Genomic DNA, 57,671 nt, shown 5'->3' with positions numbered 1-57,671 from the left:
GTGATCTCCCCCAGCGGCTGCGGCAATATCTACATGAACGCCACCCCGCGCGTGGTGTATGGCTGGGCGCAGACCGGCACCTTTTTCAAGATCTTCACGCGCATCGATGAAAAGTCCGGCATCCCGCGTCCGGCGCTGTGGCTGACCTTTGGCCTGTCGGTGTTCTGGACCCTGCCGTTCCCTTCCTGGGAAGCGCTGATCAACGTGGTATCCGCCGCGTTGATCCTGAGCTACGCCGTGGCCCCGGTGACCGTCGCCGCTCTGCGCCGCAATGCACCGGACATGGCGCGGCCGTTCCGGGTCAAGGGCATGGCGGTATTGGGTCCGCTGTCATTCATCATCGCCGCGCTGATCGTGTATTGGTCAGGCTGGAATACGGTGTCATGGCTGTTGGGCCTGCAAATCCTGATGTTTGTGGTGTACCTGCTCTGTGCACGCTGGGTACCGACCGCGCACCTCAATCTCAAGCAGCAAGTGCGCTCTTCGGCCTGGCTGATCGGCTTCTACGCCGTGACCATTTTGCTCTCCAAGCTCGGCAGCTTTGGCGGTATCGGCGTGATCAGCCACCCGTTTGACACACTGGTCGTAGCGGCCTGCGCCCTGGGCATCTACTACTGGGGCGCCGCCACCGGTGTGCCGGCCCACCTGGTGCGCCTGGAGACCGAAGACGATGAAAGCGAAGCGGTCACTGACAGCCACTACGACACTCCCCTCTCGGCGGCCACTCACTGATGGAACCTTCCATGAAGCGACTGCATGTAATCGACTCCCACACCGGTGGCGAACCCACGCGCCTGATCATGAACGGCTTCCCGGCTTTGGCGGGCACAACCGTCGCCGAGCAGCTTGAAGATCTGCGCACTCATCACGATCAATGGCGTCGCGCCTGCCTGCTGGAGCCACGGGGCAACGATGTGCTGGTCGGTGCACTGTACTGCGCGCCGGTCACGCCGGGCGCCACCTGTGGAGTGATTTTCTTCAACAATGCCGGCTACCTCGGCATGTGCGGCCACGGCACTATCGGCCTGGTCGCCTCCCTGCATTACCTCGGCCTTATCGCGCCAGGTGTCCACACCATCGACACCCCGGTAGGCCCGGTGGCAGCCACGCTGCACGAAGACGGTGGCGTAACCCTGCGCAACGTGCCCGCCTACCGCTACCGCCAGCAGGTACCGGTGCAGGTGCCCGGGTATGGCGTGGTGCTGGGCGACATCGCCTGGGGCGGCAACTGGTTTTTCCTGGTGTCGGACCACGGCCAGGCCCTGCAGATGAGCAACGTTGACGTTTTGACCGACTACACCTGGGCGATGCTCAAGGCCCTTGAGGCCCAAGGTATTCACGGCGCAGACGGCGCGTTGATCGACCATGTCGAACTGTTCGCCGACGACGCCCACGCCGACAGCCGCAACTTCGTGATGTGCCCCGGCAAAGCCTATGACCGCTCCCCCTGCGGCACCGGCACCAGCGCCAAGCTCGCGTGCCTGGCCGCCGATGGAAAACTCGCGGCGGGGCAGACCTGGGTACAAGCCAGCATCACCGGCAGCCACTTCCAGGGCCGCTATGAATGGGAAGGCGAACGCGTGAGTCCCTTCATCACCGGCCGCGCCTTCATGACCGCCGACAGCACCTTGCTGATCGACGAGCAGGACCCGTTTGCCTGGGGCATCTGAGCCTTTTATTTATTAACCTGAATGGAGTTAGCACCATGAGCGACAACATCTTCACCGGCTGCATGCCCGCCCTGATGACCCCCTGCACTGCCGAGCGCCAACCGGACTTTGACGCACTGGTCGCCAAAGGCCGCGAGCTGATTGATATCGGCATGAGCGCAGTGGTGTATTGCGGCTCCATGGGCGATTGGCCGCTGCTCACCGAGGCCCAGCGCCAGGAAGGCGTGGCGCGTCTGGTCGCGGCCGGCGTGCCGACCATCGTCGGCACCGGTGCGGTGAACAGCCGTGAGGCCGTATCCCACGCAGCCCATGCCGCCAAAGTCGGCGCCCATGGTTTGATGGTGATTCCCCGTGTTCTGTCCCGTGGGGCTTCGGTCACCGCACAAAAAGCCCACTTTGCAGCGATCCTCAACGCCGCGCCCAACCTGCCGGCGGTGATCTACAACAGCCCCTACTACGGTTTCGCCACCCGCGCCGATCTGTTTTTCGAACTGCGCCGCGAACACCCGAACCTGATTGGCTTCAAGGAATTCGGCGGCGGCGCCGACCTGCGCTACGCCGCAGAAAACATTACCTCCCAGGACGATGACGTAACGCTGATGGTTGGCGTCGATACGCAAGTGGTGCACGGCTTCGTCAATTGCAACGCCACCGGCGCCATCACCGGCATCGGCAACGCCTTGCCTCGGGAAGTGCTGCAACTGGTGGCCCTGAGCAAAAAGGCCGCCAAGGGTGATGCCAAGGCGCGGCGCCAGGCCCGCGAACTGGAAGCTGCGCTGGCGGTGCTGTCGTCGTTCGATGAGGGCTGTGACCTGGTGCTGTATTACAAGCATTTGATGGTGCTCAACGGCGATCAGGGCTACGCCCTGCACTTCAACGAAACCGATGTGCTCAGCGCTGCCCAGCGCCGCTATGCCGAGCAGCAGTACGCGCTGTTCCGCCAGTGGTATGCCAACTGGTCGGCGGAACAAAACGTCGCTTGATTTTCTGTAGGGGTGGGCTTGCTCGCGAAGGTCGTTAACGATAACGCGTTCATCCTGAATAAACGCGTTATATGCACTTTTTTCGCGAGCAAGCTCGCTCCTAAAACAACCCTCTATTTTCCAGGATGCCCCCATGACTCTGACAGGCAAGATGCTGATCGGTCAGCAATCCCTTCATGGCCGTCGCGATGCGATCCGGGCCATCAACCCAGCCACCGACACGCCACTGGAACCCGCCTACGCCGGCGGCGATACCGAACACGTGGGACAGGCCTGCGCACTGGCCTGGGCTGCCTTCGATATGTATCGCGAAACGTCCCTGGCAGATCGCGCCAGGTTTCTTGAAACCATCGCCGACAACATCGAAGCCCTGGGCGATGAGCTGATCGAACGCGCCAGCACAGAGACCGGTCTGCCCCGCGCGCGTATTGAAGGTGAGCGCGGCCGCACCTGCGGGCAGTTGCGCGCCTTTGCACGCACTGTACGCCTGGGCGAGTGGCTCGACGTACGGGTCGATAACGCGCAACCCCAACGCCAGCCCCTGCCCCGTGCCGACCTGCGCCAGCGCCATATCGCCCTGGGCCCGGTAGCGGTGTTTGGTGCCAGCAACTTTCCCCTGGCCTTCTCCGTGGCGGGCGGCGATACCGCATCGGCGCTGGCGGCGGGCTGCCCGGTCATCGTTAAAGCTCACAACGCCCACCCTGGCACTAGTGAGCTGGTGGGCAGTGCCATTGCACAGGCAGTAAAACAGTGCGGCTTGCCCGAGGGCGTGTTTTCACTGCTCTATGGCTCGGGTAACGAGTTGGGTGTCGCACTGGTGACCGACCCGCGCATCAAAGCCGTGGGTTTTACCGGGTCACGCGGTGGCGGTATCGCCCTGTGCCAGGCTGCGCAGGCACGCCCTGAGCCGATCCCGGTGTATGCGGAAATGAGTTCGATCAACCCTGTGTACCTGTTTCCTGCCGCGCTTGAAGCACGGGCCGAGGCATTGGCCGAAGGTTTCGTCGCGTCACTGAGCCAAGGTGCCGGCCAGTTCTGCACCAACCCTGGCTTGGTAATCGCCGTGAAAGGCAGCGCCCTGGACCGATTTATCAAGGTCGCCAGTGATCTGCTTCCACGGTGCCCGGCGCAGACCATGCTCACCCCGGGCATTTTCAGCGCCTACGAAACCGGCGTGAGTGCATTGGCCCGGCACGCCCAAGTCGCCGCCAAGGGCCTGGCGGGAGCTGGGCCGAACCAAGGCCAGGCCCATCTGTTCGTAACCCAGGCCCAGGCATTCCTGAGCAACGAACACCTGCAGGCCGAGGTCTTCGGCGCCGCCTCGCTGGTGGTGGAATGCGACGATGCCGAGCAAGTGCGACGGGTATCCGAACACCTGGAAGGTCAACTCACCGCGACCTTGCATATGGATGACCTGGATCTGCCACAAGCCCGGACCCTGCTGCCCGTGCTGGAGCGCAAGGCCGGGCGCCTGCTGGTCAATGGCTGGCCGACCGGCGTGGAAGTGTGCGACGCGATGGTGCACGGCGGGCCCTTCCCGGCGACCTCGGATGCGCGCAGCACCTCGGTGGGTATGGCGGCGATCCACAGGTTCCTGCGGCCGGTGTGCTATCAGGATTTTCCGGATGCCTTACTGCCCGCTGCGCTCGGGCACGACAACCCGCTAGGGCTGCGGCGCCTGCTTGACGGCCAGAGAGAGGCGTAGCCATGGCCCAGCCCAATCAAGCAGACATTGTGGTGGTCGGCGCCGGCATCATCGGCGTCGCCTGTGCCTTGCAGCTGGCGCGCCAGGGCCGCCAAGTGCTGGTGGTCGACACGCAGGCGCCGGGCATGGGCGCCTCCTACGGCAATGCCGGTCACCTGGCGACGGAGCAGGTATTTCCCATCGCCGACCTGTCGATCCTCAAGCGCTTACCAGCCATGCTCGTGGACCCCATGGGCCCACTGCGCCTGGACTGGACCTACCTGCCCCGCGCCCTGCCCTGGTTTATTCGCCTATTGTTGAATCTGCGACCGGCAAGCTACCAGCGCACCGTGGCCGGTCTGCGTGCATTGAACGAAGGCAGCCTGGGCGCGTGGCAGCGCTTGCTGCACTCCATTGGGCAAGCGCATTTGTTGCGTGAAGACGGCTCGCTGCTGGTGTTTGAGCGCGCCGAATCCCGCGCTGCCATCGATGCGTTGCAGCAGCGCATGACTCAGCAAGGCGTAGCGGTGAACTTCTGGAGCGGCGATGCGGTGCGCAAGGCCGCGCCACAACTGAGCGACGCGATACAAGGCGGATTGTTCTTCCCCACTACCGGGCACTTTCTCGACCCGTACACCGTGGTGGGCGAACTGGTGAACGCGGCCAAGGCCGAGGGTGTGCAATTTCTGAAGCAGCGCGTGTTGGATGGACGCCTGGAGGGCAACGGCGTTTCACTGATGACCGACCAAGGCGTACTGACGGCACGCCAAGTACTGATCGCCTGCGGTGCGCACTCGGCCAAACTCACCGCCGCACTGACCGGCAAACAGGTGCCGCTGGACACCGAGCGCGGTTATCACCTGATGCTGCCCCACGAGCATCAGCGCCTGCCCTTTGCCGTCACTTCGCTGGAGCGCAAATTCATCATGACCCCCCTGTCCGGCGGTTTGCGCCTGGCCGGCACAGTCGAATTCGCCGGACTCGACCGCCCGGCCAATATGCAACGGGCCTGGCAACTGCACCGTCTGAGCAAAGGGCTGTTTCGTCACGACCTGAGCGACAGCCAAGCCACCCCCTGGATGGGGTTTCGCCCCTCCCTGCCCGACTCGCTGCCGATCATCGACCGGGTGTGCGACGGCAAAGTGCTGCTTGCGTTCGGGCACCAGCATTTGGGGCTGACACAGGCGGCGGTGACCGCCGAAAGGGTTGGGCAACTTGCGACGGGAGAGCGGGTGGCTGAGTTACGGCCCTATCGATTGGAGCGATTCTGAGCCTTGTCGCTGCATGAGCGAGGCACTGTATAAGGCATCAGCGGTGTCTTGGATTTCATCGTGCATACATAGCTTGTCCAGCCAACCGATAGGGATAGCGTGCACACCATAATATGCACCTGCCAATTGACCTACGATTGCGGCGGTGGTGTCAGCGTCATCCCCCAGATTTGCGGCAGCAAGCACAGCCTCAGCGAAACTGGCAGTGTGATCGAAGCACCAGAATGCGGCCTCCAGGGAAGCCACCGCGTAACCTGAGCCGACGATTTCAGTGTGCGTTTTATCGCGGTATTCGCCGCGTGCGATAGCCGTGACCTTTGGAGCTGACAAAGAGGTGTTTGAGAAGCTCAGTACTTCGCCTTTCGAAGCACCGTTCAATGCGTTACTGATGGCTTCTGCCAACAGTTGGCAACACTCGATCGCTTCCTGGGCAGCATGGGTTGTGCGTGAGCTTTGCGCAGTAAAATGCCGGATGTTTTCCAAGTCTGGGAAATAGAACAACACCACAGGCGCAAGGCGCATCATTGACCCATTACCGGCGGAATAGGGATTCGTTGAGCCCGAAAAACCGTCGCCAGTTTGCTGAAACATCGCCAACGCATCGCGAATCGTCATCCCGATATCGAAACACTCGCCGGTGGAACTCAGATACCCGCACTTCCACCAATTCAGATAACGTCCCATCTGGTCGTTCGCATCGAAGCCGCCCTTGTGCAACAAGCTTTCGGCCAGACACAGCGCCATGGACGTGTCGTCCGTCCATTGGCCAGGCTTGAGATTGAACGGCCCGCCTCCAAGCATATCTGTGACGGGAGAAAAGCTGCCGCGGGGCATGAATTCAACCGTGGTTCCTACTGCGTCGCCGCACGCCAGCCCAAGCAAGCTGCCGCGATAACGATCCATAAGCGTTATGACCATTTCCATTCCTTCAGAAGGCGCTTCAACTCCTGCCACGTTACCTGACCAACCGCTTCTCCTTGGAGGGGCGATATCCGAAATACGCGCTGTAGCACTTGCTGAAATGGCTCGGCGAGACAAACCCGCACGCTACCAGCACATCCACCTGTGACAGCTCGGTATGCTGCAACAGGCGCCGCGCTTCGGTCACGCGCAGTTCCATGTAGTAGCGCTGCGGCGTAGTTCCCAGTTGCTCCTTGAACAGGCGCTCCAGTTGGCGGCGGGAGCGACCGGCATAGACGGCGAGTTGGTCGAGTTCCAGGGGTTCTTCGAGGTTGGCGTCCATCAACTTCACCACTTCACGCAGCGGCGCGCTGACACAGACGTTTTCGGTGGGTTTGATACGGCGATAGCGCGACTCTTCGAACGCCAGGATATCTTCGATACCTTCGACCAATGCTTTGCCATGCAGGCTCTTGATCCAGTCCAGCGCCATGTGGAAAGCACCGGAGGGGCTGGACGCAGTGAGGCGATCACGGTCGATCACATAGGGCTCGCTGGTGACCTGGGCGCCTTTGGATACTTCCGCCAGCGCCGGACGGTGCTCGGGGTGAATGGCGCAGCGATAGCCCTGCAACAGCCCGGCGCGACCGAGAAACCACGAACCGTTCCACAAACCCGCCAGGCTGACACCCGCCTCGGCCGCGCTGCGCAACAGCTGGATAAAGGGTTCGCTGGCCTTGAGTTCGGTGCGAAAGCCCCCGCAGATGACCAGCAGGTCCAAGTCCGGCAAGACCGCAGGTTCCAGGCTCGCATCGGGGCGGATGACCAGGCCCAGGTCACTGATGACTTCGCCTTCGCCCCAACCGAAGGTGCGCGAAGCAAATAACTCGGGGCGCAACAGATTGGCGGTCACCAGCGTGTCCAGGGTCTGGGTGAAAGCGGGCAGAGAGAAGTGTTCAAGCAGCAGGAAACCGACGCGGGTCACCAACGCTGCTTGCCGGGAGGGATCGTTGAGGTAGCGCAGGTTCTTGCCTTGCATGCCACCGCTGAACTGGCGTCTTTCCATCGAGGGTGGACCCACTTTTATTGTTGATGCAGTGGGCGCTATCTTAGGGGCAAATGCGGTGGCTGTCTCAGGGGGCGGCACTGATCTTTATAAAAACTGTTGGCTTGAAAAGGCCCGGCGCAGGCGCTAACGGGCAATCTGATACGGTTTTTTCTTTTCTATCTGCGCCTGTATTGAAAACCGCTCCAGGCGGACAATAGCCCCATCCCGACATTCCTGTCGTCCCCCCTTCCCTTCGGAGGCCTTATGACCAAGATGGCAATTTTCCTGTTCGGCTTTTTGGTGCTGACCATTGGTATCGGGATGCTGGCGACTATCTCGCCGGTGTAGGCGCATTTCAATTCAGGAGCGCGTTTCACAAAGCTTTCACAGGCGAGCGCCTATTGTGCCTACAGCTCCTGAAAACATCCCCTTTAGCCCGCCCCCCATCGCGGGCTTTTCTTTGTCTGTAATTTTCCCTTGTGCGCCGGTATGACTACCCTGTCGTACACACTTAAGCTTTTTACCCCACACAGAGTGCACGCTTTTGATAGACGACCTCGACGGCCCCAGGACAGCGCAACAGGAATTGTTCTACGACCTTGAAGACGCCAGCGCGGTTATCGGCTGGTCGGTGTTGCAACTGACAGCATTGGCAACAGGCGAAGCATCCAATAACGTGGCGACGTTAACGAAGGTCTGCGCGCTACTCACGGCCCAGCAGCAAAGGCTTGAAACCTACGCAAGTGAAGTCAAGGCCCAGAGAATCAATAGATCCGAGGCCAGTGGCTGACGCCGAGCCTCGGATCATCGGACTGAAACCGGCGCGAATGGCTGGCCCGGATTTATGCTCAATCAGCGGTTTTGAGCGGAAGGCTGCTGACTACCACCTTGTTGTTTTTTTACACGCTTACGTGACCTGAGCTCGTATTGATGGTGAATAAACCAGGCAATCAACAGCACGCCGGTCACGGCGAAAACCAGGGTCAACAGCTCTATTGCGGTACCTTCGTGTGAAAACATTTTTTCGTCCCTCATCCTGAAGTCGTTTGACCGAAAAAAGCCAAACCGAAATTGTTTGTAATAATTCAAACATTTTCAGGGTAGTTGGCAAACACACACGTGACAACCCCAACCGAGCTGAAACCGTTGATCTAGACGTGTCACTCGTCGAAAAACGGCCATTTTCTCGAACGTCACCGGCTTAGGGTCTCGGTTACTGACTAGTCCCGGAAGCGTCCTGCTCGACCACCATATCCAGTACGTAGACCTTTGAAGGTGCGTCTGCGGGCGGATTTTTCCATTCGTATTGCTTGACCCGCAGCACAGTGCGCACGCCGTCATGATGCTCGAAGCCTTCGATAGGCTGATACAGCGGATGCCATGCGTCCTGGGTCGCAAGTTGCAGGCCGGCGTCGTCATAGCGTCGCTCGCGCACTTGAAGGCACTGATAGTCAGGAATCATCGGGTGACTGCACTTGATGGTCTTGGCGGCCACCTCCAGGAATTTGACCTCACCCTTGCTCCCGTAACGCGTCTGCGGCGTAGCCTCGCCCTGCAGCCTGAGCACCGAGCCGTTGGCGGTAGTCAGTTGCAGCACCGGCGCCGTGTTGTCGCCGGTGATGACGGCGCGCAGGTCGCCCTTGAACAGTCGAGCGACCTCTGCGTCAAGGTCCATCAGGCTCTTGTCGCAAGCCATAAGCGTTGAAGCCAGTGACTGCACTTTCAACACCCCGTCCTGATACTGATAGCCGCCGAACTGGCCGTTGCAGCCACCACTGATATTCAGATTCTTGTCACCGAAGGAAACGCGCAGCTTGCGTTCGATGCCTTTGTTCAGAGCGACGAGTGGTTTACCCGAAGCATCATTGGCCGAAACCAGGTTCCAGTAATAGGCAGGTAAAGCTGGCTGGGCTACAGCAGCCGAGGTAGTCGTGAGCATGGAGGGCGAGTCCTCATGGCTTTTGGAGGTGGAGGCACAGCCCTGGATCAGTACAGCGCAAACGGCTGCAAGAAGAATGTTCTGTTTCATGGTTGTCTCGGTCAGCTTTGATAAGTACGGACATAGTCCTGCGCTTGCCACCATACGCACTGAATAAGGGCGCTGGAAGCGCTGCCAAATCACAGGCAATAAAAATCCGTGGCCTCATTGCGCCGACTCACAGGCCTTCAACGGCTCCTTGGGGTGCAATGCACAGATGTCAAAACCGTCACGCCGGGTATAGCCCGCACGCTTCATACATACAAATCGCTGGGCCATCTCTTGGAAGCTGGCCTTGGGATCAACGCCGGAGCCATTCTTTTCACCACACGCCAACATGGACGCAACAACATCCTGGTGACTGGCGCCGGGTTTCTCCCACAACTCGGCATCGGCTGATTACTGCTGCCTGCAACCGACACAAGGGCGAGCACATAGGGCTATTTTTTGGACGCCCCCGTATTTCTCCAGGAAAATTAGGTCCTTGCGTTCTCATAATTTGGCGGTGGCTTCCGTAGGCCAACCGTGTGGCGGGCCTATTCGATGTCTACCGGGCATCTAGATCGATAGGGGCGAAAGCGACAGGCAGTTGCACCTTCACAGCGTCCCGTTGTGCCAGGGGGAGCAACATGGCCATGCTCTGATCGAAAGCGTCCAGTATGCGCGGCATAGCGGTCAACGGTTGGTCCAAGGGCTCAAAAAAATTATCCCAATGGATCGGGATCACGATTTTAGCGCCCGTCTGGACAACCGTCTCTTGCCAATATTGAGCGACAAACTCCGGGGTTTGTTTACCTAAAGTTCCGATGCCGAGAAACACCACATCTGCCCTGACATCCTTGAACTTGCCTGGACTGTAATTACCACTGGCGATCACCAGAAGACGGCGGCTGCCATGAGTGATCAGGTATGAGAAGTTTTCGCCAACTTTGAAATCCCCCTCCGGGACAGGGGTGTGCAGCGGATGATCTATGAAGCCTGGTGAGGTGGGATGTGGTGAATGCGGGGTCTCGAAGGCTTTGATTTGAAATTGACCAAACAAAAAAGAATCTCCGTCTTTGATTACCTTGATACGCTCAGGAGGTAATCCGGCACCCAGAACGGCGTTGGCAGTCGATTTTGTACCCAATACGGTAGCGCCTGTTTTGAGAGCCACCAAGCCACTGTCCAGGACATGGTCGTAATGCGAGTGCGCGACGAATATCGCTGCAAGCTTGGAAATGCCAGCGCTGCGCAAACTCGCATCGATGCGCTGCTCATTAGGCTGTATAGGCGTCAGTAGCACCGAAAAAATACTGGGCCGTGAGAAAAAACCGTCCTCCATGATTGCTGTCTCCCCATCATCGAAGCTCAATGTGCCAGCCCCCAGAAAACGCACCGTCAAGTCCGGAGATCCTTGACCGCCTTGCGGTCTTAGCGAAGCAAAGGGTTGAACCGAGGGTGATGAAAATTTCCATGTCCCCCAGAGCGCCCCTGCCACCACTGCAATAACAAATGCACAGCCCAACATTTTTTTGCTACGACTCACGCTTCATCTCCCGATATTGAAATGGACAGGCATCGCTCGCCTGCATAGGCGGATCTAAATTTTTGTATCTAAGCCGCTAGGAAATAGTACGCCCGGCCTCAGCATCGTGGATGCAGCCAAAATATACATCACCAGTTCACACCAAAACCGGCTGTATATCTAGCACTGTCCAAGTTGCTATTATCGGACTTACCCGCGACTACCGCGTGTTCGTACTTCAAATTTAAGGAAGCCCATTCTGTGACGCTGTAGCGCAAACCTAGCTCAGAGTCATAAGCATAGTATGCTATATCACTGAGCGGCCTTCCCAGCTCACCCGATGTGAAAAATTCAAACTTTCTTCCGACTAGATATCGTTTGAAGTCCCAGCGGGCAGATGTGAAGTAAAACGTATTACTGCCACCGCCTGAGTACCCGAATCGCATACGATTTAGCAGTGCAACAACGGTAAGATTGCCTAATTGATCGTCCCAGAATTGGTAGCCGGGACCGGTGCCAATTTTTCGCCTAGTTTGTAGGTTTTCGATCTGGTCTTTTTTGTAACTCAAGCCGCCTTCCCAAAGCCATCTATCGGTGAGGAAACGAATCACAGAGTACTCGGCACTCCAGTTTGCCGTACTTGCAACCTCATCGTCGTCTTCGCGGACGTGAGCAATCGCGCTATGGCGCCAAGGGCCACTGACAAAACTTGTTTGTGCTGCCAGGTTAACATTATCCTTCTCTGTCTTAACCTTTTCAGCATGAAGCGCAAGGTCAATATTCCCCTTCCAGATTGCAGCCTTGAGGTTGGGTTGGGGTTTCATAATCTGATCGATATTATTAAGGTCGACGAAATTCAAACCAACGCCTACAGCAGGCTGCACATTACCTCGCGGACCGGCCCGAATCGATTCAACCGTTCCTTGCAACTGGCCCACTTGCCTTACCATGAGCGGCTGCTTGCTTTCCAAAGTTTGAATCTGGTCCTTACTGATCGTTATATCGCCTCCGTAACTCGTACTTAGAACAAGATTTGCGCCCTCCATCAAAATAATGTCTCCGCTGATATGGTCACCATTTTTCAGCATTACATTGTCCGCAGATGCGCATGGTGAAAGAACGCTCACGCAGACATAGCACGACAACATCACCGCCGCTAATCGCATGACGAACCTACCGCGCTTGGGATACCTACCATATATTACAATTACCGTGCTTTACGTTACGAAGAACCGCCCTCCGTTCGCTCTGCAGCATGAAGTCAGCATCGCAATTTCAATGCCGTCGTTAGCCGCGAGATCTTAGTGTCTAAATAAAGCTATTTAGCCAGGGGGATATTTATTAAAAGCGCTCACTCTTTGCATCTCAAAGGCAAGCTTATCGGCAACGCGAACAATGCCTGTGCGTTCTTTGATTGCTGCCAAATTGGTGCCGGCGATGCACGATGAATAGTCATCATCTTTAAGGTATTCCATGTGGAAGCTGTACAGCGATTGGTGAAAACCCGATCTACACGGGCGCCATTAAAGCGCCAAACTCACGCCGCGATAAAATGAACTTTTTCACGTGTACTTTCCCACCTCCTGCATGAACGCCAAATTTAACTGACAGTTGGCATTCGCACTAACGCTAAAGGAAACAAGCTATTTTATCCATGGCTTGTTTCGCTTCAGGTATCGGGAAGATTGGCCATACGTGAATCATTCCTCGCCCTATATGCAACTGAACCTCACCTCCGAGTGCCAACGTTTTCTCAGAGAAATTGATTGCATCGTGGTGAGCAATGTCGCGCGTGCCAGCGAAAATAAGGATCGGAGGTAGATTTTCTGGATCTCCGTTAATCGGGCTTACGTAGTCGTGGTCCGTGCCGAGACCTCCCGCATACATCATGCCGGCCGCTCTTAAACCTCTCGCGCAGAGCATTGGATCTGACTTCTCCGTTCTTGATATCAACTCGTTACTCAAAGTGACATCCATCCATGGGCAGATCAATACTAGTTTTGTAGGTTGAATACATCCGATGTCCGTCAACGCGTAGCAGAGGGCAACTGCAAGGCCGCCGCCAGCTGAATCGCCCATTACATTCATTGCGTGACATCGAGCGTTAAAGCAAGCAAGCTTATATATAGACAACATGCGAAAAATAACGATTTTACATTTAGTCTCTGGTGCAAGAGGATAAAGCGGCACTATGATAATATAGCCATATCTTTCGACTAACGTTTGAAGGAAGCGCCAGTGCAAAAATGTGATAGGCCAAACGTAAGCACCACCATGAAGATAGAAAATATGTTTTGAGTTTGCTTGGTCATTTTTAGGGGCTAGCCTGTAGACTTCGATACCATCAACTATCTGGAGTTCGATAGAGATTTTTTTGTGCATTTTAATAGTTGGTCTTGCAGGACCCTGCTCTCGTGATTTTCGAAAACTCTTGAGCACTTTGTCCAAGGAGCCATAAACTGATTTTCGCCTGATCAACAAAAGATAGGCTATCAGTGCGCGACTTCTAAAACTAGGCTTTTGAGGATTAGTTAGCGAGCCCACAGTATCACCCAGTATAAATATAAAAGTTAAATAATTAATCGTTCAGACCTGCGCTGATCAACGAGTCAGCATTGGCGAACGGTACATCGCGGAACACTGCCGCCCATTCTCCAATGCCTGCTATTACCGCTTTTCATCGCACTATAGTGAGTTGGTCATCAAGTGATTGGCCACCGCTCGATAGGCGGGCAAGGTAGTCGGATCGAAGTTCGAACTGCGAGCCAGGGGATGCGAGGCATAACGCACAATGACCATTTTCGCCTTGGGGTCGATATACATGCTTTGTCCGTGAAGCCCACGCGCCGAGTAGACGCCATGAGTGTCGTGGGACACCCACCACATGTCGCGATAACTCCAGTTTGGCAGTAGCTCATAGCCCGCCTTCGCGAAGTCTTGCTGGCTGGCGCCCCCGCGAATATCCGCGATCACGCTCTTGGGCACGATCTGCTGGCCATTAAACTTGCCGTCCAGGCGCATCATCTCGCTGAAACGGGCCAAGTCGCGCAACGAGGTGTTGAAACCGCCACCGGTAAACGCGGTACCCACTTCATCGACGATCAAGTAGGCGTCCTGCTCGGCGCCCAGCTTGCTCCAGATGCGCTCTTGTAGATTGACCGCGATGGGTTTCCCCGTTGCGCGCTGGATCACCCAAGACAAAACGTCAGTATTGACCGTCTTGTAAGCAAAGGCCTGACCGTGCTCGCCCTCTTTGCGCAGTTTCATCAGGTATTCGGTCACCGTGGTAGCGCCGGCGTACCCCTCCGGCCGCGGCGTCATATGGGCGGCTCGCAAGTACTCCCAGATTTCCGCTTTGGGGTCGGCGTAGTCTTCCGAGTAGCGAACACCGACTGTCATATCCATTACCTGGCGTACCGTGGCATCGCCAAATGCACTGTCCTTCAACTCCAGAACGTAGTGGCTGACCTTCGCCTGTGGGTCGATACTACCTTCCTCGACCAGCATCGCCCCCAAGGTACCGATAAAAGATTTGGTGACCGACATCGCAATGTGCTGGCCCTGATCAGTCAACGCGCCGAAGTAGCGTTCATAGACCACCTGCCCACGGTGCAGTACCAGGATCCCATCGGTGTAGTTGGCCTTCAATGACTGTTCCCAGGTCATAGTGCGGTCGCTGCCCAGTGGAGTGAAGACCAGGGCGTCGATGTCTTCGCGTTCGGCGCGAGGTAACGGGCTGGCTGCTCCCTTTCCACGCGCGACCTGCACGCTTGGCAACAGCTCGCGCAGATGCGAGAACGACCAGCGCGTCTGCGGGAACTGCAGGATGCTGCTGAACCCCACGACCTTTTCCGGCGCCGGCGGTGAACCTTGCATCCAGCCTATGACCTGTGGATCGCTGGCGTCGGCACTGAGGAACTGCGGCTGGACGTCAGCCTGAGCCTGGGAACATGACAGGGTCGCGCTGCCCAGCAAGGTTTGCAGAGCGTCTATTTTCACTTGCATGTTTGTCTCCTTCGCACGCTTGATTACTCGGATTGCGTCGCAATCGGGTGGCCGGCAGGCCTTTTCCATTCACGGCAACCAATTAGGCCTAAGGCCGCAAGATCACCACGGAGCTCTGTACTCAATTGCAGATCGTGAATGCCTTTGAAGATCTTCGAGAAGGTCTCACTCTTTTTTAAAGTTGAGCCGGCCGTCATCGTTTCAGGACATCGAAACGCAAACGGACAGGCTGCCAACCAAGCGCAAACTCTGGCGAAGTTTCTGGGAGTGAGGTACAACCGTCCAATGCAAATATGAAGAGTGATTGATGCATTGAGCGACTTAATTGACTTGAAGCGAATTCGTCACCTGGTCTTGCTTGGAGAGGAACTACACTTCTCCCGGGCCGCAGAGCGAGCCCATCTTTCGCAGACGGCGTTCAGCCGTAGCATCCAGTCGCTGGAAAAAGACCTGAGGGTACGCCTGTTTGATCGGGACACCCGTTCAGTGACGCTGACATTCGCCGGTCACCAGCTCATTGCTCGGGCACGCGAGATGCTGGCGTGCGCCGACAAGCTGGTCGCGGAGGCCAGCGACATCGCCGGGGGGCAGGGAGGTGAACTCAACTTCGGCGTCGGCATGATGACCGCCAACACCACCCTTCCCAACGTGCTGCTGGCCTTGCGCAAGAGTTCGCCCAAGCTGGTGGTGACCCCTGAGGTCAATTACTGGCATCACCTGGCCAACCAACTGGCACGGGAAGACATCGAGTTTGTCGTAGCGAGCGTGCGGGTCGAACAGGGGGTGGACCCACGCTTTGACGTTCGGAGTTTGCCGCCACAACCGGCCTCTATCTTCTGTCGCCATGAGCACCCACTGGCTCGACAGGTCGAGCCAGTGACGTATCAGCAGCTACTCGCCTACCCGTGGGCTGCCGTGACCACGGACGACGTGCACGCCCGGGCGCTGTTCGGAATGCCCTCGACGACACTGCTGCCGTGGACATTGGTGTGCAATGAGCTGAACTGCCTGCGTCAGGCCACGCTGACTAGCGACGCCCTACTGCTCACTTGGCAATCTTGGCTAGCGCCTGATCTGGGGAGTGGGGTGCTGATTGATCTAATCCAAAAAATCCAGCCCGCGATCCCCACACATCTGCGCTATATCCCGGAAACCATCGTGTTTCATGCCGGCCGCACGTTGTCACCCATCGCCAGAAAAACCATCGCACTGATCGTCGACGAGGCAGAAAGACGCCGACCTGTCGTAACTCAGCCAGCGGTCATCTCAGACTAACTTCAGACTACGGTCGAGTTCCATCTGAGCAAACGAAGCGCTGGCCTGCATGAGAACCGAACTTTCTCTCTTTCCCCTCCGTTGTATACAGGGCTGGGGGGAGTTGGAGGCTGCTTTCGACATGGATCAATCTGCTGGAGCAAAAGGCCAACCACACCCTCCCCTGGCATTGTTCTGCCCCCTCATTGCGATCAACAATGAGTAGGGTTGCGGAACACTTCTCAAATCACAGGCAATAAAAAACCCCGTAGACGTTAATCTACGGGGTTTCTAAGAGTGGAGGCCGAGGTCGGAATCGAACCGGCGTAGGCGGATTTGCAATCCGCTGCATAACCATTTTGCTACTCGGCCTCAAACGATCAATGTCCTTGTCGCTGACATTCACCGCATACAAACTTGAGTGGGCTATGTGAAGCTTGCCTATACTCTAACTCATTGAATACATTGAAGTTTTTAATGCTTCATTGCGTTCGATGGGCGCCATTATGTACTCATTTGCCTATGCCTGCAACCCCTTGATTTCAAAAAATATTCTGCTCTGGCATCAAGGGGTTGCGGGCCTGCCCTACTCCTTCACGGTGTGGAGTTGGTACTGCGGATCGGCCTTGATCTGAGCGTCGGTGAACGGCAACGGGCGCAGTTTTTTCTCGGAGAAGGCTTGAGTCTGGTCCTTTGAGTAAGGGGACGCCGGGTTGCTGGATTCGGAGAACGCCAGCACGCCGACTGCGTTGGGGCCGTTGTTATCAAAGGTGACGATTTGCAGGTAGCTGGTGCCGCTGACGACCTCGCGTTTGCCGTCGGCGCGGGGCACGGTTTGCATGGCGTTGTAGATACCCAGCTCTTGCGGCCCGCCGTGGATGGGGGTTTGGCCGCTGACCTGGATCTCACCCCAACGGCTCAGGCCGAGTTGGTTGACGTCTGCGCTGGAGGCCAGCATGGCTTCACGCAGGGCGGTGGCCACCGGCGCGCGATCAATGGCGAGGCCGCGGGGCGTGGTCAGGGGGTGGGCCGGGTCGAAGGCGACACGCCAGGCGTCGGGAGTTTGCTGCAGGTGCTGCATCAGGTTGATGAAGTGCACCAGGCCGATGCCGCTGTCGAGGTTGGCGCGCCGGTCCCAGGCTTTCAGGCTGGTGCACAGTGGCTGGAGCGCGGCGGCGTCGGTGCCGAGTTGGTTGGCGCAAAAATCGAGCAGGTCCGGCATGACTTGGCCCGCCAGGTACACCTCGTTGTCCATGACCATATTTTGCAGGTCGCTGACGCTGATCGGCTGTTTGTCCAGGGATTGCAGGCGTTGCAGGGCGAAACGTGCGCGTGGACTCAGGCCGATGTTGTCCTGGCTGATCACCGGCGAGAACCCGCTCAGCGGCGCCTTGGGGTTGGCCATCCAGGCGGAGTCGTTGGAGTGCTGTACATAGTCGGTGCGTTGCAGCTGCGGCAACTGCGCCGCCGGGAAGATCCCTGCTTGCGCAGCCTTGGGGTCAATGTCCCAGGCGCATGCACTGCGGCTGCCGTCGAGCATGATCATTTGCAGGCCGGCCCGTGGGTCGCTGCATTGCGCCAGTTTGGCAGCGCTGACGTTGGGTACGACCGACAGGTTCATGTACAGGCTCTGGCCCTGATCATCGGCAGCCAGGGTGTTGACCCATGGGATGCCCTGAAAGGTGTGCACCGCAGTTTGCAGCTCAGTGATGCTGCCCGCACGATTCATGGCGTGCCACTGTTGCAGCACGCGGTCGTTGCCCAGGTTCGCGTCGCGCAGGCTGAAGGCGTACTTGTTGTCCCAGTCCAGCTTGCCGGGCCATTGCACCACGGGGCCGAACTGCGAACTGTAGACGGTGTGGGCAACGTCTTTGAGGCTGCCATCGGCCTGTTTGACCTGCACGGTCAGCGTGGTTTTATCCAGAGCAACGGACTTGCCGTCAAGCATATAGCGCGTGGAATCCTTGGGGTCCAGGGTCAGCCGGTACAGGGTGAAGTGCTTGGAGGTGTCCACGGTATGCGTCCACGCCACATGCTGGTTGAAGCCGATATTCACCACGGGTAACCCTGGCAGTGCGGCACCCATTACATCCAGCTGGCCGGGGATGGTCAGGTGCATTTCGTAGAAACGCATGCCACCCACCCATGGGAAATGCGGGTTGGCCAGCAACATCCCACGGCCATTGAAAGAACGATCACGCCCCACCGCGACGGCATTACTGCCCCGGTCGAGGCTGAAGCGTTGCTGATGCGCGGCGGCCTGTGCAAATGCCTGCGCGCCGGGTTGCACACCGGCGATGGCTTGGGGTGGCGTGGCGCCCACCAAGGCTTCGGCGAACTGACCGATGCCACCTTCTACCAGCAACCGGCGCGTCAGTTTGACCAGATCCTCTTTAACCAACGGTCGTACCCACGCCGCCTGGCATTGTGCAGGTGCGCCCTGCTCCTTCAAATAGCGGTTATAGCCGGCCACGTAGCCTTCGATACGCTGGCGGATCTGCGGGGTCTGCGCACGCCAGAATGCCTGCACCGCGCCGGGTGTATTGAGCCAGGTAAAAAACACATCGCTGGCGAGATTGTTGCGTTCCTCCAGGGTGGCCTGCTCGGGGCCGAAATAGCGCGCGCGCTCGCCGTTCACCGTGACCACTTCATTGGCCAGCAGGCACAGGTTGTCCTGGGCATACGCGTAACCGATGCCAAAGCCCAGGCCACGCTCGTCATTGGCGCGGATATGTGGCACGCCGTAAGTGGTACGGCGGATATCGGCCGACGCCTGAGCCACATGCTCGCGCGCCGAAGCTGCAAAGCTCAGCCCCAGCAACACCCCTGCCACGCAGACTCTGGACAACCCGTTGGAAATAATCACGCAGACCCCGCAGTCAAATTGAACACCCTCGGTAGATACAACTACCCCACCGTAAGGACGCATTTAACCGGGAATAATTTAGCCACGAATGGGGCTTATCCAGGCCGGCGACAGTGTGACAAACCTGATACCGACAAATTTTCTACATTCGGCACTTCATGATTTTGCTCTCTCGTTCGTCTTATTGAATAAGAGCACCATCATTTTCCTGATCAGGCTCTGATAAGGAGTTTTTGCATGTACAACCCGCAAGTGCCCACGGATGGACATTCACCGACTGCCGAGGCCAACTACGGCAACGGTTCACAAGACTTTGGCAAGGCACCCGAACAGCAAGGCAACCAGCGCATTCGCCATTTGCTCAAGTGCTTCGGTCTGCGCACCAGCCTGATTCGGCTGAAGGTCATCGACGCCCTCCTCACCGCCGCCGACAATCAGCGCACCCTGGGGGTGCGGGGCGTGCACAGCCACTTGCTGGAGCTGGGCATCCCATTGTCGTTTCTCAGTGTGCGCGAGGTGCTCAAGCGTCTGTGCAGCGAGGGCGTGATCACCCTCAATGCCGATAAAAGCTACAGCCTCCATGAAGAGGCTGCCAAAGTGCTCGAAGGTCGCGCCTGAGTCACGCCGCGCTGATCAGAAGTGCGGCTTGACCTTGCGACGCATGATGCCGTTGATCACCACTACCACCACGGCAATCGCAATGGCCAGGTACTGGAAGGTCTTTTCGCTGATCACGCCAATGTTCTGCAGGTAGGACAGGCCGAACATCGAGGCCAGCACGGCCAGGGCGATCAGAATCGAGTATTTCAAGCGTTGCTTTTGGGTCATGACGAAGTTCCTGAACCTTAAAGAATGTATCCGCTGTGTTTCGCCGCACATACCCGAAAATCGGGACGAACCGGGTCGGCTGCGTCTCATGTTACAGGCGATCAAAAATTTTGGCTTGTTCGGCGCTCACACGGGCCGTCGGTTTTAATCGTTGAGAGGGCAATCCCCTCGCGTCTTGCTGACTTGATTTCTCACACACCACAGGTAGCCATGTGGGAACCGTAATGCCCAGAGCGCACACGAATCAGTGCGCTCAAGCTACAGGTATGTAGCCTTTTGGAGCGTTGACGTTTCCATGCCTGAAAGGTGAGTGACTGTGAACATTCAACATGCTGCCCCACTTCGTAGTTTGCAATTTTCGCCGCTATCTACCGACCTCCCCCAAACACCGCCAGATGTTGACGCTCAGGTGGGCGATACCACCGCCACCGCTGAGCCAGCGCTGCCGGATGGACGCCAGACACTGAGAAAAAAATCAAGCGACCGCCAGGAGCTGCATAACCTTGCCAAGGCCCTCGATACGGCGCTGGAGAAACTGCCCGAAGACGCAACGCCAGAAGCCGTGGCCGCGTATTTCCTGTCCACCCATCTCACGCTTGCGTCCGCCGATGCGTCCCCACGCACCGCCAGCCTCGAATCGCTCATCAAAGCAGCAAGCCCTTACTATCCCAAGACCCGAGTAGAGCTGCAGGAGCTTGCCCAGACCCTCTACGAGCACGTCCAGAAGCACCCATTGGGCAACTTGAGTGGTGCTCTGGCCTGGACGCTGCCATTGAGCATTGAACATCAGCGCACGGCCTACAATGTCATCGCGTCGAATAGCGCGAATCTGCCAGGCTTGCCACTGCCCAAGCCTGGCGTCGGCGCCCTGGACTACCTTGCCAACGCCGTCACCCTGTCTCCACAACTGATGCAAGACCCTGCTGCCGCGCTGGAGAAACTGCTCGACTCACCGCAAGCCGCAGCGCTAGGCGCCGCGGTTCAAGCCAGTGTGGGCGGGATTGCCACAAGCAGCAGCGCCAATGACTATGTGCTGGCGACCATCCATTTGAGCCTCGACCCTGAAGCGCTGGATCAAAAATCCAATCGAAACATAGTGGCCGGCTTTGATTTGGGCGTCGAAATCCACAGAGACTCATCGCCCGCCTCCGTGGTTGAGGCCCTTGCCAATCACCTGAGCAGCACTGGCCGTACCTCCCCTGCTACCGCCGCGCTGGCAGCCCGGTTGCTGCTGATGCGGGTCGCCCCCCAGTTTTTGATCAAAGACATTCCAGCGTCAGTACGTTGCCACAGCCAGGCGTGGGCGAACTTATGTATCGCGGTGGCCGGTATCGAAGCTCACACGCCCGGCAGGACGATCAACATGAACTTCGCCGAAGTGATGTGCGCAGACCCGTCGCAATACCCAGCCAGTGAAGCGGCAAAGAAAAATGCACTGATTGACTGGTGTGTGGCCAACGACGTGATTTACCGCCTCGACGACGCACACTACACCGCGGAGGATTTCGAGTACGCCCGCACAGCTTTCAATGCTCAACATGAAGCGTTGAAAGAGGCGTCCGCTTTGCTCGACAAACCCTTGCCGAATCGAGAAAGAATGGCACAAGAACGAATCCAGCAGCACTTGGGTGATGACTTCCCTCTGGATGACAAACTCTTTTGTCTGAATTATCACAAGATGGGGCTCAAGGGCCAACGCCTCGGCCCTCTCTACTCGCTACGCGAGCTCACCATGCAAGGGCTGAAAATCAACACAAACGACTGGGTGATCCGCAATAACACCAAGGGCATCAACCTGGGTGCCGTCGCTCTTTTCACCCACAGCCCACACTTCAACGTCCCCCAGGAATTTGATAAACAATTCGCCGAAGTAACGACCCATTGTAAAAAAATCCACCATTACACGTGGATGAATGCCATTACCCAGTTGCCTGTCGCAGATCGAGAGATTTTAAACAACGCAAAGCTTGGTTTTTATCAAGAGAACACCTACCGCAGCTCGCCTATTCCGTTTTGGCCAAACAAACTGTTCCACACCAGCCCAAGAGTTTTGATGCAAGCAGAGCTCAAGGGCGAGAAACACGTCTACGAATTCGACCCGGTCACCGCGACTATCAAAAAAGCTTCTTCGGGACGCATCGCAGCGGATGAATACATAGCCAATGAAGTCACCAGGATCGAAGCGCTCCCACTCAGCAAGAACCTGAATAGTCTGGGTATCGAAAAGACCCGAGAAAGCCCCCCTGTCAACACATTCAAAAACCCACGCATCCACGACATCGCCCAGATGATAGTCAACGCGCAGGGCATCGACAGTGACGCCGTCAGGCGGCAAGCAGAAGGTAGGACGTCTACGGAGAGGAACCGTGACACCCTCAATACCATCGGCGAATTTATCCTCGATCTGATTCCGCTGAGAACGGCCATCGTCAATTGGCGTAACGGCAACTATAAAGATGCGGCTGTCGATCTGGCATTTGACGTCTTCGGTTTTCTCACTGCCGGCGTGGGCACCGCGTCAAAACTGCTGAAGGGCGCGCATAAAACCAGCAACGCCATCAGCAAACTGGCGCGCGCCACCCGAATAATCGGCGCCGACGTCTTGAGCGCTTTCAATCCGCTGGGTGGTTTAGGCGATGCGGCGGTGGGCGCCGGCAAGCTGGCTCTGGCAGGTGCCGGCGCAGCCGGTGACGGCATACAGCGTCTGCGAGGCATGGCCAGGGGCAGCGACCTGATCGAGGCAGGCGCGGCCTTCGATGATGTCGCTATCGGCCTGTTCAAGCGTGGTGACAAAAACCTGGAAGCCTCTGCCGTTCTACATGAGGGCAAATGGTACGCCGTGGATGCGGACACTCGGGAGCCTTACGGCCCGCCTCTTGAGGCGTTCGTTCCGACGCATACTTACATGCCTGTGGCATACGCCCCAAGTCATTCGCAAGCGCATCGATTCGACCCGATAGGTCGACCTACACGTCCCAGGATCAGCAGCAAAGTCACAAGAAAGGAGCTGCCCAAAGGCAGCTACGTAGAAAGCATGAAAGGGAAACTGGAGCCAGGGCACTTCCTGCGCGGTGACGGCAAAGATGAAACGCTGAAAAAATTCATCGAGGAAATGTACGAGACCTATGACGCCATCAAAGACGGCGCCCTGCCACCACGCATAGTGGCGCCGCAAATCTCCAAGACCGCGCCCGCAGCCGAAGTGATCACAGAGGCACTGAAAGTGTCCAATGGCATCGTGTTCGGAGAGTCCCATAAAGAGATGGCCAGCTTTAAGTTGCTCTTCGACAATGTTGAAAAATTTAAACAGGAAGGGGTGAAGAAGATCTATTTCGAAGGCGTCATCGACTTACCGCCCAAGGGTATTGTGGATGATGGCATCGGCAACCTTGCCAATCCTAACCTCCCTCGTACCCAACCGACCTTTGACGAGCTCAAAGCCAAGTTCGAGTTGCATGGCATCGAAGTGTTGCCGCTTGATCACTATTATTTAACCCGGCATAAAGACGCAAAACTAGGCCGCACCGAGACAGGGTTCGGCTCCAGGCAACGCCTCGAAGAGTTCAATTACTATGCGTCAGAAGTGATCCAGGCCAACTCTGGAACGGAAAAGTGGCTTGCCTTGGTCGGTCAATCACACATGAATACCACTGAGGGTGTTCCGGGCTTGGCCGAGATGACAGGCAGCATCAGTATCGGGGTCTTCGACAAACCTTCGCCCAACGTACGAAACCCTCTCTCCCCCACAGACTTGCCAGGTGACCTGGTTATTCAGGTTTAACCCTGCCCTGCGCTTCGAGCGACAGTGTGTCGCTCGAATGTGCGTGTTTATCCCCGCTGCACCCAGCGCTGGTGCAGCCCACGTGCCAGCGCATCCAGCGCGAACCCCAACAGCCCGATCACCACCACCATCGCCATCAACTCCGAATACGCCAGGCGATCACGGGTATCGAGGATGTAATAGCCCAGCCCTGCACTGACCCCGAGCATCTCGCACGGCACCAGCACGATCCATAGGATACCGATGGCCAGGCGTACGCCGGTCAGCACATGCCCGACCACACCAGGAATGATGACTCGACGCAACGTCTCCCAGCGCGTGGCACTCAGGCTCTTGCTCAACTGCAACCAACGCGGGTCGAGTTGACGCACGCCGGCTGCGGTGTTGAGCACGATCGGCCATACCGCGGCAAACGCCAGCAGGAAATAGATCGGCTGGTCGCCTACCCCCATGAGCATCACCACGATCGGCATCCAGGACAACGGCGAAATCATCCGCAGAAACTGGAAGGCCGGCGTGGTCGCCGCTTCCAGTCTGCGCGAACTGCCCACCAGCAGCCCCAGTGGCACCCCCACTAACAGTGCGAGAAACAGCCCGACAAAAATGCGCTTGAGGCTCACGGCAATGTGCAGGTACAGCTCGCTGCGCCCAAGCAGTTCCCACAGGCTGCTTGCGGTGGCCGCCAGCGAAAAACGCGCCGACAGGCCGTCGGCCTCGCCGAACACTTTTACGCCCAGCCACCACAGCAACATCAAACCTGCCAAGCCGCTCAACCCCAGCGACCAGCCCAGGATTCTACCGTTGTTCAAACGCCAATCTCCTCATGCCGCTCATAGCCGCCCGGCAAGCCGAAGGTTTTCATGCCGCCCACCGCCTCGATCGCTTGACGCACGAAACGGTCGTCCACCAGGTCCTTGGCGACGAATGCCGGATCGAGATCGGCAAGAAACTTCTTGTCGCCTTCGATCAGCGTGTCTTTGAGGCGGCGCACCAGTTCTTCGGTGTAACTGGGGAAGGGATAAGGCTGAAAGTCGATGCGGTGCTCGTCCCAATTGGCGTGCTGGATCGCACCGTCCGCCAAATAGGCGGCGCGGTCGCTGGCAGCCGGGGCCAGGACTTTGCTCAACACCGGCTCGGCGTGTGGCGTGTAACGGTTCGGGCCATCCTTGGACAAGAGCTTCACCGCCTCTTCGCGGTTGTCGCGGGTCCACACCTGGGCCTTGACGATAGCGTTCACTACTTTCTGCGACCACTCCGGACGGTTGGTCAGATCGTGTTCGTGCATGAACACCACACAGCACGCGTGGTTGCGCCACACATCACCGGTAAAGCGCTGCACGCGGCCGACCTTGAGGTTCTCGGCCAGCGCGTTGAACGGCTCGGCGACGATATAGCCGTCGATGCGCTTGCTGGCCAGTGCGGGCGGCATGTCCGACGGCGGTAATACGATCAGGTTGACTTCATTGGCGGCAATCGAACTGCCGGTCGCACGCGTCACCGGCGTGAGGCCGTTGTCGCGGAACAGTTGCTGCACCACCACGTTATGGATCGAGTACCAGAACGGAATCGCCACCGACTTGCCGCCCAGTTGCTTCACGTCGGTTATGCCTGGCGATACAGTCAGGCCCGAGCCGCCCACATGGTTCCAGGCCACGACTTTGGCCGGCACCTTGCTGCCGTAGCGCGCCCACACGGTCATCGGTGACAGCAGGTGAATCACGTTGACCTGCCCCGAGATGAACGCCTCGATCACCTGGGCCCAACTGCGCAACAGCACCGGACGTTCGGCCTTGATGCCTTCGGCTTCGAACAGGCCGTTGTTGTGGGCAACCAGCAACGGCGTGGCGTCGGTGATCGGCAGATAACCGATACGCACCGGCGCGTCGGGCTCATTGGCGGCACGCGCCTGCAGGCTGCTCAACAGCGGCAAGGCGCCGGCGGCACTGAGCACCGCCGAGAGTTTGAGAAAGTCACGGCGCGAGTGGGTCAGGTCATCCAGACACATGGCTAAGCTCCTGTTGTTCAAGGGGGTTGGGTTGAGGGCGGCTCGCCTGCCGTAAGGTTTTCAGAATATCGATACGCAGCGCGCCGATGGCCTCGACCTGTTCGTCCCGAGGTTGCGGCAAGTCGATATGCCATTCACCCAACGTCCGTGCCGGGCGGTTACCCAGTAGCAGGATGCGGTCGGACAGCAGTAGCGCTTCGTCGATGTCATGGGTGATCAATACCGCCGCCGAACCTTGCTCACGGTTGACCTTGAGCAGCAGGTGCTGCATGTCGGCGCGGGTCACTTCGTCCAGCGCGCCGAAGGGCTCATCCAGCAGCAGCACTTGAGGCTGGCGGGCCAGGCAGCGGGCCAGCGCGGTGCGCTGGGCCATGCCGCCGGACAGTTGCGCCGGGAACTGCTGGCGCGCATGTTCCAGGCCTACCGCCGCGATGGCGTGGTCGACACGACGGCGGCGCTCTTCAACACTCAGGTGCGGTTGGCGGGCGAAGTCCAGGCCAAAGGCGACGTTCTTTTCCAGGTTCAACCAGGGCAACAGGCTTGGGTCCTGAAAGGCCACCGCCACCCGTGGGTGCGGACCGCTCAAGGGTTCGCCCAACACGTGCACACGACCGGCCTGGGGTAGCTGCAAGCCGGCAAGCACACGCAGCAGGCTGGATTTGCCCACGCCGCTGGGCCCCAGGATCGACACCACTTCGCCCGCCTGCAACTGCAAGTCAAACCCTTGCAGTACCGGGCCGCTGGCATACCCCAGGCAAATCCCCTGGGCCGTCATGACCGCCTGGCTCATAGGTTGGCCTGGCGCTGCAACTCAGTGCGCAGTTGCACCAGGCTGGGCGTCACAATCGGCACAAATGCCGACTCGCGCCAGCGCCGCGCAAAACCACTGCCGTGGGCGGTGAGGTAGGCCTTGCCGCCACTGGCCTGCAGTTCAAGCTGCACGGCGCTGGCGGCGGTTTCTGCCAGGGCAATGCGCAGCTTGAACAAGGGGATCGGCTCGGCAGCAAAGCGCCCGGCCAGCAACCCGCTCTTGAGCTCGCTGACCAGATGGTCCAGCGTCGCCCGCAAGGCTTCCAGCTCTTCGCGCAACACCGTACGGCTGGCCCCCAGATGATTGGCCACCTCGGCCAGGGAACGGCGGGCCAGGCCAATCGACATGCCGCACTGCAAGCCAAGAAACGCCGGGCGCACTGCCGGCAGGAACTTGCGCGCGTCCTCGTGCAGCAACCAGTCACGGCTCAGCTCCACGCCTTCCAGGCCAAGGGCAGCGGTGTTGCTCGATTGCAACCCAAGCAGCTCCAGATCGCGGGAGCGCTGCAAGCCCGCCACTGAATCCGGGATCGCCAGGATAAACGGCGTACCACCGCCGGCATGTTCGATAGCAGCTGCGGCGACAAAACCATTTTTGCGCAGGTTGGTCACCCAATGCAGACGACCGTTGAGCGTCCAGCCATGCTCGTTGGGCTCGGCGCTGATCTGCAACGACTCGATACCCGATATGAACTTCATCGCATTCGACAGCCCGGTGGCTCCGGCCAACTTGCCGCTGAGCAGGTCCGGCATCAGGTGTTCGCGCAGGCGCTGATTGGGGCTCTGCAACAAGTACTCGATAAACGAGCGCTGGCCCCAGCACACAAATGCCGCCGCCAGGGAATGGCTGGCCACATTGGCGATGGCCTCGACCGCACCCGTCACGTCACCGCCCAGCCCGCCCAGTTGGGTGGGCACACCGATTTTCAGAATATTGGCTTCTGCCAGGCGTGGCAGCACTTCCTGTGGATCGCAACTGCCCACATCCAGGGCCTGCGCTTGAACATCGAGCCAACGGCTCAAGATTGGGTCAAGCATTCATGTCTCTCCTTTTACAGCAGGTGGACCATCGCCGATTCAGCTTGCCGGTTTTTCCCAGCGGTACTGCGCCAGTTCCGGGTTCAGCGGGGTACGGGCAAACACGTTAGCGAAGTTGCACAGGGTTGCCAGGCTTACGCCCAGGATGACCTCCAGCGCGTGGCCCTTGGTATAGCCGGCCGCGAGAAATGCCTCAAAGCCGGCATCGCTGACATCACCCCGAGTGGCGATCACTTCGCGGGTAAAGGCGGCGAGTGTCTCATAGCGAGTATCAGGCAGCTCACCCAGCCGGCGCAGGGCCTCGATCACGTTCTCGGGCAGCTTGGCCTTGTTGCGCGCAACGGCGGTGTGGCCGGCGACACAGAAATCGCACCCGTGGGTAGTAGCAGCAATCAGCTGCACCACTTCGCGGTCGGCCAGGCTCAGTTCGGCCTTGGCATTCAAGCCGGAGACAGTGATATAGGTTTCCAGCGCCGCCGGTGCATTGGCCAATACCGCCAGCAGATTAGGAATGAAACCCGAGGCCTTCTGCGCATTTTCCAGGAAAGGTTTCGCCGCTTCCGGGGCGGTGTCAGGGCTGAGCAACGGTACACGGGACATGGAGTGGTCTCCTGTTGGGTTCGAGTGCGCCAGTCTGTTGGTTCTAAAAAAATCGCTCAATAGGCTAAAGTAGCGATTACTTGCTCTTGAGTCTTTCCATTAGATGAATTCGTCCAGCACACTTGTCGATTGGTTATTAGATAGCCTTGAACTCAATACCAATTTGTTTCACGTCGGCCGCTACTGCGGTGACTGGCACGCCAGCACGCACGGCCTGGCCCAGGCAAGCTTCCATTTGATCGTGCAGGGCGATTGCTGGCTGCATATCGACGGTGATCCAACGCCCCGGCACCTGAACAATGGTGACGCCGTGTTTCTACTGCGTGACCTGGCCTATCGGTTGTCCGGGGAAAGTACCGCGGCAAGCGCCCAAGAGTGCCCTCGCCGGCCGATGCTGCCCCTCGACAGCAGTGCCATGGATGGCGTGGGCCTGGTTTGCGGCTTCTTCCATTTCCAATCCGGCTTGTCGGCGATGATTGTCGACAGCCTGCCCGCATGGATCATCCTGCGTGCCGGTGATCCATCGTTGACCGCTGCGCGCAATCTGTTCGAATTGATCCTGCAGGAGTGCGAGCGCCTACCCGCGCCCTCCTCGGCCTTGCTCGAACGTCTTTGCCACTTGTTGTTTTTATATGTACTGCGCCAGCAAGTCATCGACAACACCGAGCTGGGCGGCCTGGCAGCGTTGGGCCGGCAACCGGCATTTGCCGGCCTGCTGGAGCAACTGATTGCGCGCCCGGCCGAGCCCTGGAGCCTGGAAAGCATGGCGGCGTGCACGGGGTTATCCCGTTCGGCGTTTTTCAAGCGTTTCAGGGAGTTATGCGGGCAGTCGCCGGGGCAGGTATTGCTGGTGATACGTATGCGCCATGCCTGTGGGCTGCTCAAGGCGGACCAGACCGTGGCCGAGGTCTCGCTGGCAGCCGGGTATCAGTCGGTGGCCGCATTTACCCGGGCCTTTCATAAAGTCACCGGTCAGCAACCCGGCGCCTATCGCAGGGCACAAGCCTAAGCAATCGCCGGTTTGCGCTACCCCAGGCAAGTGCTGGCCATGCTGGATATCTGATCGCCCCGGGGGGCGCATTAAAGGTTGGCATAAATGCCTTGACGCAAATGCGTCACCGCCCGCAGGAACCCTTTGGGCTGATCCTCCACGCAAGAGTAGTCATGGCGCACTGTCAGACTTTCTACGATCAACCCGAAGGACACCTGATGCTATTACCCCTCACTCATGCAGCAGTCCCCCATCACTCCACGGCTTCCACCGAACCGCAGCGGTCCAAGCCGTCACCCTATGACCCCCCCTTAGACCTGCAGCTGGGCGTACCGAATATCAGGACGCACCTGCTGCTTGAAAAAAGTGATGTGACCTTCAGCCGGGAAATTACCTGGAGCACCCGGAACCCCGAAAAACCGCAGATCAGCTCCAGCCGACTTGTGATAGAAACCAGTAACGGCGCCGACGAGGTCCACGTGCGCAGTTGGCCGGGCGACAAGCTGCAGTTCATCATCAACGGCAGACCGTATGTGCTTGACGCCAAAGCACCACAAGGCCCGGATCAGAGCCTTTTGATCAAAACCAACGGCGGCGATGACAGGGTCATCATCGATGATGACGTCAAGCACCTCCTGGAAGTACAGGGTGGCGCCGGAAACGACTTCATCCAGGCCGGCGGTGGCGTGTCCGGGCTATTTGGCGGCAGCGGCCACGATACTCTGCTCTTGGGCAGCAACTCAGGCTACGCCGAAGGCAACGACGGAGACGACCTGATCATCGGCGGCAGTGGCAACACCATCATGTTCGGTAACGGGGGCAACGACCGACTCGATGCAGGGGTTGGCAATGCACATAAACAGAACTTGCTCGATGGTGGCGACGGCGACGACAAACTGTATGCCGGTAGCGGGACCAACCATCTGAAGGGCGGCAACGGCGATGATCTGCTGACAGGGCATGACCGTACGTCTTTCTATACCGGTGAAGGTAATGATCGCATCGCCAATCATCGGCCAACGGACAGCATTTACACGCGCGTCAATGATAAATTGACACTCACCCAAGGCTCGGCCTGGAATCAGGCCAAACCGGGCAAAGCCAGCGAGCAACCAAGTTAACCAACGGTCGCAATACTCCCGTGCGAAGCGCGGGAGTCGGACTATTCTGACAACTCCCAGTGTAAAAACCCGCCACACAGGAGGTGTGTCATGCACGCGACTGAGCAGCCGATCCGCTTGGAGCAGATCAGTCAGGAACGCTTCATCCAGGTCCCAATCCATACTGTTTACGATTATGTAACCCAGCCCGACCGCTGGCACGAATGGCACCCCTCCTCCCTCAGCGCCGACACCGGCACCCGCGGCTCATTGCCGGTCGGCTCGCGCTTTACTGAAGACATAGACCTGCTGGGCATTCGCGTATCAATGAGCTACCGCGTGCAAATCGCCCGCTGCCCCGACGAGTTCAAGACCGTGTTCACCTCACTGGCAGTGGACGGTTGTATCCATTATTTTTTGCAAGCTCATCAGGGTGGCACTCGGTTCAAGCGCGTATTGACGTATGAAACCGAACTGCAACTGGCAACCTTGCACGAACGCATGATCAAACTCTCCGCCATCGCCCTGGACCAGCTCAAGCAGCGGTTGGAAAGCCCAAACTTCGTATAATTTAGAAACATTACCACCGCGTCTCAGTGTAAAAAGCAGGGAGAATGCGCGGTTTATTGCTGCGCTTTCAGTGAGACCCCTGATGAAAATCCCATTGCGACTGGCCTTGCTCTGCGCCCTGCTTGCCACCCCCCTGGCCCAAGCCGCCGAGCTGATTCCCATCGATGTACACCGCGATGCCAATTGCGGTTGCTGCAAAAAATGGATCAGCCATCTGGAAAACAACGGTTTCAAGGTCAACGACCACGTTGAAGCAGACATGAGCGCGGTCAAGCAACGCCTGGGCGTCGCCCCGCGCCTTGGCTCATGCCACACGGCGGTAATCGATGGCAAATTCGTCGAAGGTCACGTACCTGCCGAACAAGTAATGGCCTTGCGCAAGCGCGACGACCTGCTGGGTCTTGCCGCGCCGGGCATGCCGCTGGGCTCCCCAGGCATGGAAGTTGACGGTCGCAGCGAGGCCTATCAAGTCATTGGCCTGACCCGCGACGGCAAAGACGTAGTAGTAGCCGACTACCCGGCACACTGACCGGTGCTGATGGGTTACCTGGGCCTGTTCGTCGCGGCGTTTGGCGCCGCAACGTTATTGCCCCTGCAATCGGAAGCCGTGTTGGTGGGCCTGTTGCTGAACGGCCAGTACCAGCTGTGGCTACTGCTGGGCATTGCTACGCTTGGCAACGTGCTCGGCTCAGTGGTCAATTGGCTGCTCGGACGCTCGGTGGAACGTTTCAAGGAGCGGCGTTGGTTTCCAGTGAACGCCAGGCAACTGGACAAAGCCCGCCGCCATTACGGGCGTTGGGGGCACTGGACACTGTTGCTCAGTTGGGTTCCGATCATTGGTGACCCGCTGACGCTGGTGGCCGGGGTGATGCGCGAGCCGTTGTGGCGGTTTTTGCTGTTGGTTACCCTGGCCAAAGGCCTGCGTTATGGCGTGCTCGCAGCGCTGACGTTGCAATGGGTGTTAATCCCCCGTTAATCCTCTCCCAAGAGCATCCGGACATCTTTCTCGGAGCCCCAGCCCATGCCTTTCATCCGTTCGTTATGCATAGCCGGCCTGTTTTCAGTGAGCGCCACCCCCTTGTTAGCCGCCACCTATGGCCCCGAACTCCAAGGCTTCCAATACCCCCATCCTCTCCAGCATTTCACCTTCCAATCCCAAGGCAAATCCCTGCAAATGGGCTACATGGACGTGCCCGCCAAAGGCACAGCCAACGGCCGCAGCGTGGTGCTGATGCACGGCAAGAACTTTTGCGGTGCCACCTGGGAAGGTTCGATCAAGGCACTCAGCAGTGCCGGTTACCGCGTCATCGCCCCCGACCAGATCGGCTTCTGCACTTCCAGCAAGCCCGATCACTACCAGTACAGCTTCCAGCAATTGGCGGCCAACACCCACCAACTGCTGGAAAAACTCGGCATCCAGAAAGCCACGGTGATCGGCCATTCCACCGGCGGGATGCTTGCCACTCGCTATGCCTTGATGTATCCCGAGCAAACCGAACAACTTGGACTGGTGAACCCTATCGGCCTGGAAGACTGGAAAGCCCTCGGTGTGCCCTACCAGAGCGTCGACCAGTGGTACCAGCGCGAGCTGAAAATGAGCGCCGACGGGGTGCGCAAATATGAACGCGACACCTATTATGGCGGGCGCTGGAAGCCGGAATACGAACGCTGGGTGGATATGCTCGTCGGCCTGAACAAAGGCCCGGGGCATACCCAAGTCGCGTGGAACTCGGCATTGATTTACGACATGATCTTCACCCAACCGGTGTACTACGAATTCAAGGATCTGAAGGTGCCCACCCTGTTGCTAATTGGCACCAGCGACACGACTGCGATCGGCAAGGATGTAGCGCCGCCCGAGGTCAAGGCCAGGATTGGCAATTACCAAGTGCTGGGCAAGCAGGTGACCAAGCTGATTCCCCACGCCACGCTGGTGGAATTCCCCGGCCTGGGCCATGCGCCACAGATGGAAGAACCGGAGCAGTTTCATAAAGCGCTGTTGCAGGGTATGAATGCCCTTTGATTTCGAGGCCCATGGCATGTCGATACAGATCGCAGTGATAGATGACTGGCAGAACGTCGCCAGTGACGTGGTGGATTGGTCGGCGCTGGACGGCGTGGGCCAGGTGCAGTTCCTCCACGACTACCCCGCTGATACGGCGACAATGGTTGAACGCTTGAAGGGCTTCGAGGTGATTTGCGTCATGCGCGAACGCTCCACCTTCGATGAGGCCCTGCTGCAAGAGTTGCCCAAGCTCAAATTGCTGGTCACCGGCGGTATGCGCAATGCCGCCATCGATATTACCGCCGCCAAGGCCCTGGGTATCCAGGTGTGCGGCACCGACAGCTATAAACACGCGGCGCCGGAACTGACCTGGGCGCTGATCATGGCCTCTACGCGCAATCTGCTCGCCGAAGCCAACTCGCTGCGCGCAGGCGGATGGCAGGTGGGCCTGGGCGGTGACCTGCATGGCAAGACCCTGGGCGTGCTCGGCCTGGGCAGTATCGGCCAGAAAGTCGCGACGTTTGCCCAGGCATTCGGTATGCGGGTGATCGCCTGGAGCGAAAACCTCACGCCGCAACGGGCGGCTGAAGCAGGCGTGAGATGGGTCAGCAAGCGCGAGTTGTTTGAACAGGCGGATATCCTCACCATCCATCTGGTGCTCAGTGAGCGCAGCCGTGGGCTGGTGGATGCCCAGGCTCTGGCGTGGATGAAGCCCACGGCGCAGCTGGTGAACACCGCACGCGGGCCGATTGTGGATGAGCAGGCGCTGGTGCAGGCATTGAGCAGTGGCCGCCTGGCCGGGGCGGCGCTGGATGTGTATGCCCAGGAACCGCTGCCGGCTGATCATCCATTTCGCCGCTTGCCCAATGTGCTGGCCACGCCACATGTGGGGTATGTGAGTGAGCGCAATTACCGGCAGTTCTATCAACAGATGATTGAAGACATTCAGGCCTGGGCCGATGGCGTGCCCATTCGCGTGCTGGGCTGACGCACCATTTAAGGGCACCCCCCCCTTGTGGCGAGGGAGCTTGCTCCCGCTGGAGTGCGCAGCGCTCCCAAGATTTTGGGGGCCGCTACGCAGGCCAGCGGGAACAAGCTCCCTCGCCACAGGGGGCATATCGTTAGATTTATTTTGTCCTACAAAAAACCACGCTAAACCCGGCAGGCTCTGGGATCTGGCCTAGACTCATGACCGATGGGTCCGTTCCAAAACAAAAACCCCGCAAAAAATCTAAACTTTCCAACTCCGCCTCAGGTCAAGTTTTAGGTAAGGACGTGCACGAGCGTTTCACGCCGAATGCCCGTTCATCCAATCTTTTTCAGCCGACGTTGCAACTGGCATACGCCTTGCCAGCTTGTATAGCGCTGGTGTGCCTGGCCGCAGGATGCGGCCACTTGGAGCTAGTGGCAGCGGGCCATTAGCGAACCAACAAATGGGAGTGCATTATGATCAGTGCCGCAGTAGATACTCAGGGAGAGCGTTTTAGTCAGCCGGTAGGGGGGCCAACGTCTTTGGTCGACCTGCCCAACACTGTGCGGCCGATCGTGAGTCAGAATCCGAATCGAAAGAAAGTCTTGTTTGTCACTTCCGAGTTCGCCGACCTGGTGAAAACCGGTGGCCTGGGCGATGTGTCCGCCGCCCTGCCCCGCGCCATGGCGCATTTGCACGATGTGCGGGTGCTGATCCCTGGTTACCCGCAAGTGATGGAAAGCGACAACCCGATTCATATCGTCGGTGAACTGGGTGGCCACGCGGCGCTGCCGCCGTGCAAGATCGGGCGCATGGACCTTGCGGACGGCCTGGTCATCTATGTGCTGATCTGCCCCGAACTGTACGAGCGTGAAGGCACGCCGTACGGCGCCAATAACGGCCGCGACTGGCCGGATAACCATATTCGCTTCGCCCGCCTGGGCCTGGCCGCCGCTGACATGGCCGCCAACCTGGCACAGATCCATTGGTGCCCCGACCTGGTGCACGCCCATGACTGGCCCGCGGGCCTTGCGCCGGCGTACATGCACTGGCGTGGGTCACGCACGCCAACGCTGTTCACCATTCATAACCTGGCCTATCAGGGTGTGGTGAGCCTGGCGTCGACGCCCGAACTGGGCATTCCACCCCATGCCCTGCAGCAGGAAGGCATGGAGTTCTACGGCAAAATGTCGTTCCTCAAGGCGGGCATGGCGTATTCCAGCCACATCACCACCGTGAGCGCCACCTACGCCCAGGAAATCACCACGCCGGAATTCGGCTGTGGCCTGGATGGCTTTCTTGCCAGCAAGACTCAACAAGGTCTGCTCAGCGGGATTCCCAATGGCATCGACGAAAGCTGGGAAACGTCCACCGATACGCACTTGACCCACAATTTCAATATCGGCGACTGGGAAGGCAAGGCGATAAATGCCGCCCATGTGCGCGAGCTGTTTGGACTGCACGCGTCCAACGGCCCGCTGTTCGCCGTGGTGTCACGCCTGGTTTATCAGAAGGGTCTGGACCTGACTGAAGCGGTCGCCGGCTTTATCGTCGAAAACGGTGGCCAGATCGCGATCATCGGCCGTGGCGAACCCGAAGAAGAACAGGCCATGCGCGAATTGGCGCTGCGCTTCCCGGGCCAGGTGGGTGTGCGCATCGGCTTCAACGAGACCGATGCCCGTCGCATGTTTGCCGGCAGCGACTTCCTGTTGATGCCTTCGCGCTATGAACCTTGCGGCCTGAGCCAGATGTACGCGCAACGCTTTGGTTCGTTGCCGGTGGCGCGTAATACCGGTGGCCTGGCGGACACCATCGAAGATGGCGTCACCGGCTTCCTGTTCAATGAATCGACGGTGCAAAGCTACGAAGAAGCCCTGCGCCGTGCCTTCAAGGTATTCGCCTTCCCCGGCCTGCTCAACGCCATGCGCAGCCGCGCCATGACACAACCGTTCAACTGGTGCCAGGCGGTTGAACCCTACGCTGAGCTCTACGAACAACTGGTGGCCAAGGCCTTGGGGAAACCAACCAAATAGCCACTTGAACCAACCCGGGAGGTCTTCATAGATGCCGTTACGGACTCTGGACACCTGGCCCCACGGCGCAATCATGCTGGACGCGCAACACACGCGTTTTGCCTTGTGGGCGCCAGACGCTTTTTATGTCAGCGTTGAATTGCAACACGGTAAATCCATCACCCTGCTGCCCCAGGCGGATGGCTGGTTCGAAGTCGAAGCAGCCTGCCCTGCCGGCACGCTCTACCGCTTTAACATCGATGGGGAAAACGCGGTTCCCGACCCCGCTTCCAGGGCCCAGGCCCAGGACGTGCACGGTTGGAGCCAAGTGGTCGACCCCAACGCTTACCCATGGCGCAATACCCAGTGGCAAGGCCGCCCCTGGCACACCGCGGTGATCTACGAACTGCATGTGGGCGCCATGGGTGGCTACGCAGGAGTCGAGAAGCACCTACCACGCCTGGCTGAGCTGGGAATCACTGCGATCGAGTTGATGCCGCTGGCGCAGTTCCCCGGTGAACGCAACTGGGGCTATGACGGCGTGCTGCCCTACGCACCGCACGCCGCCTACGGTACGCCCGAACAGCTCAAGCACTTGATCGACACTGCCCATGCCCTTGGTTTGGCGGTGATGCTCGATGTGGTCTACAACCACTTCGGGCCCGATGGCAATTACCTCGGACAGTACGCCAAAGGGTTCTTCCAGGAAGACGCGCATACCCCGTGGGGCGCCGGCATCGATTTCGAGCGCCGTGAAGTGCGGGATTTCTTCCTCGATAACGCGCTGATGTGGCTGCTGGAATACCGCTTCGACGGCCTGCGCCTGGATGCGGTACACGCCATCGATAATCCCGGGTTCTTGCAGGAGCTGGCACACCGCGTGCGTCAGCAGGTGCACGACGAACGGCACGTCTGGCTGGTGCTGGAGAACGAGCTGAACCAGGCCAGCCTGCTGAAGGAAGACTTCAACGCCCAGTGGAATGATGACTTTCATAACGTGCTGCACGTGCTGCTGACCGGTGAAACCGACGCCTATTACAGCGATTTCGCCGAACAGCCCACCGCCAAGCTGGCGCGTTGCCTGGGCGAGGGCTTTATCTATCAGGGTGAAACCACCCGCCACGGCCACGCACGCGGCGAACCCAGCGCGGATCTGCCGCCCAGCGCTTTCGTGGCGTTTTTGCAGAACCACGACCAGATCGGCAACCGTGCCCTGGGCGAACGCTTGCACCAACTGTGTTCGCCCCAGGCGCTGAACGCGGCGACGGCTCTATTGCTGCTCAGCCCGATGATTCCGCTGATGTTCATGGGCGATGAGGTGAATGCGGCCGAACCCTTTCTGTTTTTCACCGACCATCACGGCGAACTGGCCGAGGCGGTGCGCGAAGGCCGGCGCAACGAGTTCGCCGATTTCGCGGCGTTTCACGACCCCGAGCAACGCGAACGCATTCCCGATCCCAACGCACTGGAAACCTTTGTGCAATCGGCACCCTCTTTCGTCGAGAACGAGCACACCCAGCTCTATCGTCAGTTGTTGAGCCTGCGTCACCAACACATAGTGCCGCACTTGCCGGGCACTGTAGCCTTGGGCGCGCAGGTGATGGCCGAGGGAGCTGTCACGGCGCGTTGGCGCCTGGGCAATGGCAGCCTGTTGCAGATCGACCTGAACCTGAGTGAACAGCCTCTGGATCACCCCGCGCGCCACCCCATCATTTTTCAGACGCCTGCCCAGCAAGGTACGCAGTTACCACCGTTGAGCGCACGCGTTTGCTTATCACCTGTCGGAGAACACTTTTGAGCGAAGCGAACCTGGAACTACTCGCCAGTCGCGCGGGCCTGGCCGTCGATTGGATCGATGCCAACGGTCGCCCGCAACACGTGCAGCCCGAGGCCTTGCGCGCCGTTCTCAAAGGGCTGGGGCACCCGGCCGATACCGACGCCGAGATCGACGCCAGCCTGCAGGAACTGGAGCAGGTGCAACAAGACACGCACCTGCCGCCCTTGATCACCATCGACAGCGGCGCAAGCCTGGACCTGGCCCGCTACTTCGCCCCGGACACGCCGTGTCGCGTCAGCCTGGAAGGTGGTGAAACCCTGGAGCTGCGCCTGGACGGCAATGCGGTGCTGCCCGGGGTGATTGCCCTCGGCTACCACCAGGTGCATATCGATGGGCAAACCTTCACCCTGGCCGTTGCGCCCAGCCACTGCTACAGCGTGGCCGACGCGGTGGACAGCCGCCCCGCTCGCGCCTGGGGCTTGAGTGCCCAGCTGTATGCCTTGCGTCGCCTCGGCGATGGTGGCTTCGGGGACACCCTGGCCCTGGAGCATCTGGTGCGCTCGGCGGCCGAGCGCGGTGCCGACGCAGTGGCGATCAGCCCCATGCACGCGATGTTCAGCGCCGACCCCGAACGTTTCAGCCCTTATTCACCGTCCAGTCGCCTGTTTCTCAACAGCCTGTACGCCTCGCCCGCCTGCATCCTTGGCGAGCGTGAAGTGCGCGACGCTACCGAGGCCGTCGGCCTGACCGACGAACTTCGGGATTTGGAGCAACTCACGCTGATCGACTGGCCCACCGCCGCCAAGGCCAAGCAACGCCTGCTGCGTGCGCTGTATGAAGACTTCCGCCACGGCGCACATCCGCAACATGCCGACTTCCAGAGCTTCCGCCAGGCCGGCGGCGAGGCCCTGGAAAACCACTGCCGCTTCGAAGCCGTGCAAGCGCAACGTGCCGCCGCCGGCGAGGAGCTCGACTGGCGCCACTGGCCCGAAGACTGGCGCACGCCGCAGAGCCCGGCGCTGGCGCGGTTTGCTGAAGAAAACCGCGATGAGATCGGCTACTTCGCCTTCACCCAATGGTTGATCGCCCGCAGCCTGGCGCGCGCGCAACAGGCCGCCCGTGGCAGCGGCATGGGCATCGGCCTGATTGCCGACCTGGCGGTGGGTGCCGACGGTGGCGGCAGCCAGGCATGGAGCCGCCAGGATGAACTGCTGGCCGACCTCACGGTTGGCGCACCGCCGGACATTCTCAACCGTGCAGGCCAGGGTTGGGGCATCTCCGCCTTCTCCCCGGAAGGTCTCAAACGCAATGGCTTTCGCGCGTTTATCGAAATGCTGCGGGCCAACTTCGCCCATGCCGGTGGCTTGCGCATCGATCATGTGATGGGCCTGCAACGCCTGTGGGTCATCCCCCTGGGTGCCTCGCCCCGCGAAGGCGCCTACTTGTATTACCCGGTGGACGACCTGCTGCGTTTGCTGGCGCTGGAATCGCACCGCCACCAGGCCATCGTCCTCGGTGAAGACCTGGGTACGGTGCCCGAGGGCCTGCGTGAAAAGCTCAGCGCCCGCTCGATTCTGGGTATGCGCGTATTGCTGTTCGAACAGGACCACGAAGGCCGGTTCACGCCGATTCTTGACTGGCCCGACAATGCTTTGGCCACCACCAGCACCCACGACCTGCCCACCCTCAATGGCTGGTGGCACAGCCGTGATATCGAGTGGAATATCCAGCTCGACCTGATCGACCCTCCCACCGTGGAGCAATGGAGCGAACACCGTCTGCGCGAACGTCATGCACTGCGCCAGGCCTTGAGCCAGGACCCGCAGAATTTCGTCGATGAGATCCGCAACGACACCGATCACGTGATCGACGCCAGCGTGCGCTACCTCGGCCACACCCGTGCGCCACTGGTATTGCTGCCGCTGGAGGACGCGCTGGGCATCGAAGAGCAAGCCAACCTGCCCGGCACCCTCGATACCCACCCCAACTGGCGCCGACGCTTGCCAGGCGAGGCCGCCAGCCTGCTCGACCACGACAGTGCTGCGCGCCGCCTCGAACTGTTGGCCGTGGCGCGTAACCAAGCCTATGAGCGTGACCGATGAACGTACTGCCCCTGCGCGCCACCCAGCGCCTGCAATTTCATAAAGGCTTTACCCTCGATGATGCGGTGCCGCTGGTGCCGTATTTTGCCCGCCTGGGCATCAGCCACCTGTATGCCTCGCCACTCCTGAGCGCCCGCGCCGGCTCCATGCATGGCTACGATGTGGTCGACCCAACCCGCGTCAACCCGGAGCTGGGTGGCGAGGCTGCGTTGCGTCGCCTGGTCGCCGCCCTGCGTGAGCACGACATGGGCCTGATCCTGGATATCGTTTCCAACCACATGGCCGTGGGTGGCGCGGATAATCCGTGGTGGCTGGACCTGTTGGAGTGGGGCCGTTTGAGCCCCTACAGCGAGTTTTTCGACATCCAGTGGCACTCGCCCGATCCGTTGCTCAAAGGCCAATTGCTGATGCCGTTCCTGGGCAGCGATTACGGCGAAGCCTTGCAGAGCGGAGCGTTGACGCTCAAGTTCGACGCCGTTCACGGCAGCTTCTACGCCGAGCATTACGAGCATCGCTTCCCGATCTGCCCACGGGACTACGCCTTGATCCTGGGCGGCGATGAGGTGCTCAAACCGCTGGCCGAGCGTTTCGCCGCCCTCGCCTATCAGGACGATGCCTACACCGAAGCTGCTTGGCTCAAGCAGGCGCTGGCCGAACGCGCCACCGAGGTCTTGCCGGCCATCAAGCAACGGCTGGCCGCTTTCGATGGTCGCCAGCCTGAGGGTTTCGAGCGCTTGCATCATTTGCTTGAGCAACAGACCTACCGCCTGGCCAGTTGGCGCACCGCCGCAGACGACATCAACTGGCGGCGCTTTTTCGACGTCAATGAGCTGGGTGGCCTGCGCGTGGAGCGCACGGCAGTGTTCGAAGCCACCCACGGCAAGATTTTCGAGCTGATCAGCGCAGGCTTGATCGATGGCCTGCGCATCGACCATATCGACGGCCTGGCCGACCCGCGTGGTTATTGCCGCAAACTGCGCCGCCGCGTGGACGCGCTGTCGCCACAGCGCCATGTGCCGATCTTCGTGGAGAAGATCCTCGGCGAAGGCGAAACCCTGCGCGAAGACTGGCAAGTGGACGGCACCACCGGCTACGAATTCATGAATCAAGTGTCGTTGCTGCAACACCATCCTGACGGTTTTGCTCCGCTGGCCGACCTGTGGACGCGCCACAGCGAACGGCCCTCGGCGTTTATCGAAGAAGCCCGCTTGGCGCGCCAGCAAATCCTCAATGGCTCGTTGGGCGGCGACTTCGAAAGTGTGGCGCAGGCCCTGCTGCAAGTGGCCCGCGATGATGTAATGACCCGCGACCTGACCCTGGGTGCGATCCGTCGGGCCTTGCAGGAGCTGATTGTGCATTTCCCGGTGTACCGCACCTACATCAGTGCCAGGGGCCGCAGCGCCGCCGACGACAAGGTGCTCCAGCAGGCCATGGACGGTGCGCGCAGTACCCTTAACGAAGGCGACTGGCCGGTGCTTGAACACCTGGAAAAATGGCTGGGCGGCCAGCCTTGGCGTAATCGCCCGGTGGGCCGTGAGCGCAAGATCCTCAAACATGCCTGCGTGCGCTTCCAGCAGCTGACATCACCCGCCGCAGCAAAGGCCGTGGAAGACACCGCGTTCTATCGCTCGGCCGTATTGCTGTCGCGTAACGACGTGGGCTTCAGTACCGAACAATTCAGTGCGCCGTTGGCAGACTTTCACCAGGCCAATCAACAGCGCCTGGCCAGCTTCCCGGACAACCTGCTGGCCACCGCCACCCATGACCACAAGCGCGGCGAAGACACCCGCGCACGCCTGGCGGTGCTCAGCGAGTGCGCGCCCTGGTATGCCGAACAGGTCGAACACTGGCGCAACCTCGCCGCGCCCTTGCGCGAGGGTACCGACAGCCCCTCGGCGGGTGATGAGCTGATCCTGTATCAGGTGCTGCTCGGCAGTTGGCCGCTGGAGCACAACCCGGACTTTGAGGCTTACCAGCAACGGCTCTGGCAATGGCAACAGAAAGCTCTGCGCGAAGCCAAGTTACACAGCAGCTGGAGCGCGCCCAACGAAGCTTATGAGCAGGGTGTCGAGCGCTTCCTCAAGCGTCTACTGCTCAGCGAAGCCGGCCGACCGCTGCGCAATGCGCTCGACAGCGCCGCTCAAGCCATCGCCCCCTCCGGCGCTCTGAACAGCCTGGCGCAAACTTTGCTTCACCTCACCGTGCCGGGTGTACCGGATGTGTACCAGGGCGACGAGTTCTGGGACTTCAGCCTGGTGGATCCGGACAACCGACGCCCGGTGGATTTCGATGCGCGCCAGCGTGCCCTGGATACCCCACCCGACATCGGTGAGCTGTTGTTCAACTGGCGCGATGGGCGTATCAAACAAGCGTTGATCGCCCAGGTGCTGAACGCACGTAGAGCCTGTCCCGAGCTGTTGCGCAACGGCAGCTATACGCCGCTCGAAGTAGTGGGTCGGCACGCGGAGCGCGTGGTTGCGTTTTACCGTGAGCACCAGGGCCAACAGCTGTTGGTGGTGGTGCCGCGCTGGCCTTATCCGTTGCTGGAAAACGGTGTATTTCCCCACATCAATGCGCAGGTGTGGGGCGATACCCGGGTGAAATTACCGTTCGCCACCACAACACAAAACTGGAAGGGACTTTTTCAAACAGGCGCAGTCACACCCAACAAGGAGCTGTTGATCAGCGCTGCCCTGGGGGATTTCCCGGTCAATGTCTTTATCAATCCTGATAATCAAGAAAGCTGAACATTTTCTGTGAGGAGTTTGTGATGAGTAAAGAAGACAAACGTATTCGCGAACTGGCGCATCAGATCTGGGAGTCTGAAGGCAAGCCGGACGGTGCGCACGATCGCCACTGGGAGATGGCGCGTAAACTGGCCGAAGCCGAGGCGCTGACGCCCAGCAAGCCCAAGCCTGCCGCCAAGCCGAAAACCGCGCCCAAGGCGGCGGCCAAACCCAATCCGGTAGCCGCCAAGCCTGCGGCGAAAAAACCGACCGCCCCCAAGAAACCAAAACCACCCGCCCCATGATTTCTCGGGCCTGCAGCCGTTATCCCAGGCTACAGGCCCTTTTTCGTCCATGTCCTTCGCTGAAACACCGTCAGCACGGCCGCGTTCGGCCCGAGAAAAGACCCCTTGCAGGAGCAACACCATGAGCAAACCCGAGAACACCACAGCGACGCCGGATCATGAACCGTCGCGGATTCGTGAAGGTTTGCCCTTCCCGCTCGGCGCCACCTGGGATGGCCTGGGCGTCAACTTTGCACTGTTTTCGGCCAACGCCACCAAAGTGGAGTTGTGCCTGTTCGATGACACCGGCGAAGTCGAGCTGGAACGCATCGAACTGCCCGAATACACCGACGAGATCTTCCACGGTTACCTGCCCGACGCCCACCCCGGGCTGATCTACGGCTACCGCGTGTACGGCGCGTACGACCCGGCCAATGGTCATCGCTTCAACCACAACAAGCTGCTGATCGACCCCTACGCCAAGCAACTGGTGGGCGAACTCAAATGGTCGGAGGCGCTGTTCGGCTACACCATCGGCCACCCGGATGACGACCTCAGCTTCGATGAGCGCGACAGCGCGCCCTTCGTGCCCAAGTGCAAGGTTATCGACCCGGCACACACCTGGGGCAACGATCAACCCGTACGGGTGCCCTGGGACCGCACGATCATCTATGAAACCCATCTGCGCGGCATCAGCATGCGCCACCCTTCGGTGGGCGAGTCCGTGCGCGGCACCTGCGCCGGCTTGATGGAAGACGACGTGCTCAAACATATCCGCCAGTTGGGCGTCTCTTCGGTCGAGCTGCTACCGGTGCACGCCTTCGTCAACGACCAGCACTTGCTGGAAAAAGGCATGACCAACTACTGGGGCTACAACAGCATTGCCTTCTTCGCCCCCGACCCGCGCTACCTGGCCAGCGGCAAGATCGCCGAGTTCAAGGAGATGGTCGCGCACCTGCATGAGCAGAAGCTGGAAGTGATTCTGGACGTGGTCTACAACCACACCGCCGAAGGCAACGAGCGCGGCCCGACCCTGTCCATGCGCGGCATCGACAACGCCTCTTACTACCGCCTGATGCCCGACGACAAGCGCTTCTACATCAACGATTCCGGCACCGGCAACACCCTCGACCTGAGCCACCCTTGCGTGCTGCAAATGGTCACCGACTCCCTGCGTTACTGGGCCACCGAGATGCATGTGGACGGTTTCCGCTTCGACCTGGCAACCATTCTGGGCCGCTACCGTGACGGGTTCGACGAACGCCACAGCTTCCTGGTCGCCTGCCGCCAGGACCCAGTGCTGCGCCAGTTGAAAATGATTGCCGAACCCTGGGACTGCGGCCCCGGCGGCTATCAGGTGGGCAACTTCCCGCCAGGCTGGGTGGAATGGAACGACCGCTTCCGCGACACCGTGCGTGCGTTCTGGAAAGGCGACGACGGCCAACTGGCGGATTTTGCCGGGCGCATGACCGCCTCGGGCGAGATGTTCAACCATCGTGGGCGCCGGCCTTACAGCTCGGTGAACTTCATCACCGCCCACGACGGTTTTACCTTGCACGACCTGGTCTCGTACAACGACAAGCACAACGAGGCCAACGACGAAAACAACCAGGACGGCAGCAATAACAACCTGTCGTGGAACCACGGTGTCGAAGGCCCGACCGACGACCCTGAGATCAACGCACTGCGCCTGCGCCAGATGCGCAACTTCTTCGCCACCCTGCTGCTGGCCCAGGGTACTCCGATGATCGTCGCCGGTGACGAGTTCGCCCGCACCCAGCATGGCAACAACAATGCCTACTGCCAGGACAGCGAAATCGGTTGGGTCAACTGGGACCTGGACGATGACGGCAAGGCCCTGCTCAAGTTCGTCAAGCGCTTGATCAAGCTGCGCCTGGCCTACCCGATTCTGCGGCGTGGACGCTTCCTGGTCGGCGACTACAACGAAGACATCGGCGTAAAAGACGTCACCTGGCTGGCGCCCGATGGCAACGAAATGAACACCGAGCAATGGGAAGACAGCCAGGGTCGCTGCCTGGGCATGTTGATGGATGGCCGCGCCCAGGAAACCGGGATCCGCCGCGCGGGTGCCGATGCTACGCTGTTGCTGGTGGTCAATGCCCACCATGACATGGTCAATTTCCGCCTGCCGCCGGTGCCAGAGGGTGAATTCTGGACGTGCATGCTCGATACCAATGAGCCGGCGATACGCGGCCAGGAGCGTTTTGACTTTGAGCATGAGTACGCCGTGACCGGCCGCTCATTGCTGTTGTTTGAACTGCAGCGTGAAGACGAGGTGTGAGATGGCGTTGCACAGTTTCCTTCAGGGCTACCGGGGCTACGCGGATACGTACGCCCTGGGTACGGCACTGAAGGCACTTCAGGAAGAAGGCCTCGATCAACTGCCGCTGCCGGGCAGCGGCGAAACCCTGGCCCGCTTCAGTCGGCTGGCCCAGGTGGCCGGCCATGACTTGCGCCTGTGCAAGTTGTTCGAAGGTCATACCGACGCGCTGGCGATCATTGCCGAACTCGACAGCCCGCTGCCGCCGCTTGCCAGTACGTGGGGCATGTGGGCGGCCGAACCATCCGCAGCCAAGGTGCGTGTACGGCGCGACGGTCAGTGGCTGATCGTCGATGGACGCAAAGCCTGGTGTTCCGGCGCGGCGGTGGTCAGCCATGGCTTGCTGACTGCCTGGGACGAGGATGATCGTCAGCAACTGGTGGCCGTGGCGATGGATCAACCCGGCGTCACGGTGTCGGACGAGGGTTGGAATGCGGTGGGCATGGCTGCCACCGGCAGCGTTGACGTTCTGTTCGACGCGGCCAAGGGTATCGCGGTGGGTGGGCCGGGTGATTACCTGTCGCGCCCCGGCTTCTGGCAAGGCGGAGTCGGTATCGCCGCGTGCTGGTACGGCGGCGCGCAACGCCTGGGCGAAGTGCTGCGCGCGCACTGTGCGCAGCGCTCGGAGCCTCATGCGCTGGCCCATTTAGGGGGAGTTGACAGCGCACTGAACAGCGCCGCTTGCGTACTACGCGCCAGCGCCGAGCAGATAGACCGCGAGCCTCGCGCCAATGCCAGGCAACTGGCCCAACAGGCACGCGCATGTATTGAAGACACTGTCGAGCAGGTCATGCGTCATGTCGGCCATGCAGTAGGCGCCGGCCCCTACTGCAAAGACCCGCACTTTGCCCGGTTGATGGCAGATTTGCCGGTGTATGTGCGGCAAAGCCATGCCGAACGCGACCTGGCTGCCCTCGGCGAACTGGTCGCCGGCGACGACTCGGGACGGTGGCAGTTATGAAACCCAATCCGATTGTCGGCCAGGGCACCCCACTCAATCATTGGCAAACCTCGGCACGGCTGGCCGAGTTGCCGCACATCAGCGCCGCGCAGTTGGTACCGCAGGGGCACCGCGCGGTGATCATCGCACCGCACCCGGACGATGAAGTGCTCGGCAGCGGTGGCCTGCTGCAAGGTCTGGCCGTATTGGAGCGCCCAATCCTGTTGATCTCCGTCACCGACGGCAGCGCCAGCCATCCCGGTTCCAAACGCTGGCCGGTGGCACGCCTGGGCGTGGTGCGGCCGCAGGAGTCGGCCCAGGCTCTGCACCGCCTGGGCCTGCCGTTGCACAGCTTGAAGTGGCTGCGCGGCGGTTTTACCGACAGCAAGGTGGCCGAGCGCGAAGCCCAACTGTGCGAGTTCATCCAGCGCCACCTCAAACCCACCGACATCGTGTTCGCCACCTGGCGCGAGGATGGCCATTGCGACCACGAAGCGGTGGGCCGTGCCAGCGCTAAAGCGGTCCAGGCTGTCGGCGCCACCCTGTGCGAACTGCCGGTGTGGACCTGGCACTGGGCAACTGCCGAAGATCACCGGGTGCCCTGGCATCGGGCGCGCAAGATTGCATTGACGCCCGAGCAAGTGGCACGCAAACGCCACGCGATCCACGCGTTCGCCAGCCAGTTGGAGGGCGACCCGCAGGTCGGCCTGCCGCCGGTGCTGGCACCCTACGTAGTGGAACGCTTGCTGCAACCTTTTGAAGTGGTGTTTGTATGAGTGTGGCCACCCCGTACTTTGATCAACTGTTTGCCGGCAACGACGACCCCTGGGCGTTTCGTCAGCGCTGGTACGAACAACGCAAGCGCGCACTGACCCTGGCCGTGCTGACCCGACCTCGCTATGCCTCGATCTTCGAGCCTGGTTGTGCCAACGGCGAGCTGAGCGCCGAACTGGCGACCCGTTGTGAGCGCCTGCTGTGCTGCGACACCGCTAGCACCGCCGTGCAACTGGCACAGACGCGCCTGACCGCGTTTGCTCATGCTCATGTAGAACAGCGCCGGCTGCCCCAGGAATGGCCTGCAGGTCAGTTCGAACTGATCGTGTTGAGCGAGCTTTGTTACTACCTGGATGCGAATGATCTGAATCGTCTGATCGATCACGCGCTGGCGGCCTTGACCGATAACGGCCAACTCCTGGCCTGCCACTGGCGCCCGCCCATTGACGGTTGCCCGCAAACCGCCGAACAGGTGCACGCCCTGCTCCAGCACCGACTGGGTATGCCACCGCTGGTACAGCATCATGACAAGGATTTTCTGCTCGATTTGTGGAGCCGCGATGGCACCTCGGTCGCGCGCCATGAGGGGTTGCGATGATCGGCATCTTGATTCCGGTGCACAACGAAGAAGCGCTGCTGGATGACTGCCTGAGGGCTGCGCAGATCGCCGCCAACCATCCGGGGTTGCACGGGGAAACGGTGCAGATCCTGGTAGTGCTCGACAGTTGCAGCGATGCCAGCGCAGCGATCGCCCAGGCGCATGATGTGCAAAGCGTGCAGGTACAGGCACGCAACGTAGGGCGAGCACGAGGCGTCGGCGCACGGCACTTGTTGAACCAGGGGGCGCACTGGATTTCCTGTACTGACGCCGACAGCCGCGTGGCCCCCGACTGGCTGGTGGCTCAACTGGCCCTGGGCTGTGACGCGGTGTGTGGCACCGTGACCGTGGACGCCTGGAGTGAGGGGTTCGACCCCGCGGCGCAGATTCGTTATCACCAGGCTTACCACGCGCGTGATGGCCACCGGCACATCCATGGCGCTAACTTGGGCGTGAGTGCCAGTGCCTATGTGCAGGCCGGCGGCTTTGAACCGCTGGCGTGCCACGAGGATGTGCAATTAGTGCGTGAACTGGAACGTTGCGGTGCTTCCATTGCCTGGAGCCATGCGCCGCAAGTGGTCACCAGCGCACGCCTGGATTGCCGCGCCCAGGGCGGTTTCGGCGATTACCTGAAAAGCCTGATGCTGGTTTCGTAAAAAAACGACAAACCTGTGACACATCCTTGTCTATGCTGAGAGTGCCTTGCATAGCATCCCAGGATTGGAATGCCGTGCACTCACCGCAGCGGAGCCTGCGCTGAAGTCAAGAGCATTACCCACCGACAAGGACGTGACACCCCATGAAGCCTGCCTCCTCAAGCGAAGGCCGTCGCGGCCCCGCGCAAATCTGGAACAGCGCGCCGCAGTTGGCGCAAATCCCCTGCCTCGCACTGGCTACCCTGGTGCCGCCCGGTGCCCGGGTTGTGGTGATAGCGCCCCACCCTGGCGATGAAGTCCTGGCGTGCGGCGGTTTGCTGCAACTGCTCAGCACCCGCGAGCATCCGCTGAAATTGATCTCCATCACCGATGGCAGCGCCAGCCATCCAGGCTCACAGGTGTGGCCGGCCAGGCGCTTGAGCGTGGTGCGCCCCCAGGAAAGCGCCGAGGCATTGCGCCGCCTCGGTATGCCGTTGCACAGCCTCAAATGGATTCGCGGTGGGTTTTGCGACGACGCGCTAGCTGCCCACGAGCAACCGATGAGCCAGTTCATTGCGCGCTACTTGCAACCTGGAGACGTGGTGTTTACCACCTGGCGCAATGACGGCAATGACGACCACGATGCAGTCGGTCGGGCGAGTGCAAAAGCCTGTAGCCTGGTGGGCGCTCGCCTGTATGAACTGGCGATCTGGGCCTGGCATTGGCCGGCACGCGAAGGTGCGGTGATTCCCTGGCAACGTGCACGCAAGGTGCGCCTGGACACCTGGAGCGTGGCGCGCAAACTGCACGCTGCCCATGCCTACGCCAGCCAATTGGTCGGCGACCCGCAGATCGGCTTGCCGCCCATGCTCGCCCAGGTGTTGCTTGAGCGTATGCGCGAACCCTACGAGATCGTGTTCACCTAGGCATTGGCTCGTCTATACCTGTCAGGTTTTACAGTGGCGGCCTTTTCGATCTGCAACTAAGGTGCGACAAGTGCTGCGCCAGTTGAGGTGCAGTCGAGAAAGCCATGCCAACCCATTGCATTGCCCGGTGTTTTCAGATGCAGGTAACTCGTAGTCCCTGATCCGTATCGCGTTCGTTGTTGCCATGGTTTTGAACCGCGCCCGCTGTTCCGGGCGACGGGACATCATTGTGCTCAAGCGAGGACGGATCATGCGCACACGGATAACTTCTTTGTTGTACTCAGCGATTATTGTGACGGCATGGCCGTTTGCCTCGTATGCGGCGTGCACGGTCAACAACACGCCAGGCAACGACACCTCCCGTTGTGACAGCGCCACCGCGCCGGGCTTTACCGATACCGGCGGCGACAACACCCTCGAACTCACCGCCACGGGGCGAGTGAGCGGGAATGTGATCTTTGGAAGCGGCAAGGATCACGTGGTTGTCAACGGCCCGAGCGCGGGCATCGATGGCAACCTCAACCAGGGTGATGGCAATAACATTTTCCAGCTCAACCAGGGCAGTATCACCGGATCCATCAGCCAAGGCGCGGGCGCTGATGTGGTGGAGATTTCCGGGGGCCAGGCAGGCGCTGTCAACCAGGGCTCGGGGATCGACCGTTTTGACATGCGCGGCGGCACCATTGCCTCGCTGGAACAGGGCGACGGCCTGGACGTCTTCAACATGAGCGACGGCACCATCACCGGCGGTTTCGACGACGGCGACAATGCGACGATGACCGGCGGCACCATCGGCCGGGTCAACATGAAACTCGATGACAACCGGTTCGATATGTCTGGTGGCAGGATCATCGGCAACCTGGTGACCGGCTTCGGTAAAGACACCATCCTGATCTCGAACAACGCGTTCGTGGGCGGCAATATCAGCGTCAGCGGCGGTGACGATCAGGTGATCATTTCCGGTGGTGAGGTTAACGGGCAAGTGTTGCTCAGCTTCGGTAACGATGAATTTATCTGGTCCGGCGGCAACCTGCATTCCTCCGTGTCAATGGGGGCCGGCGACGATACGGCGTTGCTTCAGGGGCTAGTGGCTGAGCAAGTGGCGGCGGCGCAACTGATAGATGGTGGCGTGGGGATTGACGCCCTGACCCTGAACAACACCAAAACCGCTGATCCCGGCCTGTTTGCCAACTGGGAAAGCATTCGCCTGGACAACGGCTCACAAATGAACCTGGGCGGGACGTTGACCCTGGGGGACAGCGAGACTGGCACCGGCGCCCTGCTCATTGACAGCACCAGTGCGCTGCTGGTCAACACAGGCGGGATCAATCCGTTTACCGCCGGCCAGTTGGTCAACGTGACCAACAGTGGCACCCTCGACATGGTCACTGGCAGCACCACCGCCCATGACACCTTGACCATCAACGGCAATTACACCGGCAACGGCGGGCGTCTGGCGCTGCAAACCGTGTTGGGAGCAGACGACTCGGCCAGCGACAAACTGGTGGTCAGCAGCGGCACACTGCTGGGCAACACCACTCTGTTGATCACCAACCTTGGGGGCGCCGGCGCAGCGACGTTACAAGACGGCATCCAGGTAGTGCAGGCGCTCAATGACGCCAGCGGGCCTGGCACTGCCTTTACCTTGGGCAATACGGTAACGGCCGGGGCGTTTGACTACTACCTGTTCAAAGGCGCGGGCACGGCTGGAACAGAGCAGAGTTATTACCTGCGCTCCACGATTCCGGTCACACCGCTGCCCGAACCTGAAGGGCCGGTTACGCCAGTGCCTGAGCCGGTGGTTGGAACCCCGCCCCTGCCGTCTAACCCCACTGACAAAGAGGTCCCGATCTATCGCCCCGAAGTACCGCTGTACTCTGTGTTGTTTCCTGCCGCGCAGCAAATCGTGCAGGGCATGCTCGGCACCTATCACGAGCGCATGGGCGATCAGAGCCGGCAACAGCAAACCGGCGTCATGCCGGCAGGTTGGGGCCGGGTCTACGGCAGCAGCAGCCGCCAGAGTTTTGCCGGTGCGGTCAACCCTACGTTGGACGGTTCGCTGACAGGGTTCCAGGTCGGCACAGATGTGTTCGCCAGCCTGCTGGAAAACGGCCTGTTGCAGCGCCTTGGGTTCTTCGTCGGTCACAGTCGCTTCAGAGGCAATGTAAAAGGCTTCAACGGCGGCTGGGAGGACAAGGACGCCGGCAAAACCACCTTGCGCGGCGATAGCCTGGGGGTCTACTGGACACTGATCGGCGCCAACCAGGCTTATCTTGACCTGGTGTTTTGCGCGGCGATAGCCTGGGGGTCTACTGGACACTGATCGGCGCCAACCAGGCTTATCTTGACCTGGTGTTGATGGGCACCCGCTTTGATGGCAACAACGAGTCAGCGCGTGGCGTCAAGATGAAAACCCGCGGGCATAACGTTACCGCCTCCGCCGAAGTGGGCTGGCCGTTCGCGCTGAGTGCTCGCTGGATTCTGGAGCCGCAGGCGCAGTTGATCGTCGGCAAAACCAAGCTCGATAGCCAGAACGACGGTATTTCCGAGGTTTCCTATGACGCCGATACCAACGTCACTACGCGCCTGGGTGTGCGCTTGCGCGGCGATTACACCGTCAATGGCCTGCCGCTGCAGCCTTATGTGCGTGCGAATGTCTGGCATTCCAGCGCCGGGGACAACAGTGTGATATTCAACGATGTGACGCGTATAGACACCGAACAGAAATCCACCACGATGGACGCCCGGCTTGGCGCCATCCTTCAGGTGGCCAAAGATATTAACCTGTACGGCGAGATCGGCTATGACCGCAACCTGGACAGCAATAACTTGAACGGCCACCGAGGGACGATTGGCGTAAGTATGAAGTTCTGATCTGAAAACCTTGCTCGCGAAGAACTCACAGACGCAGCGTTCATTCAGCAAACACGCGTAATCGTTGACGTTTTTCGCGAGCAAACTCGCTCCTGCAGGACCACGCAAGGCTTTTTCCCATGGGCTCAATCTGACACACTGATGCGAATAATTATCAACAGATTTTTTATTCGCCACGGATGGCCTTTGGGAGCTCTCTATCCATGTTCGTGCAACAACGCGGCAGCAACGTTTTTTCACCTGGCTCGATTGCAATTGCTATCTGCCTGACAACCTCCCACGCGGCACTGGCCGCCGACGCCGAAGCCCCGGCCACCATTGAGCTGGGCGCCACCCAGGTCTCGGGCCAGCAGCTTGGCGCAACCACCGAAGGCAGCGAGTCGTACACCACCGGCTCGATGAAAACCGCGACCAAACTGCCGCTGACCCTGCGTGAAACCCCACAAGCTGTCACCGTGATTACACGCCAGCGCATGGATGACCAGGCCATGACCAGCATCAACGACGTGGTCAACGCCACGCCCGGGTTGTTCCTGAACTACTCCAACGGCCCCGGCCGGCAGTCTTACACCGCACGCGGCTTCAATGTCGACAACCTCATGTATGACGGCATCCCCAGCGGTTACAACGGCGCGTCGGTGGGCGCCCAGCCGAACCTGGCGATGTTCGACCGCGTCGAGGTGGTGCGCGGCGCTACCGGCCTGGTGACCGGCGCGGGCAACCCCTCGGCGGCCATCAACCTGATCCGCAAGCGGCCCCTGGACGAACAGAAAGTCACCCTCACCGGCGCCGCCGGCAGCTGGGATGACTACCGTGGCGAGTTTGACGCCTCCAGCCCGCTCAACCCCAGTGGCACCTGGCGCGGTCGCGTCGTCACATCCTACCGCGACGCCAACAGCTTTATCGACAAGGCCGAGCAGGATCACGGCCTGTTCTACGCCGTCACCGAAGCCGATCTGAGCGAAGACACCACTCTCACCCTCGGCTACTCGAACCAGAAGGACAAGACCAACTACTTCTGGGGGGCCTCGATGGTCGGCCTGGATGGCCGTCACCTGGACCTGTCGCGCTCTTACAACCCCGGTACCGACTGGGAAAACAAAGACCAGGAAATCAATACCGTGTTCGCCGAGCTGCGCCAGCGCCTGGCCAATGACTGGAGCCTGCAGGTCAACGCCAATTATTCCGAACAGGACGCATTGTTCTCCGGCTCCTATCAATCGCGCTGGACCAACAAGACCCTCGCCCGCACGGTGTATCAGGCCAGCTATGATGAAAACCAGGCCGGCGTCGACGCCTTTGCCAGCGGCCCGTTCGAGGCGTTCGGGCGCACTCATGAACTGGTGGTGGGCGCCAGCAAGCGCATCTACGACATGACCACTCATAACTACAGCCCGTATGAGATGAACTGGCCGATCAACGCCGGCAAACCGAACTTCACCCGTACCAACAACGCCCGCGAAGTCACCACCCAGGACGGTTTCTACCTGACCTCGCGCCTGAGCCTGGCCGACCCGTTGAAGCTGATCCTTGGCGGGCGCCTGGATTGGTATGACTATGACAACCGTGATGGCGACGGCGACTACAAGGTTACCCGCAACCTCACCCGCTACGCCGGCTTGATCTACGAACTGAACGACCAGCACTCGGTGTATGTAAGCTACAGCGACATTTTCACGCCACAGAAAGAGAAGAGCACTGCCGGCACCCCGCTCAAGCCCATCGTCGGCAAGAACTATGAAATCGGCCTCAAGGGCGAATACCTGGGGGGCGCGTTGAATGCGAGCGTGGCGCTGTTCCGCGTCGACCAGGAAAACCGCGCCGTGAAGATCGTTGTACCGAACTGCCCACAGGCCTCTTGCAACCAGGCCTCGGGGGAAATCCGCAGCCAGGGCATCGACTTCGAACTGCAAGGTGCCTTGACCGAGAACTGGCAAGTCGGCGGTGGCTACACCTACGCACGAACCCACACGATCAAGGACGACGCCAACCCGCAGAAGGTCAACAAGCAGTTCGACACCGACACCCCGGAACACCTGTTCAAACTGACCACTCGCTATAACTTCCAGGGCCCGCTGGAAAAACTCCGGGTCGGCGGCAACATCTCCTGGCAGAGCCGCATGTACAACGACATCAAGCTGGCCGATGGCAGCACCTACCGGCTCAAGCAAGGCGGTTACGCAGTCACCGACCTGATGGCCGGCTACGGGGTCAACCAGCACCTGGACCTGCAACTCAACGCCAACAACATCTTCGATCGTCACTACTACCAGTCCATCGCCGACGATGTGGAATATGGCGGCGACTCCTATGGCAGCCCGCGCAACATGATGCTGACCGCCAAATACAGCTTCTGATTCCAGCCTGTACCGTGGGAGGGCCTGCGCCCTCCCACTCAAGTCCCCTTCCCTCCTGCCGATAACCGATTGCCGGATCTGATCCGGTAAAAATCGCTGTACCTGCTTTGCTCTCACCAGCGGCCATCGTGGCACGCCACCTGCTTGGATGCTGGCATAACTATATGGAGTAACCGTGAATGCCCCTTCGCACACGCTTTCAGGAGCACTATCGCAAAGCCGACCGCATCATGCTGGCATTGATCTGGCTGATGTTCCTGTTCTCCCTGGGGTTGGCGTTCTGGCATGAAACCTTGCTCCAGGCGCTGATCGTCGGTGGCGGCACCGGCGTGGTGCTGACGGCGCTCTACCGTGTCATTGGCAGCACCCGCTTGATGCGTTGCGCACTGGGCGCCGGGTTGATGGTGATGGCGGCGTTGCACATCAATCAGGCGCACGGGGTGATCGAATCTCACTTCGGCATTTTCGCGCTGTTGGCGGTGTTGACCTTCTACCGTGACTGGCTGCCGATCCTGGTGGCGGCGTTGACCATCGCCGTGCACCACCTGGTGTTCCATGCGCTGCAGCACCAGGGTTTGCCGGTGTTTGTGATGGAGCATCACGGCGGCTGGACGATGATCTTCGTCCACGCCTTCTATGTGGTGATGGAAACCGTGGCCCTGTTGTACCTGGCGGTCCACAGCCAGGCGGAAGCTGTCGAAAGCCAGGAAATGCTCGAGAAGATGCTCGCTGTAACCTCACAGTTCAGCGAGCAAGGCGCGCACGATGAAGACAAGGTACGCGTGTCCCTGGCCAAGCGCTTCGACCACTTCCTGCAACAACTGACCCACCTGATCGACGGTGTCGCCCGCGACTCCCACGGCCTGGGGCAACTCGGCCAGGAACTGGCCTGCGCCAGTGGCACCCTGGAAAAAGGTGCGCGGCATCAATTGGTGCAGATCGGCGAAATGAACGGTTCGATGCAGCGCATGGAAGACGCCATGGGCCACATTACGGTGCAAGTCGAACAAGCCGTGGAACACGCCGGCCAAGCCAGTCAGCAAATTGTTCGCGGCCAGGAGAGCGTCGGCCGCGCCCAACATGAAATCAGCGAACTGGCCTCACGCATCAACGGCACTGAATCCACCGTGCAATCGTTGGCCGTGCAGGCCGAGCAGATCGGCTCGGTGCTGGAAGTGATCAGCAGCATCGCCAACCAGACCAACCTGCTGGCCCTCAACGCCGCCATCGAAGCCGCTCGCGCCGGCGAGCAAGGCCGCGGGTTTGCCGTGGTCGCCGACGAAGTGCGCAGCCTGGCGCAGCGCACCGCCCTCTCCACCCAGGAAATCAAAACCATCATCGAGGGCCTGCAACATGGCAGCCGCGATGCCGTCGAAGCCATGCACGCCAGCCGCGAAGGCGTGGAGCGTTGCGTGCAAGACAGCCAATTGGCGGTGCAGATGCTCCAGGCGGTCGGCGAGGACATTGCGCATATCGATCAACTTAACGGCCGCATCGTCGCGACCACCCGCGAGCAGACCTCGGCGAACCTGGAGATCGTCGAGCGCTTGCAGTCGGTGCAGAGCATCGCCCAAAGCACCGCCGACGATGTGGAAACCCTGGCCCGCAGCAGCGAACGCCTGCCGCCGATTGCGGTGCGCCTGGATGCGTTGGGGCGCAGGTTTCATCCTTGACCCGTCAACCCGAACATCGGCGCAAATTCCGCTTACGCATTGGCGACAGACGTGCTCATTGCAGTGATCAAGGTCGGTTAACCCACCTTGATCACTACCTTCCCAAACGCACCCTTCGCCAAATGCGCGTAAGCCTCACGTGCCTGCTCAAACGGATACACCTGGTCGATAACAGGACGAATATCGTGTTGGTTGAGGAATTCATTCATCCGGTCGAACGATGACCGAGGTGCTACAGCAATACCGCGAAGGGTTGTCTGCCGAAAGATCAGCGGCATCAAATCAAGCGCCGCCGTCTGACCGGTCAAAAAGCCGATCTGCGCAATCCGCCCGGATGCCTTGGTGGCTGCCACTGACTGATTGATACCGCTGCCGCCGGCCACGTCGAGCAACAGATCGACACCCTTGCCGTCGGTGAGTTTCAGCACTTCGCCAGCCCAGTCCGGAGTGGTTCGATAGTTGATGCCAGCCACCGCGCCCCGGCGTTTCACGGCCTGTAGATTGTCATCGCGGCTTGAGGTTGCAATCACTTTCGCACCCAACGCGGTGGCGATTTGCACGGCGAATATCGACACCCCGCCCGTACCTTGCACCAGCACGGTTTGCCCCGGTTGGATCTGGCCGAAGTCGACCAGCGAATACCAGGCAGTGAGCGCCGCAATAGGCAATGTCGCGGCCTCTTCATCGCTCATGTTGGCAGGTGCAGCCACAGCGCTGTCCTGGTGGATGATCATGTACTCAGCCAATCCGCCCGGTAGGGGCGAGCCAAAGCAGTAATCCGGTTCGTGCGGCCCAGGCGCGCCATCCAGCCAGCGTGAATAAAGATGGGAGTTGACCCGGTCGCCGACTTTGAAGCGAGTCACCCCATCCCCCAGCGCTACCACGGTGCCAGCAGCATCACTCACTGGAATCAATGGTTTGGGGACTTTATGCGGCTCATAGATGCCGTCGACGATGGCCTTGTCACGATAGTTCAGCGAGACGGCGCCGACCTTGACCAACAACTCGCCAGCCCGCGGTTGTGGGGTGGCTACTTCGCCCAGTTGCAGATTGTCGAGGCCGAAGTCTTTCAATAACCACGCTTTCATGATGAGTCTCCAAATGCAGGTAATACCCGCAAACCGCAATCGGTTTGCCTGGGGCTCATCATTGGCCAGTGGCGGCGCGCAATAAATACGCAGAAAAAGACAGCTTTGTTCTATCCTGAGACAACAATCATATTCAGGACCGTCATGCAGTTACTCGAATCAATGCGCCTATTCGCCAGGCTGGCGGAGCTCGGCAGCTTTACCAAGGCCGCGCAATCACTGAACATCGGTCGCCCCCAAGTCACCCGGTATATCCAGGAACTGGAGGCATCATTGGGCGTACGCCTGTTCCAGCGCACCACCCGCAAAGTCGCCCTCACTGCCGAGGGCGAACGCTTTTACGCACGCGTGCAGGACATTCTCGCGGATATCAGTGCCGCCACCAGCATGTTCGACCGCACCGGGGCGACGCTCGCGGGCCGTCTGCGGATCGATATCCCGACCGCCTTCGCACAAATGAAATTCATTGATAGCCTCAAGGGCTTCACCGACCGTTTCCCCGGCATCAACCTGGTGCTGGGCGTGACCGATCGGGCCGTGGATTTGGTTGGCGAAGGCATCGATTGTGCATTGCGCATAGGTAACTTGCCTGACTCCAGCCTCATCGCTCGTCCCATCGCCCGGGCAACCATGGTGACCTGCGCGGCCCCCGACTACCTGAGTACCCATGGCCACCCAGACACCCTTGAAGCGCTGGCCG

At 59.8% G+C, this 57,671-nt stretch carries 48 protein-coding genes, 1 tRNA gene and 1 pseudogene (2 of these 50 running past the window's edge); 32 read left to right on the top strand and 18 right to left on the bottom strand.

The window, feature by feature from the left end; genetic code table 11:
* The 5 genes from PSEBG33_RS14000 to PSEBG33_RS14020 all read left to right on the top strand — a co-directional run.
* On the top strand, nt 1-732 hold the end of the coding sequence (locus PSEBG33_RS14000; protein ID WP_005788090.1) for an APC family permease. Its footprint begins 894 nt before the window's first position; only the last 732 of its 1,626 coding nucleotides appear in the window; its start codon lies off the left edge, out of view; it ends in the stop codon at nt 730-732.
* Between the two features lie 11 nt (nt 733-743).
* Nucleotides 744-1,670, top strand: a complete 927-nt coding sequence (locus tag PSEBG33_RS14005; RefSeq protein ID WP_005788088.1) for a 4-hydroxyproline epimerase — start codon at nt 744-746, stop codon at nt 1,668-1,670.
* Between the two features lie 35 nt (nt 1,671-1,705).
* Complete coding sequence (locus PSEBG33_RS14010) at nt 1,706-2,653, top strand: dihydrodipicolinate synthase family protein (protein WP_005788086.1); 948 nt, start codon at nt 1,706-1,708, stop codon at nt 2,651-2,653.
* Between the two features lie 133 nt (nt 2,654-2,786).
* Complete coding sequence (locus PSEBG33_RS14015) at nt 2,787-4,358, top strand: aldehyde dehydrogenase (NADP(+)) (protein WP_005788085.1); 1,572 nt, start codon at nt 2,787-2,789, stop codon at nt 4,356-4,358.
* 2 nt (nt 4,359-4,360) lie between these two features.
* Nucleotides 4,361-5,608, top strand: coding sequence for an NAD(P)/FAD-dependent oxidoreductase (locus PSEBG33_RS14020; protein WP_005788083.1), 1,248 nt, complete (start codon nt 4,361-4,363; stop codon nt 5,606-5,608).
* Here PSEBG33_RS14020 and PSEBG33_RS14025 read toward each other — a convergent pair.
* Both PSEBG33_RS14025 and PSEBG33_RS14030 read right to left on the bottom strand, forming a co-directional pair.
* On the bottom strand, nt 5,579-6,526 hold the full coding sequence (locus tag PSEBG33_RS14025) for an ADP-ribosylglycohydrolase family protein (RefSeq protein WP_005788081.1): 948 nt from the start codon (nt 6,524-6,526) through the stop codon (nt 5,579-5,581). The genes PSEBG33_RS14020 and PSEBG33_RS14025 overlap by 30 nt on opposite strands.
* 37 nt (nt 6,527-6,563) lie before the next feature.
* Complete coding sequence (locus PSEBG33_RS14030; protein WP_050549421.1) at nt 6,564-7,547, bottom strand: GlxA family transcriptional regulator; 984 nt, start codon at nt 7,545-7,547, stop codon at nt 6,564-6,566.
* Nucleotides 7,548-8,100: 553 nt separating this feature from the next.
* On the opposite strand from PSEBG33_RS14030, the gene PSEBG33_RS14035 reads away from it, so the two are divergent.
* On the top strand, nt 8,101-8,346 hold the full coding sequence (locus PSEBG33_RS14035; RefSeq protein WP_005788077.1) for a hypothetical protein: 246 nt from the start codon (nt 8,101-8,103) through the stop codon (nt 8,344-8,346).
* Nucleotides 8,347-8,408: 62 nt separating this feature from the next.
* On the opposite strand, the gene PSEBG33_RS29550 is transcribed toward PSEBG33_RS14035, so the two are convergent.
* From PSEBG33_RS29550 to PSEBG33_RS30140, 7 genes and pseudogenes are all read right to left on the bottom strand, one after another.
* Nucleotides 8,409-8,576 carry a hypothetical protein gene (locus PSEBG33_RS29550; protein ID WP_005788075.1) on the bottom strand — a complete coding sequence of 56 codons (168 nt, stop codon included), beginning with the start codon at nt 8,574-8,576 and terminating at the stop codon, nt 8,409-8,411.
* 193 nt (nt 8,577-8,769) lie between these two features.
* On the bottom strand, nt 8,770-9,495 hold the full coding sequence (locus tag PSEBG33_RS14040; RefSeq protein WP_232289425.1) for an META and DUF4377 domain-containing protein: 726 nt from the start codon (nt 9,493-9,495) through the stop codon (nt 8,770-8,772).
* A gap of 586 nt (nt 9,496-10,081) precedes the next feature.
* Nucleotides 10,082-11,062, bottom strand: coding sequence for an MBL fold metallo-hydrolase (locus tag PSEBG33_RS14045; RefSeq protein ID WP_005788069.1), 981 nt, complete (start codon nt 11,060-11,062; stop codon nt 10,082-10,084).
* Nucleotides 11,063-11,190: 128 nt separating this feature from the next.
* A complete protein-coding gene (locus PSEBG33_RS14050) occupies nt 11,191-12,129 on the bottom strand; it encodes a DUF481 domain-containing protein (protein ID WP_232289424.1) in 939 nt (312 codons plus the stop codon).
* Between the two features lie 541 nt (nt 12,130-12,670).
* Nucleotides 12,671-13,423 carry an alpha/beta hydrolase gene (locus PSEBG33_RS14055; protein WP_005788065.1) on the bottom strand — a complete coding sequence of 251 codons (753 nt, stop codon included), beginning with the start codon at nt 13,421-13,423 and terminating at the stop codon, nt 12,671-12,673.
* 303 nt (nt 13,424-13,726) lie between these two features.
* Nucleotides 13,727-15,046, bottom strand: a complete 1,320-nt coding sequence (locus PSEBG33_RS14060) for a serine hydrolase domain-containing protein (RefSeq protein WP_005788063.1) — start codon at nt 15,044-15,046, stop codon at nt 13,727-13,729.
* A 122-nt stretch (nt 15,047-15,168) separates the two neighbouring features.
* Nucleotides 15,169-15,247: pseudogene (locus PSEBG33_RS30140) on the bottom strand (hypothetical protein); the annotation flags it as partial.
* 111 nt (nt 15,248-15,358) lie between these two features.
* On the opposite strand from PSEBG33_RS30140, the gene PSEBG33_RS14065 reads away from it, so the two are divergent.
* Nucleotides 15,359-16,321, top strand: coding sequence for a LysR family transcriptional regulator (locus PSEBG33_RS14065; RefSeq protein ID WP_005788061.1), 963 nt, complete (start codon nt 15,359-15,361; stop codon nt 16,319-16,321).
* 277 nt (nt 16,322-16,598) lie between these two features.
* Here the strand turns inward: PSEBG33_RS14065 and PSEBG33_RS14070 are convergent.
* Both PSEBG33_RS14070 and PSEBG33_RS14075 read right to left on the bottom strand, forming a co-directional pair.
* A tRNA-Cys gene (locus PSEBG33_RS14070) sits at nt 16,599-16,672 on the bottom strand.
* A 214-nt stretch (nt 16,673-16,886) separates the two neighbouring features.
* Complete coding sequence (locus tag PSEBG33_RS14075) at nt 16,887-19,166, bottom strand: acylase (RefSeq protein WP_005788059.1); 2,280 nt, start codon at nt 19,164-19,166, stop codon at nt 16,887-16,889.
* Nucleotides 19,167-19,403: 237 nt separating this feature from the next.
* On the opposite strand from PSEBG33_RS14075, the gene PSEBG33_RS14080 reads away from it, so the two are divergent.
* Nucleotides 19,404-19,784 carry a hypothetical protein gene (locus PSEBG33_RS14080; protein WP_005788058.1) on the top strand — a complete coding sequence of 127 codons (381 nt, stop codon included), beginning with the start codon at nt 19,404-19,406 and terminating at the stop codon, nt 19,782-19,784.
* Between the two features lie 15 nt (nt 19,785-19,799).
* Here the strand turns inward: PSEBG33_RS14080 and PSEBG33_RS14085 are convergent, their stop codons facing one another.
* Nucleotides 19,800-19,994 carry a hypothetical protein gene (locus PSEBG33_RS14085; RefSeq protein WP_005788056.1) on the bottom strand — a complete coding sequence of 65 codons (195 nt, stop codon included), beginning with the start codon at nt 19,992-19,994 and terminating at the stop codon, nt 19,800-19,802.
* Between the two features lie 316 nt (nt 19,995-20,310).
* On the opposite strand from PSEBG33_RS14085, the gene PSEBG33_RS14090 reads away from it, so the two are divergent.
* Entirely contained in the window at nt 20,311-23,775 is a 3,465-nt protein-coding gene (locus tag PSEBG33_RS14090) for a membrane-targeted effector domain-containing toxin (protein ID WP_157264159.1), read from the top strand.
* Nucleotides 23,776-23,822: 47 nt separating this feature from the next.
* Here PSEBG33_RS14090 and PSEBG33_RS14095 read toward each other — a convergent pair whose 3' ends face one another.
* Genes PSEBG33_RS14095 through PSEBG33_RS14115 form a run of 5 tightly spaced genes read right to left on the bottom strand, consistent with a single transcriptional unit; the run spans nt 23,823 to nt 28,228 of the window.
* Nucleotides 23,823-24,527, bottom strand: coding sequence for an ABC transporter permease (locus PSEBG33_RS14095; RefSeq protein WP_164699546.1), 705 nt, complete (start codon nt 24,525-24,527; stop codon nt 23,823-23,825).
* A 53-nt stretch (nt 24,528-24,580) separates the two neighbouring features.
* Nucleotides 24,581-25,780, bottom strand: coding sequence for an ABC transporter substrate-binding protein (locus PSEBG33_RS14100; RefSeq protein ID WP_005788052.1), 1,200 nt, complete (start codon nt 25,778-25,780; stop codon nt 24,581-24,583).
* A complete protein-coding gene (locus tag PSEBG33_RS14105; protein ID WP_005788050.1) occupies nt 25,767-26,570 on the bottom strand; it encodes an ABC transporter ATP-binding protein in 804 nt (267 codons plus the stop codon). The genes PSEBG33_RS14100 and PSEBG33_RS14105 overlap by 14 nt, the downstream gene beginning before the upstream one ends.
* Nucleotides 26,567-27,628, bottom strand: coding sequence for an acyl-CoA dehydrogenase family protein (locus PSEBG33_RS14110; protein ID WP_005788049.1), 1,062 nt, complete (start codon nt 27,626-27,628; stop codon nt 26,567-26,569). The genes PSEBG33_RS14105 and PSEBG33_RS14110 overlap by 4 nt, the downstream gene beginning before the upstream one ends.
* Nucleotides 27,629-27,667: 39 nt before the next feature.
* A complete protein-coding gene (locus PSEBG33_RS14115; RefSeq protein WP_005788047.1) occupies nt 27,668-28,228 on the bottom strand; it encodes a carboxymuconolactone decarboxylase family protein in 561 nt (186 codons plus the stop codon).
* A gap of 103 nt (nt 28,229-28,331) precedes the next feature.
* Between PSEBG33_RS14115 and PSEBG33_RS14120 the strand changes: the two genes are divergently transcribed.
* The 22 genes from PSEBG33_RS14120 to PSEBG33_RS14225 all read left to right on the top strand — a co-directional run bounded on the left by PSEBG33_RS14120 (nt 28,332) and on the right by PSEBG33_RS14225 (nt 55,883).
* A complete protein-coding gene (locus PSEBG33_RS14120) occupies nt 28,332-29,237 on the top strand; it encodes an AraC family transcriptional regulator (RefSeq protein WP_005788046.1) in 906 nt (301 codons plus the stop codon).
* Nucleotides 29,238-29,392: 155 nt separating this feature from the next.
* On the top strand, nt 29,393-30,340 hold the full coding sequence (locus PSEBG33_RS14125) for a calcium-binding protein (RefSeq protein ID WP_232289423.1): 948 nt from the start codon (nt 29,393-29,395) through the stop codon (nt 30,338-30,340).
* 90 nt (nt 30,341-30,430) lie between these two features.
* Nucleotides 30,431-30,889 carry an SRPBCC family protein gene (locus tag PSEBG33_RS14130; protein WP_005788043.1) on the top strand — a complete coding sequence of 153 codons (459 nt, stop codon included), beginning with the start codon at nt 30,431-30,433 and terminating at the stop codon, nt 30,887-30,889.
* An 82-nt stretch (nt 30,890-30,971) separates the two neighbouring features.
* The gene (locus PSEBG33_RS14135; protein ID WP_005788041.1) at nt 30,972-31,418 is read left to right on the top strand and encodes a DUF411 domain-containing protein; all 447 of its coding nucleotides are present in this window, start codon (nt 30,972-30,974) and stop codon (nt 31,416-31,418) included.
* 9 nt (nt 31,419-31,427) lie between these two features.
* Nucleotides 31,428-31,865 (top strand): YqaA family protein, encoded by a 438-nt coding sequence (locus PSEBG33_RS14140; protein ID WP_005788040.1) that lies wholly within the window; start codon nt 31,428-31,430, stop codon nt 31,863-31,865.
* Between the two features lie 45 nt (nt 31,866-31,910).
* A complete protein-coding gene (locus PSEBG33_RS14145) occupies nt 31,911-32,912 on the top strand; it encodes an alpha/beta fold hydrolase (RefSeq protein WP_005788038.1) in 1,002 nt (333 codons plus the stop codon).
* Nucleotides 32,913-32,928: 16 nt separating this feature from the next.
* The gene (locus PSEBG33_RS14150) at nt 32,929-33,882 is read left to right on the top strand and encodes a D-2-hydroxyacid dehydrogenase family protein (RefSeq protein ID WP_005788036.1); all 954 of its coding nucleotides are present in this window, start codon (nt 32,929-32,931) and stop codon (nt 33,880-33,882) included.
* Nucleotides 33,883-34,340: 458 nt separating this feature from the next.
* Nucleotides 34,341-35,897, top strand: coding sequence for a glycogen synthase GlgA (glgA, locus tag PSEBG33_RS14155; protein ID WP_005788034.1), 1,557 nt, complete (start codon nt 34,341-34,343; stop codon nt 35,895-35,897).
* 31 nt (nt 35,898-35,928) lie between these two features.
* Nucleotides 35,929-37,674 carry a malto-oligosyltrehalose trehalohydrolase gene (gene treZ / locus PSEBG33_RS14160; protein ID WP_005788032.1) on the top strand — a complete coding sequence of 582 codons (1,746 nt, stop codon included), beginning with the start codon at nt 35,929-35,931 and terminating at the stop codon, nt 37,672-37,674.
* Nucleotides 37,671-39,755, top strand: a complete 2,085-nt coding sequence (malQ, locus tag PSEBG33_RS14165; RefSeq protein ID WP_005788031.1) for a 4-alpha-glucanotransferase — start codon at nt 37,671-37,673, stop codon at nt 39,753-39,755. Before treZ ends, malQ begins: the two co-directional genes overlap by 4 nt.
* Nucleotides 39,752-42,502 (top strand): malto-oligosyltrehalose synthase, encoded by a 2,751-nt coding sequence (locus PSEBG33_RS14170; RefSeq protein ID WP_005788029.1) that lies wholly within the window; start codon nt 39,752-39,754, stop codon nt 42,500-42,502. The genes malQ and PSEBG33_RS14170 overlap by 4 nt, the downstream gene beginning before the upstream one ends.
* A gap of 23 nt (nt 42,503-42,525) precedes the next feature.
* Nucleotides 42,526-42,786 (top strand): DUF2934 domain-containing protein, encoded by a 261-nt coding sequence (locus PSEBG33_RS14175; protein ID WP_005788027.1) that lies wholly within the window; start codon nt 42,526-42,528, stop codon nt 42,784-42,786.
* A 121-nt stretch (nt 42,787-42,907) separates the two neighbouring features.
* Complete coding sequence (glgX, locus tag PSEBG33_RS14180; protein ID WP_005788025.1) at nt 42,908-45,067, top strand: glycogen debranching protein GlgX; 2,160 nt, start codon at nt 42,908-42,910, stop codon at nt 45,065-45,067.
* A gap of 1 nt (nt 45,068) precedes the next feature.
* Complete coding sequence (locus PSEBG33_RS14185) at nt 45,069-46,067, top strand: acyl-CoA dehydrogenase family protein (protein WP_005788024.1); 999 nt, start codon at nt 45,069-45,071, stop codon at nt 46,065-46,067.
* Entirely contained in the window at nt 46,064-46,822 is a 759-nt protein-coding gene (locus PSEBG33_RS14190; protein ID WP_005788022.1) for a PIG-L deacetylase family protein, read from the top strand. Before PSEBG33_RS14185 ends, PSEBG33_RS14190 begins: the two co-directional genes overlap by 4 nt.
* A complete protein-coding gene (locus tag PSEBG33_RS14195; RefSeq protein ID WP_005788020.1) occupies nt 46,819-47,418 on the top strand; it encodes an SAM-dependent methyltransferase in 600 nt (199 codons plus the stop codon). The genes PSEBG33_RS14190 and PSEBG33_RS14195 overlap by 4 nt, the downstream gene beginning before the upstream one ends.
* Nucleotides 47,415-48,074, top strand: coding sequence for a glycosyltransferase (locus tag PSEBG33_RS14200; protein WP_005788018.1), 660 nt, complete (start codon nt 47,415-47,417; stop codon nt 48,072-48,074). The genes PSEBG33_RS14195 and PSEBG33_RS14200 overlap by 4 nt, the downstream gene beginning before the upstream one ends.
* Nucleotides 48,075-48,217: 143 nt before the next feature.
* Nucleotides 48,218-48,979 (top strand): PIG-L deacetylase family protein, encoded by a 762-nt coding sequence (locus PSEBG33_RS14205; protein WP_005788016.1) that lies wholly within the window; start codon nt 48,218-48,220, stop codon nt 48,977-48,979.
* Nucleotides 48,980-49,229: 250 nt separating this feature from the next.
* Nucleotides 49,230-51,302, top strand: a complete 2,073-nt coding sequence (locus tag PSEBG33_RS14210) for a hypothetical protein (RefSeq protein ID WP_005788014.1) — start codon at nt 49,230-49,232, stop codon at nt 51,300-51,302.
* Complete coding sequence (locus tag PSEBG33_RS29995; protein WP_005788012.1) at nt 51,266-51,853, top strand: autotransporter outer membrane beta-barrel domain-containing protein; 588 nt, start codon at nt 51,266-51,268, stop codon at nt 51,851-51,853. Before PSEBG33_RS14210 ends, PSEBG33_RS29995 begins: the two co-directional genes overlap by 37 nt.
* Nucleotides 51,854-52,056: 203 nt before the next feature.
* On the top strand, nt 52,057-54,210 hold the full coding sequence (locus tag PSEBG33_RS14220; protein WP_005788010.1) for a TonB-dependent siderophore receptor: 2,154 nt from the start codon (nt 52,057-52,059) through the stop codon (nt 54,208-54,210).
* A 179-nt stretch (nt 54,211-54,389) separates the two neighbouring features.
* Nucleotides 54,390-55,883 carry a methyl-accepting chemotaxis protein gene (locus PSEBG33_RS14225; protein WP_005788008.1) on the top strand — a complete coding sequence of 498 codons (1,494 nt, stop codon included), beginning with the start codon at nt 54,390-54,392 and terminating at the stop codon, nt 55,881-55,883.
* 77 nt (nt 55,884-55,960) lie between these two features.
* Here PSEBG33_RS14225 and PSEBG33_RS14230 read toward each other — a convergent pair whose 3' ends face one another.
* Entirely contained in the window at nt 55,961-56,971 is a 1,011-nt protein-coding gene (locus PSEBG33_RS14230; RefSeq protein WP_005788006.1) for a zinc-dependent alcohol dehydrogenase family protein, read from the bottom strand.
* Nucleotides 56,972-57,115: 144 nt separating this feature from the next.
* Here PSEBG33_RS14230 and PSEBG33_RS14235 point away from each other — a divergent pair, with 144 nt between their 5' ends.
* Nucleotides 57,116-57,671: the 5' portion of a LysR family transcriptional regulator gene (locus tag PSEBG33_RS14235; RefSeq protein ID WP_005788004.1), read on the top strand. It continues 359 nt past the right edge of the window; only the first 556 of its 915 coding nucleotides appear in the window; the start codon lies at nt 57,116-57,118; its stop codon lies beyond the right edge, outside the window.

The sequence above is a fragment of the Pseudomonas synxantha BG33R genome (assembly GCF_000263715.2).
Lineage (GTDB): Bacteria > Pseudomonadota > Gammaproteobacteria > Pseudomonadales > Pseudomonadaceae > Aquipseudomonas > Aquipseudomonas synxantha_A.
Note: the sequence above shows the minus strand (reverse complement) of the source record. Positions and strands in the feature narration are given on the sequence as shown.

What these genes read in the sequence shown, in the direction of transcription:
- PSEBG33_RS14005 (WP_005788088.1), top strand. Translation starts at nt 744, where the DNA reads ATGAAGCGACTGCATGTAATCGACTCCCACACCGGTGGCGAACCCACG.
- PSEBG33_RS14010 (WP_005788086.1), top strand. Translation starts at nt 1,706, where the DNA reads ATGAGCGACAACATCTTCACCGGCTGCATGCCCGCCCTGATGACCCCC.
- PSEBG33_RS14015 (WP_005788085.1), top strand. Translation starts at nt 2,787, where the DNA reads ATGACTCTGACAGGCAAGATGCTGATCGGTCAGCAATCCCTTCATGGC.
- PSEBG33_RS14020 (WP_005788083.1), top strand. Translation starts at nt 4,361, where the DNA reads ATGGCCCAGCCCAATCAAGCAGACATTGTGGTGGTCGGCGCCGGCATC.
- PSEBG33_RS14025 (WP_005788081.1), bottom strand. Translation starts at nt 6,526, where the DNA reads ATGGTCATAACGCTTATGGATCGTTATCGCGGCAGCTTGCTTGGGCTG.
- PSEBG33_RS14030 (WP_050549421.1), bottom strand. Translation starts at nt 7,547, where the DNA reads ATGCAAGGCAAGAACCTGCGCTACCTCAACGATCCCTCCCGGCAAGCA.
- PSEBG33_RS29550 (WP_005788075.1), bottom strand. Translation starts at nt 8,576, where the DNA reads ATGTTTTCACACGAAGGTACCGCAATAGAGCTGTTGACCCTGGTTTTC.
- PSEBG33_RS14040 (WP_232289425.1), bottom strand. Translation starts at nt 9,495, where the DNA reads ATGCTCACGACTACCTCGGCTGCTGTAGCCCAGCCAGCTTTACCTGCC.
- PSEBG33_RS14050 (WP_232289424.1), bottom strand. Translation starts at nt 12,129, where the DNA reads ATGCTGAAAAATGGTGACCATATCAGCGGAGACATTATTTTGATGGAG.
- PSEBG33_RS14055 (WP_005788065.1), bottom strand. Translation starts at nt 13,423, where the DNA reads ATGCACAAAAAAATCTCTATCGAACTCCAGATAGTTGATGGTATCGAA.
- PSEBG33_RS14060 (WP_005788063.1), bottom strand. Translation starts at nt 15,046, where the DNA reads ATGCAAGTGAAAATAGACGCTCTGCAAACCTTGCTGGGCAGCGCGACC.
- PSEBG33_RS14080 (WP_005788058.1), top strand. Translation starts at nt 19,404, where the DNA reads ATGTACAACCCGCAAGTGCCCACGGATGGACATTCACCGACTGCCGAG.
- PSEBG33_RS14085 (WP_005788056.1), bottom strand. Translation starts at nt 19,994, where the DNA reads ATGACCCAAAAGCAACGCTTGAAATACTCGATTCTGATCGCCCTGGCC.
- PSEBG33_RS14095 (WP_164699546.1), bottom strand. Translation starts at nt 24,527, where the DNA reads ATGTTGCTGTGGTGGCTGGGCGTAAAAGTGTTCGGCGAGGCCGACGGC.
- PSEBG33_RS14100 (WP_005788052.1), bottom strand. Translation starts at nt 25,780, where the DNA reads ATGTGTCTGGATGACCTGACCCACTCGCGCCGTGACTTTCTCAAACTC.
- PSEBG33_RS14105 (WP_005788050.1), bottom strand. Translation starts at nt 26,570, where the DNA reads ATGAGCCAGGCGGTCATGACGGCCCAGGGGATTTGCCTGGGGTATGCC.
- PSEBG33_RS14110 (WP_005788049.1), bottom strand. Translation starts at nt 27,628, where the DNA reads ATGCTTGACCCAATCTTGAGCCGTTGGCTCGATGTTCAAGCGCAGGCC.
- PSEBG33_RS14115 (WP_005788047.1), bottom strand. Translation starts at nt 28,228, where the DNA reads ATGTCCCGTGTACCGTTGCTCAGCCCTGACACCGCCCCGGAAGCGGCG.
- PSEBG33_RS14120 (WP_005788046.1), top strand. Translation starts at nt 28,332, where the DNA reads ATGAATTCGTCCAGCACACTTGTCGATTGGTTATTAGATAGCCTTGAA.
- PSEBG33_RS14125 (WP_232289423.1), top strand. Translation starts at nt 29,393, where the DNA reads ATGGCGCACTGTCAGACTTTCTACGATCAACCCGAAGGACACCTGATG.
- PSEBG33_RS14130 (WP_005788043.1), top strand. Translation starts at nt 30,431, where the DNA reads ATGCACGCGACTGAGCAGCCGATCCGCTTGGAGCAGATCAGTCAGGAA.
- PSEBG33_RS14135 (WP_005788041.1), top strand. Translation starts at nt 30,972, where the DNA reads ATGAAAATCCCATTGCGACTGGCCTTGCTCTGCGCCCTGCTTGCCACC.
- PSEBG33_RS14140 (WP_005788040.1), top strand. Translation starts at nt 31,428, where the DNA reads ATGGGTTACCTGGGCCTGTTCGTCGCGGCGTTTGGCGCCGCAACGTTA.
- PSEBG33_RS14145 (WP_005788038.1), top strand. Translation starts at nt 31,911, where the DNA reads ATGCCTTTCATCCGTTCGTTATGCATAGCCGGCCTGTTTTCAGTGAGC.
- PSEBG33_RS14150 (WP_005788036.1), top strand. Translation starts at nt 32,929, where the DNA reads ATGTCGATACAGATCGCAGTGATAGATGACTGGCAGAACGTCGCCAGT.
- glgA (WP_005788034.1), top strand. Translation starts at nt 34,341, where the DNA reads ATGATCAGTGCCGCAGTAGATACTCAGGGAGAGCGTTTTAGTCAGCCG.
- treZ (WP_005788032.1), top strand. Translation starts at nt 35,929, where the DNA reads ATGCCGTTACGGACTCTGGACACCTGGCCCCACGGCGCAATCATGCTG.
- PSEBG33_RS14170 (WP_005788029.1), top strand. Translation starts at nt 39,752, where the DNA reads ATGAACGTACTGCCCCTGCGCGCCACCCAGCGCCTGCAATTTCATAAA.
- PSEBG33_RS14175 (WP_005788027.1), top strand. Translation starts at nt 42,526, where the DNA reads ATGAGTAAAGAAGACAAACGTATTCGCGAACTGGCGCATCAGATCTGG.
- glgX (WP_005788025.1), top strand. Translation starts at nt 42,908, where the DNA reads ATGAGCAAACCCGAGAACACCACAGCGACGCCGGATCATGAACCGTCG.
- PSEBG33_RS14185 (WP_005788024.1), top strand. Translation starts at nt 45,069, where the DNA reads ATGGCGTTGCACAGTTTCCTTCAGGGCTACCGGGGCTACGCGGATACG.
- PSEBG33_RS14190 (WP_005788022.1), top strand. Translation starts at nt 46,064, where the DNA reads ATGAAACCCAATCCGATTGTCGGCCAGGGCACCCCACTCAATCATTGG.
- PSEBG33_RS14195 (WP_005788020.1), top strand. Translation starts at nt 46,819, where the DNA reads ATGAGTGTGGCCACCCCGTACTTTGATCAACTGTTTGCCGGCAACGAC.
- PSEBG33_RS14200 (WP_005788018.1), top strand. Translation starts at nt 47,415, where the DNA reads ATGATCGGCATCTTGATTCCGGTGCACAACGAAGAAGCGCTGCTGGAT.
- PSEBG33_RS14205 (WP_005788016.1), top strand. Translation starts at nt 48,218, where the DNA reads ATGAAGCCTGCCTCCTCAAGCGAAGGCCGTCGCGGCCCCGCGCAAATC.
- PSEBG33_RS14210 (WP_005788014.1), top strand. Translation starts at nt 49,230, where the DNA reads ATGCGCACACGGATAACTTCTTTGTTGTACTCAGCGATTATTGTGACG.
- PSEBG33_RS14220 (WP_005788010.1), top strand. Translation starts at nt 52,057, where the DNA reads ATGTTCGTGCAACAACGCGGCAGCAACGTTTTTTCACCTGGCTCGATT.
- PSEBG33_RS14225 (WP_005788008.1), top strand. Translation starts at nt 54,390, where the DNA reads ATGCCCCTTCGCACACGCTTTCAGGAGCACTATCGCAAAGCCGACCGC.
- PSEBG33_RS14230 (WP_005788006.1), bottom strand. Translation starts at nt 56,971, where the DNA reads ATGAAAGCGTGGTTATTGAAAGACTTCGGCCTCGACAATCTGCAACTG.